Consider the following 56559-nt stretch of genomic DNA (forward strand, 5'->3'; position numbering starts at 1 on the left):
GCGCTGCGACTCACCGACCAAGCGGCGCGCAGGTGCCGCGCCTTACCGAATAGCCAGCGCGCAAGCGCTGCGCCGCACGGGCTCCGCCCTCCGGGAAATCCGGGGCCGGGGCCCGTTTCAATGAAGGGGTTCCCCCTACAATGGCCGCTCTTCGTACACCCCGACAGGAGCAGGCATGAGCACCGAAAAAGTAGCGATCGTGACGGCGGGCGGCAGTGGCATGGGCGCGGCCGCGGCGCGCAAACTGGCGGCCGACGGATATCGGGTCGCCATTTTGTCATCGTCCGGCAAGGGCGAGGCCCTGGCGGGCGAACTGGGCGGCATCGGCGTCACCGGCTCGAACCGGTCGACCGACGACCTGGCCCGGCTGCTTGAAACCACCTTGGATAAATGGGGCCGCGTAGACGCCGTGGTCAATAGCGCCGGCCACGGACCCAAGGGCCCGCTGCTCTCCATCAGCGACGACGACTGGCATCTGGGCATGGAGTTCTATCTGTTGAACGTGGTGCGCATCACCCGCCTGGTCGCGCCCGTGATGAAGCAGCAGAAATCCGGCGCCATCGTCAATATCTCCACCTACGCCACCTTCGAACCCGAAGCGCTGTTTCCCACGTCGGGCGTGTTTCGCGCCGGCCTGGCCGCCTTCACCAAGGTGTTTTCGGATGAGTACGCCGAACACAATGTGCGGATGAACAACGTGTTGCCCGGCTTTATCGACAGCCTTCCCGAAAAAGAAGACCGCCGCACCCGCATCCCCATGGGCCGCTACGGCACCGCCGAGGAAGTGGCGGACCTGATCGCCTTCCTGGCGTCCGACGCGTCGTCCTACATCACCGGCCAGAACATCCGTATCGACGGCGGCATCACGCGCTCGATCTGAGCCTCATGCTTTGGGATTAATCCTCTCGTCCGTATGACGGTATTGAAGCGCGCGGCGCGGTTCAGTACCGTAGTCAATCGCATACGACGAGAGGCTTGCGATGACAGTTACCCCCGGCCAGGCCTCGCGCTTTCTGGCGCAGGCCACGTTCGGGCCCACCCCCGCCCTGATCGACGCCGTGGTGCGCGACGGCTATGCCGACTGGCTCGACGCCCAGTTGGCAATGCCGCCGTCCCAGACGCACTTTGATTGGCTGCTGCAACAGCGGAAAAACACCGAAGCATTCAAGGGCAACGGCATCAACGCGCCGCTGGAGTCCACGCTGTGGCGCAAGTTCATCAGCGCGGAAGACCAGGTGCGCACGCGCATGGCCTTCGCCCTGTCCGAGATATTCGTGGTGGGGGTGCAGTCCATCACCGCATCGTGGCCGCTGTTCGGCGCGGCGGGCTTCATGGACCTGCTGGCCGAACACGCGCTGGGCAGCTACCAGGCGCTGCTGACCGCCGTCACCAAGAACCTGTCGATGGGCTGCATGCTGACGTATCGCGGCAACCGCAAGGAAGACCCCAAGACCGGCCGCCACCCCGACGAAAACTACGCACGCGAAGTGATGCAGTTGTTCAGCATCGGGCTGCTGATGCTGGAGCCGGACGGCACCGTGAAGCTCGTGAACGGGGCGCCGGTGGAAACCTATACCAATGCGGATGTGCAGGGGCTGGCGCGCGTCTTTACGGGCTGGGACATCAACGGCCCAGAAACCAATGTGGAGTTTCACCGGCGGCCCATGGCGTTGAACAATGCCCTGCATTCGATGAGCGAAAAGCGGTTCCTGGGCGCGGTGATACCGGCGGGCACCGACGGGCGTCTGTCGCTGCAAAAAGCCATGGACGTGATTTGCGCGCATCCCAACGTGGGGCCTTTCATCGGCATGCAACTGATTCAACGGCTGGTCACCAGCAACCCCAGCCCGGCCTATGTGCGGCGCGTGGCGGCGGTGTTCGACGACGACGGCAGCGGCGCGCGCGGCAATCTGAAGGCGGTGCTGCGCGCCATCTTGCTGGACCCCGAGGCGCGTGCGCCTGACCTGAACGACCCCACCTGGGGCAAGGTGCGCGAGCCCATCCTGCGCTTCTCGGGCTGGGCGCGCGCCTTCGGCGCCACGTCCATCAATGGCGCGTGGGCCATGCCGGATACCACCGACAACACCATCCGGCTGGCGCAAAGCCCCATGCGGTCGGCAACGGTGTTCAACTTCTTCCGCCCTCGCTACTCGCCCCCGGTCACGGAACTGGCCAAGCGCCATCTGGTGGCGCCCGAGCTACAGATTACCGACGAGACGAGCATTGCGGGTTACTTGAATTTTCTGGCGATCTACGCCGATCGCGGGTGGGAAGATTTGCAGACCAGCTACGCGCCAGAGATCGCCTTGGCGAAGGACCCGCAAGCATTGGTGGCGCGCGTCGTGCTGCTGCTGGCCGGCGACGCCTTCAGCGAGCGCACCGCCGAAGCCATCGCAGAGGCCGTCGCCACCGTGCCCGCCAATCGGCCGCGCGACCGCGTGCGAGCAGCCATCCTGCTGGTGGCCGCCAGCCCTGAATACCTGGTGCAGAAATGAAGCGATCCCACGACGCCGACCGCCGCGCCTTTCTGTTGCGCGCCTGCGCATTGGGCGCAACCGGCGCCGCCGCGCCGCTGGCCTTGAACCTGGCGGCCTTGGGCGCAGCGGCGGCGCAGTCCGCCCCGGCCTCGTACAAGGCGCTGGTCTGCGTGTTCCTGTATGGCGGCAACGACCCCTACAACACCGTCGTACCCTACGACACCGAAGCCTATCGTGCCTATGCCGCCGCGCGTGGTGATATCGGCTTGAAAAGAGATGTGCTGCAAGCCACCGTCTTGCGGGGCAAAGCGCCCGCGGCGGGTGGGGGGCAGTTTGCCTTGGCCCCCGCGCTGGCGCCGCTTGCGCCGCTGTATGAAAGCGGACAGTTGGCCGTGCTGCTCAATGTTGGGCCACTGGTCACGCCCACGTCGAAAGCGGAATACATCAGCGCGCGCGTACCGTTGCCGCCCAAGCTGTTTTCACACAACGACCAGCAAGCGTACTGGCAGGCGCTGGCGCCCGAAGGCGCGTCGTCAGGCTGGGCGGGCCGGCTGACCGACCTGTTTGCCGGCGCCAACGCGCAGCGCACCTTCACGGGTATTACGGCAGGCGGCAGCACGGTGCTGCTGGCCGGGCGCAAGGTGGCGGGGTATCGGGTGGGCATCAATGGGTCCACGTCGATTGATCTGTTGGGCCGGGATATGTATGGCTCCAGCGCCTGCACCGCACTGTTGCGGCAGTTGATCACGCAACCGCGCGAACACTTGATGGAACGAGAAATGGCGCGCATCGCGGCGCAGTCCATCAGCGCCGACACGCAATTGCGCGCGGCGCTGGCAGATGTGGCGGTGCCGGGGGATTTTGCGTCACCCTTGGCGCAGCAGTTGAAGATCGTGGCCCGCATCATCGGCGCCCGCCAGGCTTTGGGCGCGAGGCGACAGGTGTTTTTTGTGTCGCAGAACGGGTACGACAATCACACGGGTTTGAACGATACGCACCCTGCCCTGCTGCGCGAGCTGGGGCAAGCGATGGCGGCGTTCCAGCAGGCGCTTTCGTCGATGGGCGTGGCGGATCAGGTCACCACCTTTACGGCATCGGAGTTCGGACGCACGTTGGGTTCAAACGGCAACGGCTCGGACCACGGCTGGGGTTCGCACCATTTCGTGATGGGCGGCGCGGTCAAGGGCGGCCGCTATTACGGCGCGCATCCAGAGATTGCGCTGGACGGCCCGGGGTTTGTGGATAACGGGCGTTTGTTGCCGACGCTGGCGGTGGACCAATTGGGCGCGGCGCTGGGCGGGTGGTTTGGCGCGGGGAAGGAGGAATTGGGGATGGTGTTTCCGAATTTGAGGAATTTTGATGCGGGTGGGGCGGGGGTGATGGGATGACGGGTGCTTGATGGGTTGCGCGCGATCTACGCTTGGGTTCTTTTCCTGGGCATATCGCGCTTCACCCATCCTACGATCAACGGGTCATGCAGCCATCGTAGGATGGGTGAAGCGCGAGGATGGCCGGGACAAGGAAAAGGTGGGGATCGCGCGTAACCCATCTGCCGCCATGGAACACCGCGTGGCTCGTTGGCGTTGTGGCTGGCATTGCGTTGCGGGCGACGCTGCTTGATGGGTTGCGCGCGATCTACGCTTGGGTTCTTTTCCAGGGCATCCCGCGCTTCACCCATCCTACGATCAGCGAGTCATGCAGCCATCGTAGGATGGGTGAAGCGCGAGGATGGCCGGGACAAGGAAAAGGTGGGGATCGCGCGTAACCCATCTGCCGCCATGGAACACCGCGTGGCTCGTTGGCGTTGTGGCTGGCATTGCGTTGCGGGCGACGCTGCTTGATGGGTTGCGCGCGATCTACGCTTGGGTTCTTTTCCAGGGCATCCCGCGCTTCACCCATCCTACGATCAGCGAGTCATGCAGCCATCGTAGGATGGGTGAAGCGCGAGGATGGCCGGGACAAGGAAAAGGTGGGGATCGCGCGTAACCCATCTGCCGCCATGGAACACCGCGTGGCTCGTTGGCGTTGTGGCTGGCATTGCGTTGCGGGCGACGCTGCTTGATGGGTTGCGCGCGATCTACGCTTGGGTTCTTTTCCAGGGCATCCCGCGCTTCACCCATCCTACGATCAGCGAGTCATGCAGCCATCGTAGGATGGGTGAAGCGCGAGGATGGCCGGGGCAAGGAAAAGGTGGGGCTCGCGCGTAACCCATCTGCCGCCATGGAACTCCGCGCACCATACGAACGCACGGCATCTGCGATGCGTGCCGAAATCAGCTCTCTATCGCGGCACGCGTTACGCCAATTTCTTATGCTTCCCTTTTCACTCCGGAGGCGGAAATGACTGCGTATCGGCGTTTGTATATCCCCGGTGGCACTTACTTCTTCACCGTTGCGGTGCTGGCGCGGGAACATCACGATTTGATCCCTCACGCATCATGGCTGAAGGCTTGCATACGGGCCGAACAACAGATCGCGCCGTTCGCGGTGCTGGCGGCGGTGTTGCTGCCCGACCATCTGCACATGATCTGGCGGCTGCCCGATAACGATGCCGACTACTCTGGCCGCTGGCGTCGGATCAAGGCGCGGTTTTCCCGGGCCTTGCGCCCTTACCATGTCCGCCGCAGCGTCTACCGCAAAGGCGAGCGCGGCATCTGGCAGCGGCGCTTTTGGGAGCATGTCATCCGCGACGAGCGTGAGCTTTCCGCCTGCATCCACTACATCCACATGAATCCCATCAAGCACGGCCATGTCGCCACGCCAGACGCCTGGGAGCACACGACGTTTCACGCTTGGCAACAGCGGCAAATTGCCTGGCACAGCGCCTGCCGTCACACCCATCGCTCGCGACCTGCACCGGCGGCGTCCTAGCACGCCGCCCGCTCCACGGTTCGCGACCGACACCAGTCACGTAGCACGCCACCCGCCCCTCAACTCGCGACCGACACCACCCACCCACTACCGTGCCGCCAACTTCTGCTTGTCCGCCAATTGCTTCCACCGCACGGCCTCGCTTTGCACGAACGCCCCCAGTTCAGCCGGTGTACTGCGGCGAACTGCCGCGCCTTGTTCAGCTATCTTCTTCGCGACAACCGGGTCCGACAAGGCCTGATTCAGCGCCTTGTTCAGCTTATCCACCACCGCCGGCTCGACCTTGGCCGGGGCGAAGATGGCGTACCACTGCGGCACGTCCGCCCCAGCCACGCCCGCCTCGGCCAAGGTCGGCAGATCGGGCAGTGCCGCGATACGGCTTGACCCTGCTACCGCCACCGCCTGGATCGCGCCCGACTTCAGGTGCGGGTACACGCTGAACAAGCTGGGGAACATCACCTGCGTCACGCCGGCCAAGGTGTCGTTCAGCGCGGGCGCGGAACCTTTGTAGGGCACGTCCAGCATGGCGATCCCGGTGGCCTGGTTGAAGAGTTCGCCCGCGATCGCCGGTGCGGTGCCCGGCCCGGCGGAGGCGAAGTTCAGGCCATCGGGGTGCTCGTGCCCGTACTTCACCAGGCTGGCCACGTCCTTCACCGGTATGCGCTTGGACACAACCATGATGGTGGGTGAATCGGCCACCATGCCGATGGGCGTGAAGTCCTTGACCGGGTCGTAGTTCAGCTTCTGCATGGCGGGGTTGATGCCATGCGTGCCGATGTAGCCCAGCATCAGCGTGTAGCCGTCCGCCGGCTGGCGCGCGACGTAGTCGGACGCAATCGCGCCCTGCGCGCCGGGCTTGTTCACCACGATGACGGTCTGGCCCAGGAGTTCGCCAACCTTCTGGCCCACCACGCGCGCCAGCACGTCGTTGCCGCCGCCCGCGGCGGTAGGCACGACCAATGTGATTGCGCGTTCAGGGTAATCAGCCTGCGCCACGGCGCTTGCGGCCAGCAGCATGGCGGCGGCGCACAGGGCTTTGATGGGATGATGCTTCATTGCTTGTCTCCAGATATAGCGATTGCCGTGTTGTGGCGGCCTCTTTGCGGGCCGCTTCGGCGGTAGAAAAAGTTGAATTGATCGGCGTACTAAAACTAGCGTCTTATGCAACCGCGCGCATCGGCTCGTCGCCCGCCAACACATAATGGCCGGGCACGTACAGCAGCCCCTTCATGATCTTGCGTGCCGTCCGTACCAAGCCCGCGGCGCGCACCTCGCCGCTGACTGTGTCCAGATCGACATCGATGTCCATGCCTCCGGACGGATGCTCAATGCGCACCGTGCGATACCCCGCCACCACGGGCGGCCCACCGCAAGCATGCGCCACGGTGCCCGGCATTAGAAACGCGCTGGCCACGCCCACCGCACCCGTTGCCGCGTGAGCGCGATGGCAAGCACGAGGCGTGAAATAGCGTGAATGCAGCGCCAAGGCGCCCGCTTCATTGCAAGGCGCCACCAGCACCGGTTTGGGGATGACGCTCTGCGACACGTCACCCAGCCCCATGCGACGCCCCGCTTCCAGCCGAATGCGCTCCATGCGTTCAAGCAAGCCGGCGTTGGCGTCCAGTTGCGCGGGCGTTTCGTCGCCGCGCAGGCCGAAGTCCTGGGCGCGCATCAATACCATCGGCATGGCCGCATCGATCAGCGTCACCGCTACCCCGTCGACATATTCCTGCCGCTGCCCGGTGGGAAACAGCTTGCCGGTGATGGCGCCCCAAGCCTCCAGGAAGTTCAGCCGTACCGGTGCCGCCGTGCCCGGCACGCCATCGATGCGTGCATCGCCTTCATAGGTCAGGTGGCCGCCCGGCGTCTGCACCACGGCTTCGATCACCGCGCCGGTGTTGACGTTATGCACCCGCACCGATGTGACGCCATCGCGCGGCACGACCAAGCCTTCGTCAATGGCAAAGGGCGCGGCGCCCGACAGCATGTTGCCGCAGTTGGGCCGGGTGTCGACCATGGCGCGGTCCACCGACACCTGCGCAAACAGGTAATCGATATCGCAGTCCGGCCGGGTCGAGCGCGACACGATGGCCACTTTGCTGGTCAGCGTGTTGCCGCCGCCGATGCCGTCAACTTGTAGCGCATGGGGCGAACCCATGGCGGTCAACAGCAGGCGGTCGCGCTGCACCGGGTCGGCCGGCAGCCAGTCGCCCAGAAAAAAGGGGCCGCGCGACGTGCCGCCGCGCATCAGTACGCAAGGGATTACGGTTTCCATGGAAGCCATTCTGCGACTTGGCGGCTATTATTTGAATTGCAACTTACGGATGGATTAATGCATGGCACGCATCAATTTCGATTTACAGGAATTGCAGGCCTTCGTGGCGGTGGCCGAACGCGCCAGCTTTCGCGCGGCAGCCGACGACCTGCACTTGTCCCAGCCCGCGCTCAGTCGGCGCATCGAAAAGCTGGAAAGCATCCTGGGTGCGCGCCTGTTGGAACGCACCACGCGGCGCGTGGCCTTGACGCAGGTGGGGCGCGTATTCCTGGAGCGCGCGCGCAGCGCCATTGATGAACTGGAAAGCGCCGTGCTCAGCATCGGCGACCTGGCCGCGCAGCGTGGCGGGTTGGTGACGGTGGCCTGTGTGCCGTCCGTGGCCTATTACTTCCTGCCGTCCGTCATCCGCGACTACACCGAGCGCTTCCCGCGCATTCGCGTGCGCATCATCGACGAAACCGCCAACACGGTGCTCAACAGCGTGGTGACGGGTCGCGCTGATTTCGGCATCAGTTTTTTCGGCACGCAGGAACCGGACGTGGATTTCAAGGCGGTGCTGCGTGAAGACTTCGTTCTGGCGGTGCGGCGCGACCATCCGCTGGCCAGCCGCCGCAGCGTGTCCTGGGAAGCGCTGTCGCAAGAACGCTTCATGACGGTCGCGAAAGAAAGCGGCAACCGCCTGTTGATTGACGATGCGCTGGCAAAGAGCGGCAAGCGCACCGTCAGCGCGTTTGAGGTCAGCCACGTGATGACCTTGCTGGGTCTGGTGGAAGCGGGCCTGGGCGTGGCCGCCGTGCCGCAGTTGGCCATGCCGCTGGCGGGGCATGCCACGCTGACGAGCGTCAAGCTGGAACACCCGCGCGTCACGCGCACGCTGGGCTTGATCGCCCGGCGCGGCCGCCCCCTGGCGCCCGCCGCGCAACAGCTTTATAACTTGATCCATCAGGCCGGCAAGACGGCCAAACGCAAAACGCCCTCCGCAGAACCCCTTACGCAGCCGTAATTCCATGACGTATTCCCCTGCCCCGGAGCATTCCCTGGCGCTGCAACCCGCCACCGAAGAAGACCTGCCCTTTCTGCTGGCGTTGCGCAAAGCCACCATGCAGGAACATATGGAACGCGCCGGCGCGCCAGCGACTGACGAACATCATCTGGCCCGCATCCAGTACCACTTCGACGACGCGCAAATTGTCTGGGTGGACGGCCGCCCCGCCGGCCTGTTCAAGCATTACCGCGATACGGACGGGTGGCACATTGTGCAGATACAAATCGCGCCGGATTTCCAGGGCATGGGCCTGGGCCGCCGCCTGATCGAGCCCGTGCTGGACCGGGCGGACGCGGAAGGCGCGCCCGTCACCCTGAGCGTGCTGAAAGGCAACCCCGCCCAGCGGCTTTATGCGGCCCTGGGTTTCACCCCCGTCAAGGAGACTGACCTGGAGTTTGAAATGCGTTACGAACCCGGCGCTGGTCGGCCGGTCGGCTGAACGTTGCAGATTTTTTTGGGCTGGCGGGAATAATCCCGCCATGGCCGACGTCTGTAGCGGGCAGTCATCCCTTTCCCCCATCTACGTACGAGGCTCAACATGCGCACACATATCGCCGCCGCCCTGGTCCTGGGCTCCGCCGCCCTGTTCTCGGCCGGCGCCCACGCCCAAGCCGTCAAAACGCAAGACGGCATCCTGGTCAACAGCGCGGGCATGACGCTCTACACCTTCGACAAAGACGCCGCGGGCAAAAGCGCCTGCAACGACGGGTGCGCCAAGGTCTGGCCGCCCGTCGCCGCCCCCGCCGACGCCAAGCCCATGGGCGACATGACCGTCATCACCCGCGACGACGGCTCCAAGCAATGGGCCCATAAAGGCAAGCCCGTTTACCTGTACGTGAAGGACACCAAGCCGGGCGACAAGACCGGCGACAACTTCAAGGAAGTCTGGCACGTCATCAAGCCCTGATCCGCGACGGCTCCTGCCTGGCTGCCATGCGCGCCGACGACGAGGCCCTGATCCTGGCCTGCATCCCCAGCCTGCGGCGATACGCGCGCGGGCTGACGGGCGACCCGCATCGGGCCGATGACCTGGTTCAGGACACGTTGGAGCGCGCCTGGAGCCGCTATTCGCGATGGCAAAAGCGCGGCGAGCTGCGGGCCTGGATGTTCGGCATCATGCACAACCATTTCATCGACGGCGTACGCGCCAACAGCCGGCGGGCGGATCAGACTGCCCCGGGCGACCTGCCCGACATGCCGGTGCGCGCCACGCAGACCGATCAACTGGAGGTGCGCGACCTGGACCGCTGCCTGCAAGCCCTGCCGCCCGAGCAGCGGGAAGTGCTGTTGCTGATCTGCGTGGAAGACCTGTCCTACCAGGACACCGCGCGCGTACTGGACGTGCCCATCGGCACGGTCATGTCCCGGCTGTCGCGCGCCCGTGAAAAGCTGGGCGCGCTGATGCGCGGACACGATTCGGTCAGCCGCTTGCATCGCGTGAAATGACATGAACGAAAAATCCCTCCATCCGGTGCCCAGCTCGGGCAGCCCCATCACCGAAGCCGATCTGCATGCCTATGCGGACGGCCAGTTGGCCCCTGCCCGCCATGCCGAGGTCGACGCCTTCCTGGCCTCGCATCCGCAGGACCAGACCCGCGTGGCGGACTGGCAGGCGCAACGCCGCGCGCTGCATGCGCTGCTGGACCCGGTGCTGGATGAACCGTTGCCCTTGCGGCTGCCTTTGAAAGCGCCGACACGGCAGTTGCCGTGGCGTGCCTTGGCGGCCGGCGTGGCGATCGCGGCGGTCAGCGCGGGCGCGGCATGGACGGTACGCGGCGCGATGGATGCGCGCCATCTGCAAACCGTGCTGGCCACCGCCGGCCCGGACCGCGCGGCGGGCGGTTACGCCCAACGCGCAGCCATCGCGCATGCGGTGTATGCACCCGACATGGGCCGCCCGGTGGAAGTCAGCGCCGACAATGAAAAGGGTTTGGTCACGTGGTTGACCAAGCGCATGGGCGCACCGGTGCGCGCGCCATCACTATCGCAAGCAGGTTATGAATTGGTGGGCGGCCGCTTGTTGCCCGGCGGCTCGGGACCGGTGGCACAGTTCATGTACGGCGGGGCCGACGGGCAAAGGCTGACGTTGTACGTCACCCGCGAAGCCGCGGGCGGCCAGACCGCGTTCCAGTTCACGCAGGAAGGGGCGGTACGGGTGTTCTATTGGGTGGAAGGCCAGTTCGGCTACGCCCTGTCCGGCGCAGTCAGCCGGGATGAGCTGCAACGGGTGTCGCAAGAGGTATATAAGCAGTTGCAGGGGTAGCGAATGTGATTCGGTCACGGCGGGTAAACCCCGGATGGATCACGTCGCGGGCACCGCCCGATGGGTTACGCGCGATCAGCGCCGGTGTTCTTTAGAAGACATTCCCGCGCTTCACCCATCCTACAATTCCCGAGCCCACCGTAGGATGGCCCGCGCAAGGTCCGCCGCCAAAACCCCACCCCCGATCGCGCGCAACCCATCAAACACCCCCCCTTTACCTCCCCCCTTCCCTTGCCTCATGCAGCATATGCAGCGTGATCTTCCGTACCTCCGCCTTGCTCATCTCAATATGCGACTTCAGCATCCGTGCCGCCTCATCCCCGCGCCGTGCCAGCACCGCGCGCAAAATCGCTGCATGTTCCTCATACGTCGCGTCCACCCGGAAATCCTTCGTGAAATCCAGCCGCCGGACAATGCGGATCTTCTCCGTCACGTCCCGGTGTATCTGCGCCATCTCCGGATTCCCGGCCGCCGCCACCAATGAACAATGGAACGCCTCATCCAACTGCGCCACCAGCCGCCCGTCCAGAATCCGCTGTGGCGGGGGCACCAACCAAACGTCCTTCAACGCGCCCAGGATGCCGGACTCGTCCATGTGCTCGCGCGTGCACAGCTTGTCCACCGCCGCCTGTTCCAGCACCACCCGCACGTCGTACAGCGCTTCGAAGCGTTCAAAATCGAACGGCCGCACCTGCCAGCCGCTGCGCGGGCTGGCCAGCACGAAGCCTTCGCGCTCCAGCCGCGCCAAGCCCAGCCGCACCGGGGTACGGCTGACGCCCAGCCGCGCCACCAGGTCCGCCTCGGTAAAACGCTCACCCGGCAGCATCCGGAAATCGAACAAATCGTCCTTGATGCGCTGATACACCTGGTCAGCCAGTGACCCGGCCAGCGCCGGCGCCTGCCGGATCGCCGGGCTGACCTGGACGGATTCCAGGCGCATCATCCCGCCACGGTGCACGTGGCGTCTTCCGCCAGCACCACCAAGGGGTCGCCCGCGTTCACCGGCTTGCCCGGCACGCAGCGGATCGCCGTGACCGTGCCCGACGCGGGCGCAATCACCGACAGCTCCATCTTCATGGCCTCGACCACCACCAGCGTGTCGCCCGCCGATACGCTCTGCCCCACCTGGACCGGAATCTTCCAGATGTTGCCGCACATATCCGCGCTGACCAGTCGTTCGCCCTCGCGCAGTGCCGTGTCGGCCTCGGCCTCTTGAGCCGGCGCCTCTTGCTCCACCGCCACGTCCTCGCTCTTCCACAACGCCACTTCGGCGTCGAAGGCGCTTTTCTGGCGCGTCTGGAACACGGCGATGCTGTCTGCCTGCTCGGCCAAAAAGCGCTGGTGCGCGGCGAAATCAAACACTTCCTCTTCAATGCGCACCGTGGCGCGCCCTTCGCGGAAGTCTTCGCGCAGCACATCCAGCTCGGCCTCGGTGACCGGGTAGAAGCGCACCTGATCAAAGAACCGCAACAGCCAGGGCTTGCCGTCCTGGAACACCGGATTCTTCAAGAACTTGTTCCAGATGGGCAAGGTGCGGCCGACCAGTTGATACCCACCCGGCGAATCCATGCCGTAGATGCACATGTACACGCCGCCGATGCCCACCGTGCCTTCCGCCGTGAACGTGCGCGCCGGGTTGTACTTGGACGTCAGCAGGCGATGGCGCGGATCGATCGGCACCGCGCATGGCGCGCCCAGATACACGTCGCCCAAGCCCATGATCAGATAGCTGGCGTCGAACACAATGTCGCGCACATCATTGCGGCTGGCCAGCCCGTTGATGCGCTGGATGAAGTCCACATTGTTCGGCAGCCATGGCGCGTTGGCGCGCACGGTTTCCTGATAGCGCTTCACCGCGCCCAGCGTGGCCGAATCCTCGAAGGCCATGGGCAGGTAGACCACGCGCGTGGGCACCTTCAGCGTGGCCACGTCGGCCAGGCCGGCTTCGATCTTCAACAAGCGTTCGATCAACGCGCCTTGCAGAATCTGGCGGCTGTCATAGCGGATCTGCAACGAGCGCACGCCCGGCGACAATTCCTGCACGCCCGCGATCGGGTCGGCATTCAACGCCTCCATCAGCAAGTGAATGCGCATGCGCAACGCCAGGTCCAGCACGTTGTCGCCATATTCCAGCAGCAGGTAGCCGTCGCCCGCCTGGCGGTATGACACCGACGGGCGCGAGCCCTCGGCCGGCAAGGCGGCGACGATGGTTTCGGACACCGTGGCGGGCACGGGCGATGGCGCGGTTGCCTCGGGCGATACCGCCGACAGCGCCGCCACGCTTTGGTCTTGCGCGGCTTCCAGCGCCACGGCTTGCGGATAGTCCATGCGCACGAAGCGGATGCGGTCGCCCGGCTTCACCTGGCCCACCTTCCACAGTTCGGCGCGCGCGATGGTGACGGGGCACACAAAGCCGCCCAGGCTGGGACCGTCGCGCGTCAGGATGACAGGGCTGTCGCCCGTGAAATTGATGCTGCCGATGGCGTATTCGCAATCGTGGATATTCGACGGGTGCAGGCCCGCCTCTCCGCCGTTCTCGCGCGCCCAGGTGGGCTTTGGGCCTATCAGGCGTACGCCCAGGCGGTTCGAGTTGTAGTGCACTTCCCAATCCGCCGCGAAGAAGGTGTCGATGGCTTCGGGCTGGAAGAAGTCCGGCGCGCCATGCGGGCCGTACAGCACGCCGATTTCCCAGGTGTTGCCGTAGGAGGGAATCAGCTCGGCCGGCGCGGGCATCGGCTCTGCCACCGGCGCGGCGACAACACCCTCGCCCAGCTCCGGCCGCACCAAGGGCAGCATGTCGCCCACGCGCAGCGTGCGGCCGGCGTGCCCGCCGAACTGGCCCAGCGCAAAGGTCGAGCGGCTGCCCAGGTAAACCGGCACGTCCAGCCCGTTGCGCACGGCCAGGTAGCTGCGGCAGCCCGACAGCGCGCGGCCGGTGGCCAGCACCTGACCCGAACGCACGGCAATTGGCTGCCACATCGGCACGGGTTCGCCGTCCAGCGTGGCGGCGCATTCGGCGCCAGTCAGAGCCACGACGGTGTCGCCGTGAAAGCGCAAGGTCGGCCCAATCAGCGTGGCCTCGATGCCGGCCGCGTCCGGCGCATTGCCGACGATGCGGTTGGCCAAACGGAAGGCATAGTCGTCCATCGGGCCCGAAGGCGGCACGCCGATGTCCCAGTAGCCGGTGCGGCCGGGGTAGTCCTGCACGCTGGTGTAGGTGCCGGCTTCCAGCACTTCGATGGCGGCGGGCCGGTACGTGAAGCTTTCCAGGAAGCGCGTGGACAGCTTGCCGGCGCGGAAGCGTTCGTCGGCGACGATCTGGCGCAGGTAGTCCAGGTTGGTGGCAATGCCGTGCAGCCGCGTGCGCGCCAGCGCGTCAGCCAGCTTGTCCAAGGCGGCTTCGCGCGTGTCCGCGTGCACGATCAGCTTGGCCAGCATGGGGTCGTAGAACGCCGGCACGTCGGTGCCGGTCGCCACCCAGCCATCCACCCGTACCCCTTCAGGGAAGGACACCTCGGTCAGCACGCCCGGCGACGGCTGGAACTGGCGCAGCGGGTCTTCAGCGTACAGGCGCACTTCGATGGACGCACCCTGCGGCGCGCGCGACATCGCGGCGATATCCAGCGCTTCGCCAGCGGCCACGCGCAGCATGCATTCCACCAGGTCCAGGCCCGTAACGGCTTCCGTCACCGGATGCTCGACCTGCAAGCGCGTGTTGACCTCCAGAAAATAAAAGCTGTCGCGGGCCGGGTCGTAGATGAATTCAACGGTGCCGGCCGAGCGGTAGTTCACCGACTCGCCCAACTGCACGGCCGCCGCCAGCAAGGCCGCGCGTGTCGCGGCCGGCAGCAGCGGCGCGGGCGTTTCCTCGATCACTTTCTGATTGCGCCGCTGCACCGAGCAATCGCGTTCGCCCAGCGCCAGCACGCGGCCCGCGCCGTCGCCGAAGATCTGCACTTCCACGTGGCGCGCGTTATCCACATAGCGTTCGATGAACGCGCCGCCATCACGGAAGAAGTGTTCGCCCATGCGCTGCACGCTATCGAACGCCACGGTCAGTTCCGCTTCGTTCTCGCAGCGCGACAAGCCGATGCCGCCGCCGCCAGCCGTGCTCTTGAGCATGACCGGGTAGCCGATGCGCTCGGCGTGCAACAGCGCTTCACCCAGGCTGGCCAAGAGCCCCGTGCCCGGCGTCATCGGCACGCCCGCTTCGGCCGCCAGTTCGCGCGAACGGTGCTTCAGCCCGAACTCGCGGATCTGCAAAGGCGTGGGGCCCACGAACGCAATGCCCGCCGCTTCGCAGGCTTCGGCGAATTCCGCGCTTTCGGACAGGAACCCATAGCCGGGGTAGATGGCTTGTGCGCCATGCTCGCGCGCGGCCGCCAGCAGCAGGTCCATGCGCAAGTAGCTGTCGACGGCTTTTTCGCCGCCCAGGGCCACGGCCACATCGGCCTCGCGCACGTGCGCGGCGTTGCGATCGGGGTCGGAATACACGGCCACACTACGGATGCCCAGCCGCTTCAGGGTGCGGATGGCGCGGACGGCGATCTCGCCGCGGTTGGCAATCAGAACGGTATCGAACACGGTTCGGCTCCCAAATGGCTTGCGGGGTTAGCGGGGGGTGGCGTTGGAGTTGGCGCCGGCAGCAGCACTAAGGCTCGCCAGATAGGCGCGCCAGCCGCCAAAGGTGGTGATGTCGCGCGCGCCATCCAGGCCGCGTGGTTCGCAGATGAAGCCCTTGACCAGGCGGCCGTCTTCCAGCTCCAGCGTGCCGATGCCCAAGGGCGCGGGAATCTCGGCCACGAAGGCGCCGAACGCCGTCACCGGCACATCCCACAGTTCCACTTCAATCGGCGCGCCGGACTCGGACTTCACCAGCCCCGGCTTGGGCGGCGTGGTGTTGGCCAGCGCATACAGGCGGTAGTCGTCCGCCGTGCGGGTCTTTTCCACCAGCACCGCGTGGCGCGAGGTCAGTTGATGGTTCAGCGGCATGCCGGTCAGGTGCGCGCCCACCACCGCCACACGCACGGTGTCGGCGGGCGGGGTCGCCACGTCCATGCCGGCCGGCAGCGGCGCGCCCGTGGCGCCCAGCGGCAGGCCACGCTGCGCTTGCCACAGGCGGCCGAACTGCGCCAGCGCGCGGTCCTGCCAGGCCAGGCCGATCAGCGTGATGCCCGACGGCAAGCCGTCGGCGCGCATGCCGGCCGGCACCGCCAGCGCCGACAAGTCGGCCAGGTTGGCAAAGTTGGTATAGACACCCAGCCGCGAATTCAGCGTGACCGGGTCGGCTTGAAGCTGCGCGATGGTGTAGATGGACGGAGACGTCGGCACCACCAGCGCATCAAAACCCGCCAGCGCCTGATGGATTTGCCGCGTCAGTTCAGCACGGCGGTATTCGGCCTTGAAGGCATCCAGCGCGCTGTAGTTGGCGGCTTGCTCGACAATGCCGCGCACGACGGGGTTGATGACGTCCGGCGTCTGCTTCCACAGGTCTTCCACCGCCGCGAAGCGTTCGGCCACCCAAGGCCCTTGATACAGCAGCGCGGCCAGTTCATTGAAGGGCGCGAAGTCTATCGCTTCCACTTCGGCGCCGGTGGCCTTCAACGCACGCACGGCGTCGTCGAACACCGTGGCCGCCTGCGTGTCGCCAAAGAATTCCAGCGTGGCGGGGATGGCCAGCTTGGGCGCGCGTGGCCACGGCAGCGAGGCGCCGGCAGGCATCTTGCGCGAATAGGGATCGCGTTCGTCAAAGCCGCCCGCCACGTCGGCCACCAGCTCGGCATCGGCCACGGTCAGCGCAAAGATCGACACGCAATCCAGCGTGCGGCACGCCGGCACCACGCCTGCCGTGCTGAGCCAGCCCTTGGTCGGCTTCAAGCCCACGATGTTGTTGAAGCCCGCCGGCACGCGGCCCGAGCCCGCCGTATCGGTGCCCAGCGAAAACGCCGCGATGCCACGCGCCACCACCGACGCGGACCCCGAGCTTGAGCCGCCGCTGACGTAGTCGGCGTTGAAGGTGTTGGCCACCGCGCCATGCGGCGAGCGCGTGCCCACCAGGCCGGTGGCGAACTGGTCCAGATTGGTCTTGCCGATCAGGATGGCGCCCGCCGCGCGCAGGCGCTGCACCACAGTCGCATCCTCGCCCGGCGTGTAGGCAAATTCGGGGCAGGCGGCGGTGGTGGGCCAGCCGGCGGCGTCGATGTTGTCCTTGATGGCGAAGGGCACGCCATACAGCGGCAGGCGCGCCAGGTCGCCGCCAACGGCGGCCAGCATCAGCCGCAGCCCGTCCAGCTGTTCGTCCAGCGTGGCGCGGTCCACTCGCTGTATCCAGGCATTGTCTGCGGGCCCGTCTTGCGGCGCGGCGTAGTCGGCCAAAAGCGTTTCGGGCTGGGCCCCGCCTTCGCGATAGGCGGCTTGCCATTGCGCGATGGTCCAACCGATGGGGCTCGTCTGCGTTGCTGCGGCGTTCATGCTGGAATCCTTTCTTGTATACAAGTACGGATTCCCAAGCAATCGGCGTGCCATGTTTGGCGGCTACGCGGCTTTCCCTCTGGCGCCACATGCCAACGCCGTCAAACAGGCATCACGCGCCGCTTCCCGGCCGCTACGCCCGCACCGCAAGCGGGCAGGATGCGCACCTGTTTTGTGCATGGCGCACGGTTTTGATCCGACCACGCCACGCGCGCAAGACCCAGCCGTATTCGCGTAAACACCCCCTCTTCATACAGCGGCCTGCCCGGCCTTGGGCACTTGGCATGCCTTTTGCTTTGATGTCCTTGAAGTCCTTGTTGTCGACTGTTTTCAGAGACCGTTCCTGCCGGCCAACCCGGCACATACCAATCAGGAGTCACCATGAAACGCAGACTAGCCCTTAAGCAACTGACCGCCGTGAGCCTGTTGGCCATGTCCGGCTGGATGCCGCAGGTATTCGCCGCCGAAGACACCATCAAGGTCGGCATCCTGCATTCCTTGTCGGGCACCATGGCCATCTCGGAAACGTCGCTGAAAGACGTTGCGCTGATGACCATCGACGAAATCAATGCCAACGGCGGCGTGATGGGCAAGAAGCTGGAAGCCGTGGTGGTGGACCCCGCGTCGAACTGGCCGCTGTTTGCCGAGAAGTCGCGCCAACTGCTGTCGCAAGACAAGGTGGCGGTGGTGTTCGGCTGCTGGACCTCGGTGTCGCGCAAGTCGGTGCTGCCGGTCTTCAAGGAACTGAACGGCCTGCTCTTCTACCCCGTGCAATACGAAGGCGAAGAGCTTGAGAAGAACGTGTTCTACACCGGCGCCGCGCCCAACCAGCAAGCGATCCCGGCCGTGGAATACCTGATGAGCGAAGACGGCGGCGGCGCCAAGCGCTTCGTGCTGCTGGGCACCGACTACGTCTACCCGCGCACCACCAACAAGATCCTGCGCGCCTTCCTGCATTCCAAGGGCGTGAAGGACAGCGACATCGACGAGGTCTACACGCCGTTTGGCCATTCCGACTACCAGACCATCGTCGCCAACATCAAGAAGTTCGCCACCGGCGGCAAGACGGCCGTCATCTCGACCATCAACGGCGATTCGAACGTGCCCTTCTACAAGGAACTGGGCAACGCCGGCCTGAAGGCCACCGACGTGCCGGTCGTGGCGTTCTCGGTGGGTGAAGAAGAACTGCGCGGCGTGGACACCAAGCCCCTGGTCGGCCACCTGGCGGCATGGAACTACTTCCAGTCGGTGAAGAACCCGGTCAATGAGGACTTCATCAAGAAGTGGAAGGCCTATGCCAAGGCCAAGAACCTGCCCAACGCCAACACGGTCGTGACCAACGACCCGATGGAAGCCACCTACGTCGGCATCCACATGTGGAAGCAGGCCGTGGAACAGGCCAAGACCACCGACGTGGACAAGGTGATCGCGGCGATGGGCGGCCAGAAGTTCAGCGCGCCGGATGGCTACACCATCGAAATGGACAAGAGCAACCACCACCTGCACAAGCCGGTCTACATCGGTGAAATCAAGGCGGACGGCCAGTTCAACGTGGTGTGGAAGAGCAAGGGCCCGATCCGTGCCCAACCCTGGAGCCCGTACATCCCGGGTAATGAAAGCAAGCAAGGCCTCTAAGCGGAGCTAGCATGCACATCGCGGCAATCGCCCATTTCTTGCGTCGTTTCATTCTTGCGTGGCTGCTGGCCATGCCACTGCTGACCGCGCCCGCGGCGGCGGCGGGCGTGGACCCGGCCCTGCTTGCGCCGCTGACCGGCGACGACACGGACGCCAAGCTGCAAGCGATTGCCGCGCTGGGCCAGTTACCTGATCCGGGCGCGGCCGCGGTCTTGCAAGCGCTGGGCAATGACCAGCTCTATGCAACGGCCGATGGCCGCGTGCTGATCGGCATCGACAGCACGCGCGCCACCGATCCGACGACGGGCGCGGCCGTGGATCTGCCTGCGGGTTCCGGCACCGTCAGCATCAACAACCGCCTGCGCCGCGCCATCCAGGCCGCGCTGGCGGGTTCGCGCTTGTTCTCGGACCAGCCAAACGAACGCCTGGATGCCGCGCGCCGCCTGCAACAAACGGGCGACCCGGCGCGCCTGCCCATGCTTGAAAAAGCATTGGCTACAGAAAAGAACGAGGCTGTGCGCGATGCGCTGTTGATCGCGCAGGCCAACCTGGAATTGAAAAGCACCGACCCCGCCAAGCGTCTGCATGCCGTGGAGGTACTGGGCGAAACACGCAACGCCGCCTTCCGCCCCGTGCTGGCCTCGCTGACGCAGCAGCGCGACGGCGTCTACACGGAGCCCGATGCGACCGTGCGCGATGCGGCGGCCACGGCGCTCAAGCAGATCGACCGCCACCTGGCCACCATCGAATGGGCGGGCAACCTCTTTTACGGCATCAGCCTGGGCAGCGTGCTGCTGCTGGCCGCGCTGGGCCTGGCCATTACCTTTGGGCTGATGGGCGTCATCAACATGGCGCACGGTGAATTGCTGATGATCGGCGCCTACGTGACCTATGTGGTGCAGACGCTGTTCCGCGCCTGGTTGCCGGGCTGGCTGGACTGGTATGTGGTGGCCGCGCTGCCGCTGGCGTTCGTAGTGACGGCGCTGGTCGGCATGGCGCTGGAACGCACCGTGATCCGCTGGCTGTACGGGCGCCCCCTGGAAACGCTGCTGGCCACCTGGGGCATCAGCCTGATGCTGATGCAAGGCGTGCGCACGCTGTTCGGCGCGCAGAACGTGGAAGTGGGCAACCCCAGCTGGATGTCCGGCGGCATCAACGTGCTGGGCGGGCTGGTGCTGACCTACAACCGCATCGTCATCATCGGCTTTGCGTTCTTTGTGGTGTTCCTGGTGTGGGTGCTGCTGAACCACACACGGCTGGGCCTGTTCGTGCGCGCCATTACGCAGAACCGGCGCATGGCCGATTGCGTGGGCGTGCCCACCGGGCGCGTGGACATGCTGGCCTTTGGCCTGGGCTCCGGCATCGCCGGGCTGGCGGGCGTGGCCCTGTCGCAGTTGGGCAACGTGGGGCCGGACCTGGGCCGTGGCTACATCGTGGATTCCTTCATGGTGGTGGTGCTGGGCGGGGTGGGCCAGTTGGCCGGCACCGTCATCGCCGCGATGGGCCTGGGCGGCGTGAACAAATTCCTGGAGCCCTATGCGGGCGCCGTCATGGCCAAGATCACCATCCTGGTGTTGATTGTGCTGTTTGTCCAAAAACGGCCGCAAGGCCTGTTCGCCCCCCGCGGCCGGAGCGTTGAATGAAACAGACCGCGCTGACCGATCTGACCCTGCTGACCCGTCGCCCGCTTTTTTCAGGCCGCGCCTGGACAGCCCTGGCCGTGGCGGCCGCGCTGCTGGCGCTGCTGCCGCTGCTGAACCTGGTGTTTCCGCCGGGCCATGCGCTGCACGTGTCGGCCTACGCCGTGGCGCTGCTGGGCAAGTTCATGTGCTACGCCATGGCCGCGCTGGCCCTGGACCTGGTGTGGGGCTATGCGGGCATCCTGTCGCTGGGCCACGGCCTGTTCTTTGCGCTGGGCGGCTACGCGCACGGCATGTACCTGATGCGCGCCATCGGCCGCGACGGCGTCTACCAAAGCAACCTGCCCGACTTCATGGTGTTCCTGGATTGGAAGAGCTACCCCTGGTACTGGTCCTTCACCGAACACTTCTGGTACGCCATGCTGCTGGTGGTGCTGGTGCCGGGCGTGCTGGCGTGTGTGTTCGGCTACTTTGCCTTCCGCTCGCGCATCAAGGGCGTGTACTTTTCCATCATCACGCAAGCGCTGACGTTCGCCGCCATGCTGCTGTTCTTCCGCAACGACACGGGCTTTGGCGGCAACAACGGCTTTACCGATTTCAAGCGCATCCTGGGCTTTGACATCACCGCGCCGGGCACGCGCGCCACCTTGTACTGGATCACGCTGGCGGCCTTGGCGGGCGCCCTGATCCTGGCGCGCATCGTCACGCAATCCAAGCTGGGCCGCGTGCTGACCGCCGTGCGCGACGCCGAAAGCCGGCTGCGCTTCATCGGTTACGACCCCTTGGGTTTCAAGCTGTTCGTGTGGACCTTGTCGGCCGTGCTGTGCGGCATCGCGGGCGCTCTGTACGTGCCGCAGGTGGGCATCATCAACCCCAGCGAAATGTCCACCGAGACCTCGATTGAAATGGTGATCTGGGTGGCCACCGGCGGGCGCGGCACCTTGATCGGCCCCATCATCGGCGCGGGCGCGGTCAATGGCCTGAAGACCTGGTTCACCAGCGTGCTGCCGGAATTCTGGTTGTACGCGCTGGGCCTGATCTTCGTGCTGGTGACGCTGTTCCTGCCCACCGGCATCGTCGGCCTGGCCCGCCGCATCACGGCACGCTTGCAGGAGAAAAAGGCATGACCAGCACGCATACCGAACTGGCCACGCTGGACGGCGGCCCCAGCGGCGACGCCGGCTACGGCCGCGTCAGCCCCAAGGGCCTGGACACCAGCCACGGCGCCATCCTGTACCTGGAAGGCATTACCGTCAGCTTCGACGGCTTCAAGGCGCTGAACGACCTGACGCTGGATATCGGCGTGGGCGAACTGCGTTGCATCATCGGCCCAAACGGCGCGGGCAAGACCACGATGATGGACGTCATCACCGGCAAGACGCGGCCCACCGCCGGCACCGCGTTCTTTGGCCAGAGCATCGACCTGACGACCTTGAACGAAGCGCAGATTGCGCACGCGGGCATCGGCCGCAAGTTCCAGCGGCCCACGGTGTTTGAACAGCACAGCGTGTTTGAAAACCTGGAGCTGGCGATGAAGACGGACAAGCGCGTGCGGCCCACGCTGTTCTCGCGCTTGACCAGCGAACAAGCCGACAAGATTGGCGAAACGCTGGACCTGATCCGCCTGCGCCCCGAAGTGCAACGCCCTGCCGGCCTGCTGTCGCACGGTCAGAAGCAGTGGCTGGAAATCGGCATGCTGCTGATGCAGGAACCGCAGTTGCTGCTGCTGGACGAACCGGTTGCCGGCATGACCGACGCCGAGACCGAACGCACCGGCGAGTTGCTGAACGAACTGCGCGGCCGCCATTCGCTGATGGTGGTGGAACACGACATGGACTTCGTCAACCAGATCGCGGGCGACGGCAAGGTGACGGTGCTGCACGAAGGCTCGGTGCTGGCCGAAGGGCCGATGAGCAAGGTGCAGGCCGACCCGCGCGTGATCGAAGTCTACCTGGGGCGCTAAAGATGCTGGACGTAAGCACGATCAACCAATACTACGGCGGCAGCCACACGCTGCGCGGCGTGTCGCTGTCGGTGCGCCAGGGCGAGTGCCTGGCGCTGCTGGGCCGCAACGGCGTGGGCAAGACCACGTTGCTGAAATGCGTGATGGGCGTGCTGCCCGTGGCCAGCGGCAACATCGCGTTTGACGGCGCCGACATCACGCGCCTGGCGCCGCACCAGCGGGCCGCGCGCGGCATGGCTTATGTGCCGCAGGGCCGCGACATCTTTGCGCGGCTGACGGTGGAAGAGAACATCCTGATGGGCATGGCGACGAAGCCCGCCGCCCGCGCGCGCCGCATCAAGGAAGAAGTCTTCGAACTGTTTCCCGTGCTGAAAAGCATGTTGTCGCGGCGCGGCGGCGACTTGTCCGGCGGACAGCAGCAACAGCTTGCGATTGCGCGCGCGCTGGTGGCCGAGCCCAAGCTCATCATCCTGGACGAGCCCACCGAAGGCATTCAGCCGTCCATCATCAAGGACATCGCGCGCGTCATCCACATGCTGCGCGAACGCGGCGACATCGCCATTTTGCTTTGCGAGCAGTACTTCGATTTCGCGCGCGAGCTGGCGGACCAGTTCGTCGTGCTGTCGCGCGGGGAAGTGGTGGCCAGCGGCGACCGCAGCACCATCGATGGCGAGGACGTGCGCCGGCACTTGTCGGTATAGCCGAGGGCTAACGGAAACGCCATGAGGAAAAGACGCGGGCGGGCGTCTTAAGATTTCCTTGATACTGCGCACGCATCGGAAAACTGCTCCGATATAATTCCGCTCCATGTGCTTCGCTACTTTCCTGACCCGCCCCAACCTGTGGATCGCGCTTGCCGCGATCCTGTGGGCGTCGTTGGCGCCGTCGCTAGCCCATGCCTTGAGCCTGTCGCCCGACGGCCATCACATTCATCGCATCAGCGTGGAGTACTGCGCCAGCGAAGGGGACGCCAGCGGCACCCTGACGCTGGAAGTGCCGCACAACGAATCGCACAACGACTCGCACGGCAGCAAGGCCGATGACGCCCATGGCGACCATCATTGCCCGCTGTGCCGCAACCCCCAAGCCGACGTGAGCATCCTGCCCGCGCCCGTGCCCGTGGTGCCCGCCCCCGTGGGCCGCGCCATCACCTACCCGCCGCTGTTTTTCCTGGCGGAAAACTCCCTTCATGCCTGGAGCGCGGTACAGCCGCGCGCACCGCCCGCAAACTGAGCTGGGCTTCGGTTGTTCGCCGCATAGGGTTTCCGACACGTCGGTTTTCCGTCATTGCTTGCGGCAGCGCCATGCGCCCACGCCATCGTCTTTCCTGACACGCACGACTAGCGGTTTCGGCCGCCAGGCTTAGCGCCGTCGACATCAGACCCTTGCGACTCGTCGCGCCCCGCTTATGAGCAGCGGCGCGCTGGATGCGCTCGCTCGTTTGCTCGTTTGCTCGTTTGCCGACCTCCGACATGAAACACACGACTCTCTACACCTTGCTGCTGGGCGCCATCGCCGGCAGCCCGGCCCTGGCCGCCGAACCCGCCGTGAAGACCCTGGCGCCCACCACCGTCTACGGCGCGGGCTACGCCGCACCCGCGCCCAATGGCGTGATCGACCTGGACGCCCACGACAACACCGGCAGCCGCCTGGGCTTGACCCTGCGCGAAACGCCGGCCAGCGTCACCGTGATCTCGCGCGAGCAGATCGAAGCGCGCGGCTCCTTGAACACGCAGGAAATTGCGCGCGGCATCCCCGGCGTGGACAACGCCTCGCCCCCGGGCAATGCCGGCGCGGTCAGCTATCGCGGCTTTTCAGGCGGCCAGGTGTCGCAACTGTTCAACGGCATTTCCGTGCAGTACGACGCCATTGCCGGGCGCCCCATCGATAGCTGGATCTACGACCGCGTCGAAGCCATTGGCGGCCCCGCCACCTTTCTGTTCGGCGCGGGCGCGGTGGGCGGCGCCATCAACTACGTGACCAAGCTGCCCGAACGCGACACCTTCTACGACGCCCAGTTCCGCCTGGGTTCGTTCGACAGCCGCCAGTATTCCATCGGTTTGAACCAGCAGCTGGCGGGCGATGCAGGCGGCCAAGGCCACTACCTGCGCATTGACGCCAACACCGGTTCCAGCCACGGCTGGGTCGACGGCAACCATAGCCGCGCCACCCAGGTGGCCGCGTCCTTGCTGTCGGACCTGGGCGCCGACGTGACCCAGACCTTCGCCTTTGAATTCCAGCGCGAACAGGTCGACCGCCCCTACTGGGGCACGCCGCTGAAGTCCAACGCCAATGGCGTGGTGCAAGGCGAAGGCCACATCATGGATGGCACGCGCTTCAAGAACTACAACGTGAATGACGGCCTGTACGAGCAGTCGGTGCTGTGGGCGCGTTCCGTGACCGAATGGCGCGCGGGGTCGAACCTGACGTTGAAGAACACGCTGTACCACTACCGCGCGGACCGCGACTTCCGCAACCTGGAAAGCTATCGCTTCAACGCCGACAACAGCCTGGTGCTGCGCTCGGGCGCGTTGCTGCAACGGCACGAACAGCGCCTGGTGGGCAACCGCGTCGAAGGGCTGTATCGCTCGTCCATCGCGGGCCTGCGCAGCGATTGGTCATTTGGCGCCGACATCAGCCAGAACAAGGTCACGCGCTTTCCCACCAGCCTGTCCGGCACGGTGGACGCCGTGGACCCCTACGATTTTTCGGCGGGCGATTTCTACGACATTCCCGGCATGACGCGCGGCCACAAACCCGACCGCGAGAACCGCATCCGCACCTTTGCGCTGACGCTGGAAAACCGCACGCAAGTGCTGCCCGGCGTGGCGATTGTGTCGGCACTGCGCAAGGACTTCATCGACCTGGACCTGACCAACCGCCGCGCGGTCACCGCCACGTCACCCGCCAGCGCGCAGCGCAGCTATTCGCCCTTGACCGGACGTCTGGGCGTGAACTGGGAGATCAGCCCGGAAGCGTCGCTGTACGCCCAGTACGCCACCGCCGCCGATCCCCCGTCGGGCCTGATGGCCACCGCGTCATTCGCCGACGTGTTGAACAACGACAAGCTCACCACCGGCACGCAGGCCGAGGTCGGCGGCAAGTTCAACTTCTGGGATGGGCGCGGCGCGGCCACCGTGTCGGTCTACGAGATCAAGCGCAAGAACCTGGCGACGTCCGACCCCAACAACCCCGGCGTCAGCGTGCCGGTGGGTGCGCAGTCCGCGCGCGGCGTGGAACTGGCGGGCGGTTTGCAACTGACCTCCAAGCTGTCGCTGCAAGGCAACGTGGCGTTTGTCGACCCCAAGTACGACGACTTCACGCAGTCGGTCGGTGGGGTATCGGTATCGCGCAACGGCAAGGTGCCGACCAACACGCCGCGCCGCCTGGCCAACGTGTGGGTGGACTACGCCTTCGTGCCGGACTGGAACGCCAGCGTCGCGGCGCGCTACGTGGGCCGCGCGTATGCGGACGCGGCCAACACGGTATGGGCGCCGTCCTACACCGTGTTTGACGCGGCGCTGTCGCACCGGATCAACCGCAACGTGGACGCGACGTTCCGCGTGCGCAACCTGACCGACAAGGTCTACGCCGCGAACAGCAGCCCCACGATGTACTACCTGGGCGCGCCGCGTTCGGTGGAACTGACCTTGCAAATGCGGTTCTGACGAACGCGCTTAAGGGGAATGCCATGAGCGCCACGTCCACACGCCAAGCCGCACGTACGCCCGCAAGCACGCCCGCAAGCACGCCCGCGGATAAGGCTGACAACAGGCCAGCAAAGAAGCCCGCCCGCCGCGCCGGGCCGCCGCTGTCTTCCCGCCTCAAGCGATGGCTCTACCTGACCCATCGCTGGGCCGGCATCGTGCTGTGCCTGTTCTTTGCCATGTGGTTTATATCCGGCGTGGTGATGATGTACGTGGGCTACCCCAAGCTGACGCCGCAGGAACGGCTGACGCACCTGGCGCCGCTGGATGCCGCCGCCATCGCCATTACGCCCGCCCAGGCGCGGGGGGGGGCGGGCGCCAGCGACAACCCGGGCCTGAGCCTGGCCGCCACGCGCGCCGGCGCGCCGGTCTATCTGGTGCCCGGCGCCCCGCGCGCGGCGCCCACGGTGGTGGATGCCGCCAGCGGCGCCCTGCTGCCGCCGGCCGATGCGGCCGTGGCCAAGGCATCCGCGCTGGCGTGGTTTGGCGGCCAATACGCCGCGCGCCACCAGGAGGTGGTGGACGAAGATGTCTACACCCACTCCGGGTCGCTGGATGTGCACCGGCCGCTGCACCGCATCGACATGGATGACCCGGCGCACACCCGCCTGTATGTCTCATCGGCAACCGGCGCGGTGGTGCTGGACGCCACTCGCAACGAACGCGCCTGGAACTACGCAGGCGCTTGGATTCATTGGTTGTATCCGCTGCGCGGCAATGCGCTGGACCGCTGGTGGCACGACGTGGTGGTGTGGCTGTCGGTGGCCGGCGTGGTGCTGGCGCTGACGGGCACGGTCGTGGGCATCCTGCGCTGGCGCTTTTCGCGCCCCTACGCCACGGGCAGCCGTTCGCCCTACCGCGAAAGCATGATGCGATGGCATCACATCAGCGGCCTGCTGTTTGCCGCCATCACCATTACCTGGATCTTCAGCGGCCTGATGTCGATGAACCCGTGGAAGCTCTTCACCAGCACGGCGGCGCCGCTTGCAGCCAATGCCTACGCCGGCCCACCGGCCGACGCGCCGCTGGCCACGCCGCGCGACTTGATCGCCGCCCTGCCCAGCGCCCCGCGCGAATTGCTGTGGACCCGCGCGGCTGGTCAGGACGTGGCCCTGGCGCGCAGCACCGCAGGCGCGCCGCGCGTGCTGTCTGCGACCGACGCCGTACCCACTACGTTCGCCGAAAGCGACTTGCGCGAGGCCGCCACGCGCCTGCTGCCGGGCGCCAAGGTTCGCGAGGTCCAGGTGCTGACCCAGTACGACTTCTACTACTACGCGCGCGACGCGCACGCCATGCTGGGCCATGTGGAAAAGCCGTTGCCCGTCTGGCGTGTGGTCTACGACAACCCGCAAGCCACCTGGGTGTACCTGGACCCGACCACCAGCCAGATCGTGGGCCGGCAAGACCGCAGCAACCGCGTCAGCCGCTGGCTGTTCTCGTTTCTGCACAGTTGGGACTGGACCGGCCTGTTGTCACGCCGGCCCATCTGGGACGTCTTGCTGATCGTCCTGAGCCTGGGCGGCGCGGCGTTGAGCCTGACGGGCGTTGTGCTTGGGTGGCGTCGGCTGGGCAAGAAGCTGCGAGGCGGATGAAGGCACAGGATGAAACAGAAGGATGAAGCTGAGGTCTCATCCCGAAGCACGATCCAGGCGAATAGCGAAGCGCGTGTCCAGAAGTAAAAGCCCGCATTCAGCCGCATTTTGTAAGCGGACTGACGGGTAACCCCACTACCATCGCGACTATTGATTATTACGCTGCGATGACGTGTCATGAATGCTCTGGATGCTTTGAACCATGCCCTGTTTCTGTCGATCAACGCCGACCCGGCCACCGCCGCCTGGCAGATCCAGGCCGGCTTGCTGCTGGCCAACCGCTTGATCCTGTTCGTGCCGGGTGCGCTGGTGGCGATGTGGCTATGGGGCGGACAGGCGCAACGCAGCCTGGCGCTGAAGGTGCTGACCAGCATTGGCGTCGCGTTGTTCATCAGCTACCTGTGCGGCGCGCTGTGGCCGCAGCCGCGTCCTTTTGTGCTGGGCCTGGGCCATGCGTTTTTCCCGCACAAGGCCACCTCGTCATTCCCCAGCAACCACACCATCATCATCGCCACGTTTGCGTTCGCGCTGATTTTTGACCGGCGTTGGGCCGGCTGGGGTTGGGCGGCGCTGCTGGCCGCCGTGATCGTGGGCACGTCGCGCGTGTACCTGGGCGTGCACTTTCCGCTGGACATCGCGGGCGGCCTGATCCTGGCGCCCATCGTGGCAGCGGCCACCGCCGCAGTGTGGAACCGCGTCGGTGCGCCGCTGACACTGGCTGCGCAAGCCCTCTACCGCAAGCTGCTGGCCATGCCGATTGCGCGCGGCTGGATCCGCGCGTAGCGGCTTCAATTGCCGACCGAGCAGCGGACCGAGCAGCGAACCCGCAAGCTCAGTTGATCGCCACGTTCGCGTCCTTCACCAGCTTGGCGTAGTTGGCCGTATCCGTGCCGATGCGGGCGCGCATCTGCTCCGGCGTATCGCCGATGGGCACCGCGCCAATCTCGGCCATGCGGCGCGAGAAATCGGGCGACTGGATGATCTTCACCATCTCGGCGTTCAGCCGCGTCACCACGTCCTTGGGCACGGCCGCCGGCGCCCGCACGCCGAACCAGGTGCCCATGTTGAAGGGCTTCAGGCCGGCCTCTTCCATCGTCGGCACGTTGGGCAGCGCCTCTGAACGCTTATTGGTGGTAACCGCCAGCGCCCGCAGCTTGCCGCTTTGTATGTGCGCCAGCACGGGCGTGATGGTGTCGAACGACATATCGATCTGCCCGCCCAGCAGGTCCGTCGTCAGCGGCCCGCTGCCCTTGTACGGCACGTGCAGCAGCTTGACGTGACCTTGTTGCTCAAACTGCGCGCCAATCAAATGCTGGCCGGTGCCCATGCCGTTGGACCCGAAGGTGAGCTTGCCGGGCGCGGCCTGCGCCAGTTTCAACAAGCCTTGCACGGTAGTCGCGTCCAGCTTGGGGTTGACCACCAGCACATTGGGCACCAGCGCCACCGTGGTGACCGGCGCGAAGTCCTTCTGGAAGTCGTAATGCAGGCTCTTGTAGACGCTGGTGGCGATGGTGTGATGCACCGCGCCCATCAGCAAGGTGTAGCCGTCAGGCGCGGCCTTGGCCACGTAATCCGCGCCCAGGGTCGAGCCCGCGCCCGGCTTGTTTTCCACCACCACCGGCTGGCCCAGGCTTTTGCTTAGCTCCTGGCCCAGCGCGCGCGCCAGCACATCGGTGGTGCCGCCCGCCGGAAACGGCACCACCAGGCTGATGGGCTTGGCGGGGTAAGTCTGTGCAACGGCCATGCCGCCTGCCAGCGGCAGGCTGAACAGGCACGCGAACGCCAACGCGCGCGCGCCGGAATTTTGCTTGGACATGCTTGTCTCCTTGGACTACGAATGAACTTCGCTTCTTGTTGTATTGCCGGCCAGGCGCCCTCCAGCGCTATGCCGCTTTCACTGCCCTGCCCTGCGCCAGCCGCGCGCACACCGCGGCCGTGACTTCTTCGGTGGTGGCGTTGCCGCCCAGGTCGCGCGTGTGCAGTGCGGGCGTGCCCGTGACTTGTTCTATGGCTTGCATCAAGCGTGCCGCCGCATCGGTTTCGCCCAAATGCTCAAGCAGCATCACCACCGACCAGAACGTGCCGACCGGATTCGCCAGGCCCTGGCCCATGATGTCGAACGCCGACCCGTGGATGGGTTCGAACATGGACGGGTAACGGCGTTCGGGGTCGATGTTGCCGGTAGGCGCAATGCCCAGGCTGCCGGCCAGGGCTGCGGCCAGGTCGCTGAGGATGTCGGCATGCAGGTTGGTGGCGACAAGCGTGTCCAGCGACGCGGGCCGGTTGACCATGCGCGCGGTGGCGGCATCCACCAATTCCTTGTCCCAGGTCACGTCCGGAAATTCACGGCTGACTTGCAGCGCGATCTCGTCCCACATCACCATGGCATGGCGCTGCGCGTTGGACTTGGTGACGACGGTAAGCAGCTTGCGCGGCCGTGATTGCGCCAGCTTGAAGGCAAAGCGCAGGATGCGTTCGACCCCGGCGCGCGTCATGATCGACACGTCGGTGGCGGCTTCGATGGGATGGCCCTGGTGCACGCGCCCGCCCACGCCGGAGTATTCGCCTTCGGAGTTTTCGCGCACGATGACCCAGTTCAGTTGCTCGGGCGTGCAGCGCTTGAGCGGCGCGTCGATGCCGGGCAGGATGCGCGTGGGGCGCACGTTGGCGTACTGGTCAAAGCCCTGGCAGATCTTCAGGCGCAAGCCCCACAGGGTGATGTGGTCGGCAATGTCGGGGTCGCCCGCCGAGCCGAACAGAATCGCGTCTTTGTCGCGCAGGGCGTCCAGGCCGTCGGCCGGCATCATCACGCCGTGCTGGCGGTAGTAGTCGCCGCCCCAGTCGAAATTCTGGAACTCGAAATGCAGTCCGCCTTCGTCGGCCAGGGCCTGCAAGACGCGCTGGCCGGCTGGAATGACTTCCTTGCCGATGCCGTCGCCGGGGATGGTTGCAATGCGATAGGGCTTCATGGCCGACAGGGCTCCTTGCTGATAAGGGTCTGTCGGCAATGTACCGAGCGCCGCGCGCCGTGCGCGCAGCGCCATTCACAACATCTTCAACTTCAGGTTGAAGATGTTGTGCCGGGGATCAGCAGCGGCTGACGTTCAGGTTGTTGATCAGGTTGTTGAATGTCTGACGCAGGCTGTAGGCGTCGTCGACGATGGTGGGGCGCATCATCTTGAAGGCGCCCGTACGCGCGGCGTCTTCCTTGTAGCGGCCGCTTTCCGTGTGTTCCAGCACCTTGCGTCCCGCCGCCAGGAAGGCGTTGGCTTGCATCATCGTGCTGGCGCAACCCTTGGGATCGGCTTCGCGGGTCTTCTTGTCAAAGCCCAGCGCCATCTCGTTGAGCTTGTCCAGGTCTTGCTTGAAGGCGTCCTTCTTGTCGCCCAGGCCCGTGCCGGCAAAAATGCCGGTCGCTTGGTTCAGCGTCGACTTGCCGTAATACACCATACCGGCGCGGTAGTAGGCCACCGTGTCCTTCTTGGCCTTTTCAAACGCTTCCTTGGTGTTGGCGGTGTCTTTCACGGAAATGCCGTGGTAGAAAGCGCTTTCCGCCTTGGCCACCTCGGTCAGCGCGGCCACGTAGGCCGGGCTCTTCTCGCGCGCCAGCGCGCCGTTGTCCGACAGGAAGGTCTTGGCGGCGGCGTAGTTCTGCAGGTCGGTGCTAAGCGGGGCCAGCTTGCCCAAGGCTTGCGCAAAGTCCTTGGCGGCGGCGTCAATCTCGGGAATGGCGGGCTGCATCGCCAAGGCCTTTTCCAACTTTTCCTTGGTGCGCAACACCATGATGTCGTTGCCGATGACGTAGTCCTTGACGGGCTTCTTGTCGGCCAGCTTGGGCACCATGTACTGCTCGTACTGGTCCAGCGTTTCTTCAAACGACTGGTTGATGCTGTTGGCCGTATCGACGTACTGGTTGTACTTGATGATCTCGGCCTGGGCGGTGCTGGCTTCGGCGGTTTTCGCTTCCGGCTTGGCGTTGTCGTCGCCGCACGCGGCGAGCATCAACGTGGCGGCTAACAGGGCGGACATGCACAAGGGGCGCGACATAAACATCTATTCTCCGAAAAAGGGAACGCATCATATGCCGCCGCCATCGTTAACACGCTACAAAGTCATTCAGACCTGTCACAAGGGTTTGCAAAGCGCGACCACTTCTGTTCGTGGTCCAACAACCAGCGCTTGCGGTGCAGGCCGCCGCCATAGCCCGTCAGCGACGCATTGGCGCCCACCACACGATGGCACGGTACGACAATGCCGATGGGATTGGCGCCGTTGGCCAAGCCCACCGCCCGCACCGCCGTCGGCCGCGCGATGCGCGTGGCAAGGGCGCCGTAGCTGATGGGCGCGCCGCCGGCAATGCCGCGTAACGCTTGCCAGACCTGCCGCTGAAACGGGGTGCCGGCGGTTGCGACCTCAAGCTCGTCGACGGGCCGTAGCTCACCGTCGAAATACGCAGCCAGCGCCTGCCGGGCCGGGGAGGCTGACGAAGCATCGCGCAAGACAATGGCGTTTTTGCCGTACTGGCGGCGCAGCAGCGTATGCATACGGCTTTCATGATCTTTCCAATCCACCGCGCGCAGCCGATGCCGTGCATCGGTCACGATCAGCATCAGGCCGATGGGGGTGGGCGCGCGTTCAAGCAAAAAGACTTCAGGGTCGGTAGTCATCGGGCAGGATCCGGTTGGAGCACGAAAATGCGGCCACGATAGCCGCCCGGGACGGCGGCTGGCTGGCGGTTTTCGGACAGGAATGTCATTGGCACAACAAGGTCCGAAAACCGCTAGATCCGCGCGCGATGGCAGCGCTAGCATGGCGGCATGAACCTTGACCACGACGCCTGCTACCGCGCGATCAGCGTGCGCGATGCCCGTTACGACGGCCGCTTCTTCACCGCGGTGAAGACGACGCGCATCTATTGCCGCCCCGTCTGCCCAGCCCGCACGCCGCTATCGCGAAACGTCACGTTCTTCGGCAGCGCCGCCGCCGCGCAAGAAGCGGGGTTTCACCCTTGCCTGCGCTGCCGGCCCGAAACCGCGCCCGAGCTGGGGCCATCGCGCGACCTGCCCGACAGCGTGGCGCGCGCGCTGACGCTAATCGAGGCTGGCGCGCTGGACGAAGCCGGCATGGATACGCTGGCCGCCAGGCTAGGCGTGGGCGAGCGCCAGCTACGCCGCCTGTTCCGCCAACATCTGGGCGCGTCCGCCGTGACCGTGGCGCAGACCCGGCGCGTGCTGCTCGCCAAGCAACTGATCCACGAAACGCACCTGCCCATGGCCGACATTGCGTTTGCGTCCGGCTTTGGCAGCATCCGCCGTTTCAACGAGAGTTTCCTGGCGCTGTTTGGCCGGGCGCCGGGCGAGCTGCGGCGGTCCGCGCAACCCGAAAGACCTTTCGCGCCGCAAGGTGACATCAAGCTGCTGCTGCGCTACCGCCCACCCTACGACTGGCAGGCCATGCTGGGCTTTCTGCGCCTGCGCGCCATTCCTGGCATCGAGCGGGTGGACGGCGACCGTTATTCCCGCACGATCAGCCTGGATGGCATGCAGGGCACGATCAGCGTGCAGCCCGGCAAGGGCAACGCGTTGCAGGCCACGGTGCGCGTGGCGCGCGTGCACGCGTTGCCGGCCATCATTGCGCGGATCCGGCGGGTGTTCGATCTGGGCAGTGATCCAGTGGCGCTTGCCGCGCAGTTCGCGCACGACCCGATACTGTCCGCGTTGATCGCCGCGCGCCCCGGCCTGCGGGTGCCGGGCGCGTGGGACGGCTTTGAATTGGCGATGCGCGCGGTGCTGGGCCAGCAGATCACGGTGTCGGCGGCGATCCGGTTGGCGGGCAAGCTGGTGGCCGCGCACGGCGCCTTGCTGGCACAGCCGGAGGACGGGCTGACGCATGTGTTTCCCACGCCCGAGGCGGTGGCGCCCGCCGAGCTAGCCGTGCTGGGCATGCCGCGCAGCCGCGCGGCCACCTTGTCCGCCGTGGCGGCGGCAGCGGTGGCGGACCCGAATTTGTTCGAACCCGGCAGCAGCCTGGACGACGCCGTCTCGCGGCTGCGCGCCATCCGGGGCATCGGCGAATGGACGGCGCAATACATTGCCTTGCGGCAACTGCGTGAACCCGATGCGTTTCCCAACGCGGACATCGGCCTGATCCGGGCCTTGGAAAAATTGGAATCGCGCGCCTACACGCCCAGGCAACTGCTGGCGCGTGCCGATTCATGGCGGCCCTGGCGGGCCTATGCCGCGCAGCATTTGTGGTCGGCGGGATGATGGCTTAACCGGATCCGGCTGAACCGGATTCAGGCTGAACCGCATCCAGGCCGGCCGCATCCGGCCTACCAGCGCGCTTGCGTGTCCTGCTGGAAATAGCCGACCAGGAAGTCCACGAAGATGCGGACCTTGGCCGATAGATGATGGCGTTCCGGGAACACCGCGTAGATGTCCGCCTGCGGCAGCGCGTAGTCTTCCAGCACGCGCACCAGGCGGCCGCTGCGCAGGTAGCGCGCCAGATCCCATTCGGCACGCTGCAAGATGCCCAGGCCCGCCAGGCCCCAGGTCAGCGTCACTTCGCCGTCGTTGCTGCTCAGCGCGCCGCGCACCTTCACGGTTTCGCTGCGGCGCCCCTTGGTGAAACGCCACAGGCTGTAAGCATCTTCGTTTTGCCGCAGCACGATGCACTGATGGCGCGCGAGGTCGTGCGGCGTGGTCGGCACACCATGCGTCTTCAGGTAGCCGGGGGACGCGCACACCAGCCGGCGGTTGGGCGCGATCTTGCGGGCGATAAGACGTGTATCGGGCAGGTCGCCAAACCGGATCGCCACATCGAAAGCGTCGCGCACGAAGTCGGCGGGGCTGTCGGTCAACTGCAATTGCAGCGTGACGTCGGGATATTTCTGCGCGAACTCGGCAATGGCGGGTGCGATGTAGCTGCGGCCAAAACCCAGCGGCGCGTTGACCTTCAGGCGCCCGCGCGGGCTGTCCTGGCGACTGGCGATAAGCTGATCCAGGTCTTCGATTTCATCCAGGATGCGGCGCGCGCTTTCCAGGTAGACCTCGCCTTCGGCGGTCAGGCTCAGGCGCCGGGTGCTGCGGTTGAACAAGCGCACACCCAGCCGCGCCTCGATCTGCGCAAGCCGTTTGCTGACGGCCGCCGGGGTCACGTCCAACTGGCGGGCAGCGGCGGACATGCCGCCCGCGCGCGCCAGCTCAACCACCAATTGCAGTTCGCTGGAGTGCCCCATGGCTAGCGGCCGGGGCGCTTAGTCGCGGAAGTTCTCGAACTGCAGGGGCAGGTCTACGTCGGTCTTTTTCAACAGCGCGATGGCGGCTTGCAGGTCGTCGCGCTTCTTCCCGGTAATGCGCAGCTTGTCGCCGTTGATCTGCGATTCCACCTTGAGCTTGGCGTTCTTGATGGCGGCGATCAGCTTCTTGGCCACGGGCTGTTCAATGCCCTGCTTGATGGTGACCTTCTGGCGCGCGCCGCCCAGGTTTTCCAGCGGGTCGGCCACGTCCAGGCAGCGTACGTCGATGCCGCGCGCCGACAGGCGGCCGCGCAAGATGTCGAGCATCTGCTTGAGTTGAAACGCGCTGGAGGCAACCTGAGTCACGACGAAGCCTTCCAGTTCGAACTTGGCCTCGGTGCCCTTGAAGTCGAAACGGGTGGCGAGTTCGCGATTGGCTTGGTCGATGGCGTTGGTAAGTTCGTGTTTGTCGACTTCGGAGACGACGTCAAAAGTAGGCATGACACGGGTCCTGTTGGTGATGAGTGAAATTAGGCCGCCTATTTTACCGGCCCTGGCCCGGGCTTCACATCGTCACCTCCTCGCAACGACATCGCTTCACATCGTCAACACCAGTAGGCGGTCCTGTTGCAGCGGATGCGAGATCACCTGCGCGTCGATACCGAACGCCAGATACAGGTTGGCGGCGGTCAAGACCTCCCCCGGCGTGCCCTGCGCGATATCGCGGCCGCCGCTCAGCAGCAGCAGGCGGTCGCACCAGCGCGCGGCCAGGTTCATGTCATGCAGAATCACCAGTACGCCCGTATTGCCGTCGTGCGCCAGTTGCCAGGCGCGGCGCAGCAGGTCGGTTTGATGCTTGGGGTCCAGGCTGGCGGTGGGTTCGTCCAGCAGCAGGTAGCGCGCCTCACCGGGCGCGCGCGCGGCGTGGCATTGCACCAGCACGCGCGCGAACTGCACGCGCTGCTGTTCGCCGCCCGACAGTTCGGGATAGCGGCGGCCACCCAGGTGGGAAGCGTCGGCCAGGTCCAGCGCCTGCGTGACCAGCGCATCGACCTGGGCGGGCGCCAGTTCGGGAAACGGGTACGCGCCCATGGCGACCACTTCGCGCACGTCCAGGTCGAAGGTCAGACCCGGCTTTTGCGGCAGGACGGCGCGGCGCCGTGCTTGCCGCGCCAAGGCCATGTCGGCAAGCGCGGCGCCGTCCAGGCTCAACTGGCCGGCATCCGCCGAGAGTTCGGCCGCCAACGCCCCCAGCAGCGTGGATTTGCCCGCGCCGTTGGCCCCCAGCAAGCCCACGACTTCACCAGGGCGGACCGCCAGCGACACATCGGTCAGGATGCGCGTGCCGCCGCGCGACAGCGTCAGTTGGTGTGCGGCAAGCGTCATCCCAGCCTCCGTCCACGCGCCAGCAGCCACAGGAAGAACGGGCCGCCCACCAGCCCCGTGACCAGGCCGATCGGCAATTCGGCGGGTACGACAACCGTGCGGGCCATCCAATCGGCCAGCACCAGCGCCAGCCCCCCGGCAAGAACCGTGGCGGGCAGCAGCCAGCGGTGATTGGCGCCCAGCGTCATGCGTACCAGGTGCGGCACCACCAGCCCTACAAAAACGATGGTGCCGGTAGCCGCCACCAGCGGGCCGACGATCAGCGCGCTGGCCAGCACCAGTTGCGCGCGCACGCGCTTGAGCGCGTAGCCCAGGTGCTGGGCCTCGCGCTCGCCCAGCAGCAAGGCGTTCATGACGCGCCATTGGCTGATCAGCCAGGCGCTCATCAACAGCACCCACGGCCCCAGGAAGGCCAGCACATTCCAGTTGGCCCCGCCCAGGCTGCCCATGTTCCAGAACGTCAGGTCGCGTAGTTGCGCATCGGTGGCCACGAAGGTGAACAGCCCGATCACGCTGAACGACATCGCCGTGATGGCCACGCCCGCCAGCAGCAAGCCCGCCACGCCCGGCACGCGCCGGCCCACGGCGTAGGCGCACATCGTTGCCACCAGGCTGCCGACGAAGGCCGACGGCGCGGTGATCCAGAAGCCGCCCGAAGTCAGCACAATGGCGGCCACTGCCCCCAAGGCCCCGCCCGCCGAAATGCCGATCAGCCCGGGCTCGGCCAGCGGGTTGCGAAACAGCGCCTGCATGGCCGCGCCCGAGATCGCCAGTCCCGCGCCCGCCACCACCGCGAACAGCACGCGCGGCAGGCGGATGTCGACGAGCACATTGCGCCACAGGGCGTTGTCCGGCGTGGCCGGCCCCCACAGCAGCGCGGGCAGTTCGCGCAGCGGTATCGACACCGCGCCGTGGGCGCGGGCGGCCAGCACGGCCAGTACCAGCGCCACGGCCAAGAGGCCCAAGGCCAAGGGCGCGCTAACGCGCCATGACATGGGCAACCTCTTGCTTGAGCTGGGTCAGCGCCAAGGGCAGGCGCGGCCCCATGCCCAGGATCAGCAGGTCGTCCATGACCACCACGCGGCGCTTGGCGGCCGCCTGCGAACCGGCGATACCCGGCTGGGCCAGGAATTTTTCCATGCCGCCTCCGGCATCCAGCGACGCCTGCGTCACCACGATCAGGTCCGGCCCCAGCGCGCCGATGGCCTCGGCGGACAAGGGCTTGTAGCCTTGCTGCCCGTCCAGCACATTGACCAGCCCCGCCAGATGCATGACTTCGTTGGCGGCGGTGTCGCGGCCCGCGCCCTGCGGCGTGCCGGTGCGGTTCAGCAGCAGCAAGGCGCGCGCGCGCGTGGCCGGGATGGCTTCGGCGCGCGCGAGTTCGCGGGTGACCTCGTCCACCATGCGCTCACCCGCGGGCGCGCCGCCCAGCGCCTCGGCCACGGCGCGGATGCGCGCCTTCAGTGAATCCACCGACGGCGCATCCGATACGGTGACCACGCGCACGCCCACGCCAGCCAGCCGCTTGAGCGCGTCCGGCGGCCCCGCCTGTTCGGACGCCAGCACCAGGTCGGGCTTGAGCGACAGCACGCCTTCCACCGGCACGGCGCGGTAATAGCCCACGCGCGGCAGCTTGGTGGCGGCCTCGGGGTACAGGCTGGATAAATCATCGCCCACCAGCCTATCGCCCTCACCCAAGCCATAGACGATTTCCGTGACGCTGCCGCCCAGGCTCACCACCCGGCTGGGTTCGGCGGCATGCACGCTCACCGCGACGACCCAGCCCAACGCAATTGCCAACCATTTTTTCATCAAGCGTCCTTACAGGATCTTCAAAGCGTTCTTAGGTCGTCTTCAAACCGCCAGCGGCGCGCCGCACAGGCCCACCATCAATTCGCGCCAGCCCGTCAGTTCCGGCTTGCCGGGTTTGCGCTCGCCAAAGAACTGCACGATCAGGTCGCCCGTGGCGGCGTACACCTCAAGCGAGGTCACCCAGCCGTCGGACGTGGGCTTGTTCACTACCCAGGCCGAGGCGATGGCGGTGGTGTCCAGATGCAGGTTGAACTTCGGGTCCAGCACGTTGTACCAAGGGCCGGTGCGGCGCAGTTGCTGGACGGGGCCGGTGTGGATCTGGATCATGCCGCGATTGCCCACGAAGCACATGATGGACAGGCCCGATTCCGCCGCCGACTGCAACATGCGTTCAACGGATTCCGCCGGCACGGGCTGCGCCAGGTCTTCACCGGCCGCCGCCAACGCCGCCAGGCGCGACACCTTGAACTTGCGCAGCAGCGGGAAGAATTCGTGCGTGTCCTTCATGCCCAGCCAGGCCTCGCGCCAGCTTGCCGCGTCATCGACCTCGTCCGCATCCGTGGCGGGCGCATAGGCTTCGGTGGTGGGCCATTGCGCGTCGCCCGCGAACTTTTGCACCAGCGCGTCGTAGGCGGCGGCATCGGTGGCCTCGGTGCGGTAGACCTTGTGCACCGCCCCGCCTGCGCCGTCGAAGAATTGCAGGCTGTGGCGGCCGTCCTGCTCAACCGCCCAAGCGGATTGCCACGCGGTGAAGAACACGCGCAGGTCAATGTCGGGCCCCAGCACCAGGCCCACCGGGCCGTCGGCCTGGATATCCAGATACGCGCCGTGGCGCTCGTGCACGCACCAGTCGTTGCGCGTCAGCGCCATTACTTCGCCCAGCGTGCCCAGTTCGCGGAAGATGTCTTGCGGCGCGCCGTGCAGCGCGGTGGACCTCACGCCGCCACAGCCCGCGGCGATCCACTCCGCCTCGGATACGCCCAGCGCCTGCGCCAGGTTGCGGGCGCGCAGGCCCGGCTGCGACGCGGCCAGCGTTTCGTTGCGGGCGCGCAGTGCTTCGGCGCGGGTGTTGAAATCTTGATTCGTCATCGTAGGCCTCCAGCCTTGGGTGTTGCTTGCGCTTCGATATGCAAACTGCCGCCCCCGGCCCAATGCCGGGGGCGGCGCGAGATCAATACTGGTACGTCAGCGACACGCGCACGCTGCGTCCCGGTTCCGTGTACCAATCCACCGTGCGCGGCAAGGCGAGCGAACCCGCCGTCGGCACGTTGATGGCTTCCCAATACTTCTTGTCGAACAGGTTGAACACGCCTGCCTGCACTTGCAGCCCCTTCACGGCGGCGGGCCGCCAATAACCCATCAAGTCCACCACACCATAGCCCGGCGCTTGAAAATCGGCATTGGGCGCGGTGGCCGATGCATCCGGGTATTCGACCTTGTCGCGCTTGAGCGCGGTGGTGAGCATGGCATCCACGCCCCACACATCGCGGCCATAGCCGACGCCCAGAATGGCCTTCAGCGGCGCCACCGAATTCAGGTATTGCCCGGTGCCTTCATCCTTGCCCACGGCCCACGCCAGCGAACCCCAGGTGCGCCAACCCGGCGAAAACTTCCAGTGCGCGCTGGCCTCGGCACCATAGATGCGCACCTTGGCGCGGTTGACGTTGCCCGTGATTCCCAGCGGATATTGCCCCGCCCAGCCCGCCTGCCATTGCGGCGAATTGGGGTCCAGCGGCTGATTGCTATCAATGAAGTTCTGATAGCGGTTATCGAAGAACGATACCGCACCGCCAAGCGCATCAGACCCGATCTTGGCGCCAAGTTCCCAGCCCTTGCTGGTCTCGGGTTTCAGGTACGGATTGCCCACGCGCAGATAGGTGCCAGGGCCGCCATAGTTGGTGTAGAGCTGGCTGGCGCTGGGCGCCTTGAAGCCGTAGGCGTACTGGGCATAGACGCTCAGTTCGTCCATCGCCTTCCACGTGGCCAGCAGCTTGGGCGAGAAGCGGCTGCCGCTGTTGGACGGCGGCAGCGCGCCCGCGTTGGGATTACTGTCGTAGCTGTCTGTGGACTGCGGCTTTTGTTGGTAGTGGTCGTAGCGCAGGGCCGGCATGACGGTGTAGCGGCCGTCGGCGAAGCTGAACTCGTCTTGCACCCACAGCGCCCATTGGTCGCCCTTGGACTGCGGCACGTCGGCCTGGTTGGTATGCAGCATGTCGCAGGCACGCGGGCCGAACGGCGCCGGCAGGCCCGGGCGGATGGTCGGGCAATTGTCGTAGCCGCTGGAATTCTGCTCGGTCTTGTTGCCATACCATTCGCCGCCCACCGTCCACAGTTGCGACACGGACGTGCCGGCGAAGCGCTTGGTCAGTTCGCCGTTCACGCCGAACAGCGTCTGCTGGATGGAGTTGCTGCGCCCGTAGGGACCGCTGGGAAAGCCGTAGCGGAACGGGTCGCCGGGAATGATGCGGGCGCGCGAATCGACACTGCGCACGCCGTCCAAGGAGTTGTCCAGCCGCACGCGCTGCCAGTAGACGATGGCGGTGGCCGTGTCGATCAGGCCGCCCGCGCTGGGCGCCTGGTAGGAATAGTCGAACGACACGCGCTCGCGCTCGGTTTCTTTCTTGGTGCTGTTTTCGCCATACAGATAGCTGGTGCCCGCGCCCTGCTCGAACATGTTGTCGATGTCGGCATTGCGCTTGAAGGTTTCGCCCGTCAGGCCGAAGCGGTGGCCGCCTTCCACGCGTTGTTGCAGCTTCAGCAGGAAGCTGCGCTGGTCATAGTTTTCGGGGCTGGGTTCGCTGCGTTGCGGGCCGTAGCCGCCCACGTCGCCCCGGTTGTCCAGCGCGTGGCCGTTGCGCACGCCGGCCTGCACCAGCCAGAAGGTATTGCTGTGGATCTGCCCCGCCAGCGCCGCGTTGGCGCCCCAGCTTGAATCGGCGGAATCGTAATCGGTCTTGGCCAGCGCGCCGAAGGTCTTGCCGTCGGTGAGCAGGTCGGACGGGTCCAGCGTGCGCAGGTCGGCAATGCCCGAGATGGCGCCGGAACCGCCGCCGGTGGCGTCCGCGCCGCGCACGATGTCCAACCGCGACAGGCTGTTGAAGTCCACGGCTTCCAGGCCGCCCTTCACGCCGCGCGCGCCGTCATCCAGCCACGGCAACCGGATGCCGTCCACGCGGGTCAGCACGCGGTCTTGGTCCAGGCCACGAATGTTGATGCTGTTGGTGGTCCGGTTGAAGCTCACGCCGGCTTCGGCGCGCTTGCCCAGGTCGCTCCAGTTCTTGATCTGCAAGTCGTCCATGCGCTGACGGTCGGTGCTGGTTTCCCAGGCGGGCGTGATCAATGCGCCCTCGCCTTCCACCTTGACGGGCGCCAGTTGCGTCACGCCGGGCTGCGGGGCGGCGCGCAGCACGAAGACGCCCGCGCTACGTTCCTGCACGGCCAGGCCACTGCCCTCCAGCAATTGCGCGAAGCCGTCCGCCACGGAGTAGGTGCCCGCCAGGCCCGATGTGCGGCGTTGCCCCACCAGCGCGCCATCGAACAACACCGTCACGCCCGCGCTGTCGGCAAAGCGCGGCAGCGCCTCGGCCAGCGTGCCCGCCGGAATGCGATAGCTGCGCGCGGCGCTGGCGCTGGCTTGCGTGGATTGTGCCTGGGCGGCGGCCAGCGGCAGCGGCGCGGCGGACACGGCGACAAACGCCAAGGCGGCATGCACGGCGCAAGTCAGGTGAGTGACGCGATGCGCAGCTTGCGCGGGTCGGGAGCCGCTTGCGCGGCCGGCGGGAAGATAAGCCATGGTCGTCCTTTCGATCCAACGGGTATCGGCATTCGTTTGCCCATACAGACCATGACCCGCGTGATTTTGAAATCGGACAGCTCGCGCGCGGGTATTTTGTAACAGAGACTCATTCACGCTGACGACGCGCGCGGACCGATGGTCACCCAATAGGGGGTGCGGTAGCGCACTTGCACCGGCAGGGTCGCGGGCAAGGCAGCAAGCACGGCGTCGGTGTCGTTCAGTTGGAAGGCGCCGGATATGCGCAGATGCGCGACTTCGGGATCGCAGCGCAGCACGCCCGGGCGATACCGGCCAAGCTCCTCGGCGAAGGCATCCAGGCGCAACTGGCTGGCGTGCAGCACGCCGCGCATCCAGTCGCCGGCGTGCGGATCGGCGGGTGATGGGTGGGACAAGCCGGCTTCGCTCAGGCTGGCTTGCTGGCCCGTCGACAGATTCAGGAATTGCCCGCCCCGGCTTAGGCGCACGCGGCCTTCCTGCACGCTGACCTGGCATTGCACGCCGTCCTGCCGCACACAAAAGCGCGAAGGCGGCGCTTCGATGTCGCCCAGGCGGGTGCGGACGACGAAGGGGCGCGGTTGTGCATGGGGAGCTGCCGCCGAATCGGCCACGGAATCGACAGCGGAGCTAGCCGCTGAATTGCGCACGGGATACGCCACCGAGTCAGCCACAACATGCACGGCGATTTCGCCGGCACGCAGCCGCAGCAGGCGCGTGGTGGCATCGAAGGCCACGTCCACCGCGCTGGCGGTATTCAGTTGCAGGGTGGACCCGTCGGCCAGCACCACGTCGCGCCGCTCGCCGGCGCCGCTGCGGTAGTCGGCCGTCCAATTCATGGGGTCGGCGCGCCACGCCGCCCAGCCCACCGGCCCCGCCACCATCAGCGCCACCAGGGTCTTCAAGGCCGCGCGGCGCGATGACAGTTCGGGCCGGTTCAAGGTGGCCATGCCCAGCGCCGACGGGATCAGTCCAAAGCGTTCATTGACCCGTTGCGCGCGTTGCCAGGCGTGTTCGTGTTCGGCCTTGCTGGCCCGCCACTGATCGCAAGCGTGCACGTCGGCAGCCGTGGCGCGGCCCGAGCTCAAGCGCAGCAACCAGCGCGCGGCTTCGCGCGCCACATTGCGTTCGACGGCGGGCAGTTCGCCGCCCACGCCGTTCAACTCACCGCCATGATGCATTGCTCGAACCCTCGGGCGATATAGCGGTGCACGGTGCGCAGCGACACGTTAAGCCGCTGGGCGATTTCTCCATGGCTCAGGTCTTCCAACTGCGCCATCAGGAAAGCCTGGCGCGCGGGCAGCGACAGCCCGGCCAGCATTTCATCAATTTCCTGCAGCGTTTCCAGAATGATCAGGCGCTGCTCGGCGGGCGGCGCAATCTGTTCCGGCATCAGCGCCAGTGCTTCCAGATAGGCGTTTTCGACCGAGCGGCGCCGATGATGATTCAGCAGCAGGCGCTTGGCGATGGTGGTGAGATAGGCGCGCGGTTCACGCAGCGCGTCCAGATCGTGGCGATGACGCAGCACACGCACGAAGGTGTCCTGGGCCAGGTCGGCGGCGTCGAAGGTGTTGCCCAGCTTCGCGCGCAACCAATTTTGCAGCCACCCGTGGTGGCTGCGGTACAGACATTGGACGGTGTCGCCTGAAGCGAGCACAGGGTTCGGCACGACGGGCTCCCAGTACGCTAAAACACAAATAACAATCAATCTCATTCTAATTGCAAAACCAGGTTTCCGGTCAAGTCCAAGCGAAACACGACGGCGGAGATATCATGCGGACAGACCGGCCGCGCCCCGCGGCCCCCTTACCGACCGGGCTGGCTCCATGATCTATAGCGTCTTGAAATTCATCCACGTGATCGCCGTGATTCTGTGGGTGGGCGGCATGCTGTTCGCGCACTGTTTCCTGCGGCCGGCGGCCGCGCAGTTGGAACCCAAGACGCGCCTGACGCTGATGGCCTCGGTGCTGCGGCCCTTTCTGAACGCGGTGCTGGTGGCGATCGTGCTGATCCTGCTGACGGGCGCGTGGATGATCGGGCAGGCAGGCAGCCTGGCGGCGCAGACCGGCGGCGAATTCTTCATGCCGCGCAGTTGGACGCTGATGGCGACCGGCGGGCTGGTGATGATGGCCATCTTCGGCCATATCCGCTTTGCGCTGTACAAGCGCCTGGCGCTTGCGGTGGCCGCGTCGGACTGGCCCAAGGGCGGTCAGGCCATGGCGGGAATCCGCCGCTGGGTGGGCGTGAACCTGGTGCTGGGCATCGTCGTGGTGGGCGTGGCGTTCCTGGCCTAGCCTGCCATCGGCCGGGCAGCGGCTGGTATCGGAATTCTTTCGTTTGGTGCAATACGCCGTACATCCGTGGCGGACACACTGGGGATGACTCTCGCGGGTCACCTCAACAACGATAAGGGATTCCCCATGATCAAACGCGCATTGCACCTGGCCGCCCTCGGCCTGTTCGCCACCTCGTTCGCTGCCCCGTTCGCCACCCACGCCGCCGAAGCCATCGACAACAGCGCGCTGGACAAGCCCGAGTTCCGCAGCCACAAGGCCACTTACGGCGTGGTGTACCGCCTGCCGCAAGAGGTCAACGCCGTGCTGGACGCCAAGGTGAATGGCGTCTTGAAGCAGGACCTGCTGGCGCTGGGCCTGAAGACCGAGGCCGACACGCCCAACCTGCCGCACGTGACGGTGGTGCATATCCACAGCGCCGCCCCCCCCCCCCCCGCCCGCATGCTGAAGGCGCTGCCCAAGCCGCCCGCGCCCTTGCAGGTCACGCTGAAGACCTTCTACCCGACCGAAGCCGCCAAGGATGCGGGGCACCCGTGGTGGCTGGACCTGGGCGTCGTCAAAAGCGGCCAGGGCTTCGAAGACATGATGCGCTACAACACCGTGGCCACCGCCGCGCTGGCGCCCTTGCGCGACGGCCCCCTGCCGCGCGTGACCGGCCCCGTCTACGCCAAGATGAGCGACGCCGGCCGCGCGCTGGTCAAGACCATGGGCGTCAGCGGCGTCAACGTGATGCAAGACGGCAAGGAACTGCGCGCCCACAACCCGCACACCACGCTGGTCTACAGCCTGGCGCGCTACGACACCCGCTTGCAGGACGCCATGAAGCAGGAATCCGCCAAGTTCAACGCGGTGCTGCCCGACGGCATCAACACCACGTTCAAGGACGTTTCCATTGTCGAAATCGGCTTTGCCGGCAACGTCGTGCGCGAGATCTATCGCGTCAGCCTGGAAGACGGCTCGGTGATTGACGTGGCCACGGGCAAGAAGATCGGCGCCTGAACGCCTGCTTGGCCCCGGTGCGGGCCAGGTGGAATTGGGCAAGGAACGGGCTGCCGACTGCTGCCATTCCGTGGCAGCATTACGCCATTCCCGCCACGCGCCCTTTCCCCATGTCCCGCACCGAACGACTTCTGGACCTGCTCCAGACCCTGCGCCGCCACCGCCTGCCCGTCAGCGGGCATCGGCTTGCCGCCGAAATGGGCGTCAGCCTGCGCACGCTGTACCGCGACATCGCGACGTTGCAATGCCAGGGCGCGGAAATCGAAGGCGAGCCGGGCGTGGGCTACGTGCTGCGCCCCGGCTTCATGCTGCCGCCGCTGATGTTCAGCACCGAAGAAATCGAGGCGCTGGTGCTGGGCACGCGCTGGGTCGCGGGGCGTTCGGACGAGCGCCTGGGCATGGCGGCGCGCAACGCGCTGGCCAAGATCGGCGCCGTGTTGCCGCAGGAACTGCGCGATGAATTGGACGCCATTCCGCTCTTGGTGGCGCCCAGCGCCATCGCGGTGGTGGACCGGGTGGACGTGGCGCTGATCCGCCAGGCGATACGCACGGAACACGCCCTGCACATCAGCTACCGCGACGACAAGGGCTCGGATTCCGACCGGGTGATATGGCCGTTTGCCCTGGGCTTTTTCGACAGCGTGCGCATCGTCATGGCCTGGTGCGAGCTGCGGCAGGACTTCCGCCATTTCCGCACCGACCGCATCGCCACGCTGACACCCGGCGAGCGCTATCCCCGCCGCCGCCACGTGCTGCTGAAGGAGTGGCGCGCCATCGCGCAGGAGTCGCAGGATTGCTGAATACTGAAGTGCTGAAGGCTGAACTGCCGACGCACACTACTGCCAAAAACTGACAGTACCCCTGCCTAAGATGCGTGCATCCCTCACCCAGGAGCGCGTCATGTCTCGCACAAACCCCGCCGACACCAATCTCGTCATCTTCTACGTTGAAAAGCCGCAGACCAGCGCGGCGTTCTACAGCGCCCTGCTGCAACGTCCGCCGGTTGAAAGCACGCCTACGTTTGCGCTCTTCGTGCTGGACTCCGGCTTGAAGCTGGGCCTGTGGTCGCGCTACACGGTGGAGCCCGCCGCGGCGGGCCGGGGCGGCGCGTCTGAACTGGCGTTCTGCGTGGCGGATGCCGACGCGCTCAACCAGCGCCACCTGGACTGGAGCCTGCGCGGCCTGCCGATTCTGCAAGCGCCCACCAACATGGATTTCGGCCGCACCTTCGTGGCGCTGGACCCCGACGGCCACCGCCTGCGCGTGTTCGCGCCGGCACACGAACCGGCCACGGTGGCGGAACCCGCCGACACCGGGGCCGCGCATGCCCTTTGATCCGGCCCAGGCCGCTGATCAACCGCGCTGCTGGCGGGCTTGAAGCACCACGGCTTCGCCGCGCTTCTTGAACAGCACCGCATACAGCACGGCCAGGATCAGCAGGAACGGCACGCCGAACACCAAGGTCATCTGGAACACGTTGGTGAAGTACGTAGTGACCAGGATCGCCAGCATCGCCACCGCGCCCAGCAACGTCAGCACCGGAAAGCCGGGCATGCGGAACGACAGCGCGCCGCCGCCTTCGCGTGCCCAGCGGCGGCGAAAGAAGTAGTGCGTCACGAAGATCATCATCCAGGTGAACAGCGCGCCGAACATCGAGATGGCCATCATCAAGGTGAAGGCCGTGTCGGGGTACATCACCTTCAGCACCACGGCGATGGCGATACCGCTGGTGGACAGCAGCAGCGCATTCAGCGGCGTGCCGCTTTTGGTCAGGCGGCCGAACAAGGCCGGCGCATGGCCCGCGCGCGACAGGCTGAACATCATGCGCGTGGTGATGTAAAGCTGGCTGTTCATGGCCGACAAGGCCGCCACCAGCACGATGAAGTTGATGACGCCCGCCGCGCCCGGGATGTCCAGCGCCAGCATCACCTTCACAAAGGGGCTACCTTCCTTGCCGGCTTCGTTCCAGGGCACGATCGCCAATATCAACGCCAAGGTCAGCAGGTAGAAGACGACCAGCCGCACGATGGTGGCGCGAAACGCTTTCTTCACGGCGCGCTCGGGGTCTTCGGCCTCGCCCGCGGCCACCGCGATCATCTCGACGCTAAGGTAGCTGAAGATCGAGATCACCACGGCAATCCACATGCCCCACATCCCATTCGGAAAGAAGCCGCCGTGCGCCGTGTACTGCGCCACGCCGTACTGCGGGTTGCCCCACACGACATACGCGCCCAGGATGATGAAGGCCACGATGGCGGTGATCTTCACGGTAGAGAACCAGTATTCGATGGTGCCAAACGCCTTGACGCTCATCGCGTTCACCAGGATCAGCGCCCCCGAGAACACGCACACCCATAGCCACCCCGGCACATCCGGGAACCAGAAATGCATGTACTCGGCCACGGCGGTGACCTCGGTGCCCACCGCCAGCACCACGCAGGACCAGTACGCATAGCGCACCAGAAAGCCGGCCAGGGGGCCGATGTAGTGTTCGGCATAGGCGCCGAACGACCCGGACGTGGAATGCGCCACCGTCATTTCCGCCAGGCAGCCCATCAGCAACAGCGTGATCAGCCCGCCAATGGCGTAGCTGATGATGACGCTGGGCCCGGCAAAGCCGATGGCGAATTTACTGCCCAGAAACAGGCCCGTGCCGATGGCCCCGCCGATGGCGATCATGCTCATCTGGCCCGAGGTCAAGCGCCGCTTGAGCCCCTGTTCGCGTTCGGCGATCTGGCCGAATCCTTGTGGTTTTTTCATTGTCTCCTCCTGCATTGCCCCCTCCTCCAGTGCGCTCGCTTTATGGTGGTGATGCCGGTTCGGCCCCGCGAGATGGGGCCACGCTCTCTGGCGTTCAGGTCACGGTCGAGCGTTGCTTGTATTCCGGCTTGTCCCAGGCGCGCGTGTCCAGCACGTCTTTCAGGATGTCCACGGCGTCCCAGACGTCGGCATGGCCGAAGTACAGCGGCGTCAGGCCAAAGCGCAGCACTTCGGGCTCGCGGTAATCACCGATCAGGCCGCGCGCGATCAGCGCCTGCATGACCTCGTAGCCATTGGGATGCAGGAAGCTCACGTGGCTGCCGCGTTCGGCATGCGTGCGCGGCGTGACAAGCGTCAGCGGATGGTCCACGCAACGTTCCTCGACCAGCTTGATGAACAGGTCGCCCAGCGCCAGCGACTTCGCACGCACCTGCGCCATGTCGGCGGCTTGCGCCACGTCCAGCCCGCATTCCACCAGTGACAAGGACACGATGGGCTGCGTGCCGCACAGGTAGCGGCGGATGCCGCCGGCCGGCTCGTAGGCCACGGCCATGTCGAACGGGCGCGTGTGGCCCCACCAGCCGGACAGCGGCTGCCAGAAGTCCTTGGTGTGGCGCGGGGCCACCCAGATGAAAGCCGGCGAGCCGGGGCCGCCGTTCAAGTACTTATAGGTGCAGCCCACGGCGAAGTCGGCGTTGGCGCCGTTCAGGTCCACGGGCACCGCGCCGGCCGCGTGCGCCAGGTCCCAGATGGTGAGCGCGCCGCGCTCGTGCGCCAGCGCCGTCACTGAAGCCATGTCGTGCATCTGGCCGCTGCGATAGTTGACGTGCGACAGCAGCATGACGGCAACCGAGTCGTCCAGCGCCTTGTCCAGCGGCAGCTCGTCGTCGATCAGGCGCATCTCGTAGCCCTGCTGCAGCAGGTCGATCATGCCCTGCACCATATAGAGATCGGTGGGGAAGTTGTCGCGTTCGGACAGGATGACGCGGCGTGCCGGCTGCTGTTGCTGCTGAATGCGCAGCGCGGCGGCCAGCGCCTTGAAGATGTTCAGCGAGGTGGTGTCGGTAACGACCATTTCGCCGTCGCGCGCGCCCAGCAGGCTGCCCAGCTTGTTGCCCAGGCGCGCGGGCAATTCGAACCAGCCGGCCGTGTTCCAGCTACGGATCAGGTCGGTGCCCCATTCCTGCGTGATGACGCCGGCGGCGCGGGCGGCAGCGCCCTTGGGCATCACGCCCAGCGAATTGCCGTCCATGTAGAGCACGCCGGGTGGCAGCTCGAAGCGGTCTTTCAGGGGGGCCAGGGGGTCTTTCCGGTCTGCGGCGACGCAGTCTTCGCGGGTAGTCATGCGGTGCTCCTTCGGGCAATATGCTGCAAACAGGATAGCAGCGCCATGGGGCCTGAAAATTGCAAAACCAGGCGTGGCTTACCCTAGGATTCCGCATTCAATTGCGCCAAACTTCCATTTTTAGAATTGGATTGCACCATGCAGCTAGACGCCACCGACCAGCGCATCCTGGTCCGCCTGCAAGAGAACAGCCAGATCAGCAACCAGGACCTGGCCGAGCAGGTGGCGCTGTCGCCATCGGCCTGCCTGCGCCGCGTGCGGGCGCTGGAAGAAGCCGGGTTCATCCGCAACTACCGGGCGGTGCTGGACGCCGACAAGCTGGGGTTTGAATTGGAAGCCATCGTCCACGTGTCGCTGGACCAGTCCCGCCCGGGGTGGCACGAGGCCTTTCTGGCCGGCATCGCGGCGCACGACGAAATCACCGAAGCCAGCATCGTGACCGGGGCGTCGAACTACATCTTGTCGGTGCGCACCCGCAACCTGGCGGCGTTCTCGCAGTTTGTCGAAGACAAGCTGAGCAAGATCGCGGGGGTACGCGACCTGTGTTCGCATATCGTCATGCGCAAAGTGAAAGACCGGGGCGGCATGCTGCCGCTGGCGGCGTGGCGCTAAGCCGCCCCGAATCGTAGAAATCCGAATACCGTGACAAAGTGGCAGGCCGAGCCCGCCATCACGAACAGATGCCAGATGCCGTGGGCATGCCGCCAGCGCTGGTCTTTCACATAGAACAGCGTGCCCACCGTGTACGCGGCCGCGCCCGCCAGTAACCAGGTCAGGCCCGCCGACGACAAGGCGCCCGCGATCGGGGCGGCGAATATCACCCCCAGCCACCCCATGGCCAGATACAGCGGCAGGGCTGGCGCCGCACCGCGCGCCCACCACAGTTCACGGCTGATGCCGATGGCCGCCAGCAGCCATATCGCCACGCCCATGGCCGCGCTCCAGGCGTGGTCCACGGGCCCGAAGGCCAGCGGTGTATAGGTGCCCGCAATCAACAGGTAAATGGCGCAGTGGTCGGCCTTGGCCCAGCGCGCCTTGTAGCGGCCGCGCGTGCAGTGATACAGCACCGACGAGGCGTACACCGCAATCATCGAGGCCGCGAACACGGCGCAACTGATGATCTGCCGCGTATCCACTTTCAGTTCCGCCGCGCGCGCGATCAGCGCACCGGACGCGGCCACGGCCATTGCCAGGCCCGCCAGATGCGTGGCGCCATTGAATCGTTCGCCTTCGTACATGTGTCCTCCCAGCGCGCCGGTGCCATGCCGGCCCTGGCCATCATGGGCCCGCCGTGTGACACGTTGACGTCACCGGCGGGCGCGCCCGGAGCTCAGGCGATGAAATCCACCGCGGCGGGAAAACCTTCCACCGCGCGCGCCGCCAGGATGGCGCGCTGCACCGCGATGGCCATGGCTTCGGCCGCCATCACGCCCAGCAGCATGACGTTGCCCGGCTTGCCGGACGTGCCGGTGCCCAGCGCAAAAATGGTGTCGCCGTCCAGCATGGTGTGGATGGGGTTGATGCTGCGGGCCAGCCCGTCGTGCGCCATGCCCGCGATTTTCTGCGCCTGCGCCTTGGTCAGCGTGGCGTCGGTGGCCACCACGCCGATGGTGGTGGCCGTGCCCGCGCGCATCGACCGGGGCAGGTCGCCGGCCAGGATGGCCGCGCGCGTATCCAAAAACTGCTTGCCGTCCGCCGTGCGCGCGCCGGCCAGGATGCGGCCGGTGGCCGGGTCCAGCACGTCGCCCACCGCGTTGACGGCCACAATGGCGCCCACCGTCACGCCCGCCACCGTCAGCGACGCGCTGCCGATACCGCCCTTCATGGCGCGCTTGGGTCCGTACAGCTTGCCCACGGTGGCGCCCGCGCCCGCCCCCACGTTGCCTTCTTCAGGCGCATCGGTCGACGCCGTTTTGCACGCCTGGTAGCCCGCCGCCGCGTCTGGCCGGATCGACGCATCGCCCACGCCCAGATCGAACAGGATGGCCGACGGCACGATGGGCACGTGCGCCACGCCCACGTCAAAGCCGATCTTTTTTTCCTCCAGGTAACGCATCACGCCGCTGGCGGCGTCCAGCCCGAACGCGCTGCCGCCCGACAGCACGATGGCATGCACTTTTTCCACCATGTTGACGGGGTTGAGCAGGTCGGTTTCACGGGTGCCGGGCGCGGCGCCGCCCACGTCCACGCCGCCAATCGCGCCCGCTTCGGCAATGATGACCGTGCAGCCGGTGGGGCGGCGCGTGTCGGTGTAGTGCCCCACGCGCAGGCCCGCAACCTGGGTGATGCTGCCGCCCCCGGGCAGCAGCCGCGAGCCATTGGCTTGGGCGGGCATGCCGCCCGCCAATGCCGCCGCGCCCGCGGCGGCCGCCATGAAGGTCCGCCTGTTCCATTGCTGTTCCAAACCCATCTCCCTTTGCTTGCCGTTTACTTGAAGTTCACCTGCGATGTCGCTGTCTGCGCCCGAAGCGTCTCATGCCGATCGGAAACTTGTTAATGACTGGAAGCTATATTTTTACTATTCCTTATGCTTTGTGGAAAAATAGGCGCGTTGCTAGAGTGCGGCTATGACGGGGGCCCCGTGCATCACGGTGCCCTCCAAAATGACACCGATCTTCCGGAGCATTGCCATGAAACTCTTACGCTCGTTGTTCATCGCCGGCCTGATCCAGGCCTCTGCCCTGGGCGCCGCCCATGCCCAATCCGGGTTGGACCAGATCAAGTCCGCGGGCACCTTCAAGATTGGCACCGAAGGCACCTACGCCCCCTTCACCTTCCACGACGCATCGGGGCAGCTTACCGGTTTTGATGTAGAGATTGGGCGCGCCATTGCCGAACGCCTGGGCGTCAAAGCGCAGTTCGTGGAAGGTAAGTGGGACGGCCTCATCGCCGGCCTGGACGCCAAGCGTTACGACGCGGTAATCAATCAGGTGGGCATCACCGACGCGCGCAAACAAAAATACGACTTTTCTGATCCGTACATCTCGTCGGCCGCCGTGCTGATCGTGCGCGATGACAACACCAGCATCAAGTCGTTCGCCGACCTGAAGGGCAAGAAGTCGGCCAACACGCTGACCAGCAATTTCGGCAAGCTGGCGCAAAGCCATGGCGCGGAAGTGGTGGCGGTGCAGGGCTTTAACGAAGCCATTGACCTCTTGACCTCGGGCCGCGTGGAAGCCACGGTCAACGACAACCTGTCGTTCCTGGACTTCAAGAAGCAAAAGCCGAACGCCAAGGTGAAGATCGCCGCCACCGACAAGACCGCTGAATTCAGCAACTCGGGCGTGCTGATCCGCAAGGGCAACCCCGAACTGCAAGCCGCCATCAACAAGGCGCTGGCGGACATCAAGGCCGACGGCACCTACAAGACCATTTCGGTCAAATACTTCGGCACGGACTTGTCGGCGCAGTAAGCCGCGGACACGCACATGACGCTACCTACCTGGCTCCAGGCCGTCATCCCCGATTGGCTGTTGGCGCAGATCGGGTCATGGACCGTGCCGGCCTGGGTACAGTTGATGGCCGATTCGTTCTGGCCGCTGCTGCACGCCGGGCTGGTGTTCACCGTGCCCCTGACCTTGATGTCGTTCGCGCTGGGCCTGGCGCTGGCGTTCGTGGTGGCGCTGATCCGGTTGTTCGGGCCGGCGCCGCTGGTGGCGCTGGTGCGCTTCTATGTGTGGCTGATCCGGGGCACGCCGCTGCTGGTGCAGTTGTTCGTGATTTTCTACGGCCTGCCCAGCGTGGGCATCGTGCTGGATCCCTTGCCCGCCGCGCTGATCGGCTTCACGCTGAACGTGGGCGCCTACAACTCCGAAGTCATACGTGGCGCCATCGAATCCATCACCAAGGGTCAATGGGAAGCCGCCTACTCGCTGAGCATGACGCGCGGCCAGGCGCTGCGCCGCACGATCCTGCCGCAAGCCGCCCGCGTGGCGGTCCCGCCGCTGTCGAACTCGTTTATTGCGCTGGTCAAGGACACGTCGCTGGCGGCGGTGCTGACGGTGCCCGAGATCTTCCAGGCGGCGCAGCGCATCGCGGCGGTCACGTATGAACCGCTGATCCTCTATACCGAAGCCGCGCTGATCTACCTGGTGTTCAGTTCCGTGTTGTCCGCCGCGCAAGTGCGCCTGGAACGGCGCTTTGGCCAGCACGCGGTGTTTTCCGAGAAGACCCGATGATACGGCTGCAGAAAATCGAAAAGGCGTTTGGCGGCAATCCGGTGCTCAAGCAGGTGGACGTGAGCATCGCCGAAGGCAGCGTCACCGCGCTGATCGGCCCGTCCGGCAGCGGCAAGAGCACGCTGCTGCGCTGTGTGAACCTGCTGGAAGTACCCGATCGAGGCACGCTTGCTATCGGCCCGGAAAGCATCGACTTCGAACCCGGCAAGAAGCTGACGCGGGAACAGGTGCAGCGCGTGCGCAGGCAGACGGGCATGGTGTTCCAGAATTTTCAGTTGTTCCCGCACCAGACGGTGATCGGCAACGTCATGGAAGGCCTGCTGACCGTGCAGAAGTGGCCGCTGGACCGCGCCCGCGCGCGTGCGGAAGAATTGCTGAAGAAAGTGGGCATGTCCGAAAAGGCCGACGCCTGGCCCGCCAACCTGTCTGGCGGACAACAACAGCGCGTGGCGATCGCGCGCGCGCTGGCGCCGGCGCCGCGCGTGCTGCTGTGCGACGAACCCACGTCCGCGCTGGACCCGGGCCTGGCGGCCGAAGTGGTGGATGTGCTGCGTCAGTTGGCTTCCGAAGGCATGACCATGCTGATGGCCACGCACGACCTGCGCCTGGCCGCCAACGTGTCACGTGAGGTGGTATTTATATTGGATGGCGTGGTGGTCGAATCCGGCGATTCCCGCACGCTGTTTTCCCGGCCGAAGGATCAACGGACGGCGGCGTTCATTTCAACGCTGACACAAGACAATCCCTCGTAGGATGGGTGCAGCGCGAACGACCCTGCCCAAGAACACCATTGCCGTTCGCGCGAAACCCATCAACCGGCGGGGAACGATGAACCGCGACCGTGAACGTAAAGCCTCGACCGCGAACGTTGAACCGCCCTACAAAAAAACCTGCGTGATGGCCGCGGTGGTGAAAAACGCCATCGTCGCATGATGGGTTTCGCGCGATCCATGGTCGTGTTCTTGGCCACAACCTGCCGCGCTGCACCCATCCTACCGGTGGGATCAACCGCTCGTCCGTCGTAGGATGGGTGCAGCGCGAACGACCCTGCCCAAGAACACCATTGCCGTTCGCGCGAAACCCATCAACCGGCGGGGAACGATGAACCGCCCTACAAAAAACCTGCGTGATGGCCGCGGTTGTGAAAAACGCCATCGTTGCATGATGGGTTTCGCGCGATCCATGGTCGTGTTCCTGGCCACAACCTGCCGCGCTGCACCCATCCTACCGGTAGGATCAACCGCTCGTCCGTCGTAGGATGGGTGCAGCGCGAACGACCCTGCCCAAGAACACCATTACCGTTCGCGCGAAACCCATCAACCGGCCGTGAACGTTGACCCGCCCTACAAAAAAACCTGCGTGATGGCCGCGGCGGTGAAGAACGCCATCGTTGCATGATGGGTTTCGCGCGATTCAATGTCGTGTTCCTGGCCACAGCCTGCCGCGCTGCACCCATCCTACAGTCGGACTATCCCATCGACCCGCCATGCATCATCGTGGCGGCAAATTTCCTGCCGGATCTACCGCTTGGCCGTTGTAGCGGAGCTCGAAGTACAGGCCTACCTGCTTGCTGTCGCTGTTGCCCATTTCGGCGATTTTCTGGCCTTGTTTTACGCTCTGGCCTTCCTTGACCAGCAGCTTGCGGTTGTGCGCGTAGATACTTAGAAAGCTTGCGTTGTGCTTGACGATCACCAGATGGCCATAACCGCGCAGGCCGCTGCCGGAATAGGCCACGGTGCCGCTGGCGGAGGCGACCACCGGCGTGCCCGAGCTGTTGGAAATAACGATGCCGTTGGAGCCGCCGCCGTCATATCCGCGCGTGACCTTGCCCTGTGCCGGCCATACCAGCGAGATCGCTCCGGGAGGCGCCGTGCGGCGCTTGCCGGACGATGCGGATGCGCGCGACGAGCCGGCGGGTTTTGATGCCGACTTGCTGGGCGTGGAGGTGCGGGCCTGTCCGGCGGGCGGCTCCACCCGCAGCATCTGCCCCACTTCGATCGTGTTCGAATTCGATAGGCGATTCCAGCGCACCAGATTGCTGACGGAGGTGCCCTGCTTGCGCGCGATCTGCGTCAGCGTGTCGCCCGACTGCACCCGGTAGTAGCCAGGCTGAACTTTGGTGGTGCCGCACGCCGACAGCAGCAAAGCCAGGACCACGATGCAAAGGCCCATCCACAAGCGCGCCCGAGTCCGCGTCGGACGGGACCGCGCCGTCGAGGACGTTGCAAGAACAGGCACGTACACGGTCGGGACGGACAGGGAAAGCACTGAAACTTGAGGCACAGAGGTAGGCAATGGTTGGGGCTGAACGATCGGATAGGAACGAGCAAGAACGGCAAACACCCGCTAGACACGCAGAAATCAACGTACGCGCGTTAAACAATAGCAAGCGCGAGCAAGCCGGTTGGCAAGCGGGACAGCCAGCCGGCTAGCAAGAAGGGTACCAAGATTTTTGCGTGGCCGGTGCCGCGCCGGGCCATGCTGAGCGCCGGGCCGCGCAGTGCACTGGGCCGTGCAGTGCGCCAGGTCTTGCCGTGCCAAGCCGTGCTTGGCCGCACTCCGGGCCGCGCAGGCCCGCGCCGGGCTTCGACTAGAATGCCGCTATGTCCGAATTCACCCGCCTCTTCCGCTTCAGGAGCGCCGTGCGCGCCCGGGGCGTGTTGTGGCTGGCGCTTTTGGCCTTGACGCTCCGCGCACTGGTGCCCACCGGCTACATGCCGGATGCCAACGCGCTGCATGAGGGCCGGTTGGAAGTCACCTTCTGCTCGGCCGCCGGCGAATTGTCCACGCTGGATCTGGTGCTGGACAAGCGCGCCCCGG

General features: G+C 65.8%; 51 protein-coding genes (1 of these 51 cut by a window edge). 28 read left to right on the plus strand and 23 right to left on the minus strand.

The genetic code is table 11. From position 1 onward, the window contains the following. The first annotated feature begins 175 nt into the window (after positions 1 to 175). From ACE04A_RS20295 to ACE04A_RS20310, 4 genes are all read left to right on the plus strand, one after another. Positions 176 to 880, plus strand: a complete 705-nt coding sequence (locus ACE04A_RS20295) for an SDR family oxidoreductase (RefSeq protein ID WP_100854772.1) — start codon at positions 176 to 178, stop codon at positions 878 to 880. Positions 881 to 980: 100 nt separating this feature from the next. Then, entirely contained in the window at positions 981 to 2495 is a 1515-nt protein-coding gene (locus ACE04A_RS20300) for a DUF1800 domain-containing protein (RefSeq protein WP_485820444.1), read from the plus strand. After that, the gene (locus ACE04A_RS20305) at positions 2492 to 3865 is read left to right on the plus strand and encodes a DUF1501 domain-containing protein (RefSeq protein WP_448717657.1); all 1374 of its coding nucleotides are present in this window, start codon (positions 2492 to 2494) and stop codon (positions 3863 to 3865) included. Before ACE04A_RS20300 ends, ACE04A_RS20305 begins: the two co-directional genes overlap by 4 nt. 951 nt (positions 3866 to 4816) lie before the next feature. Further along, entirely contained in the window at positions 4817 to 5347 is a 531-nt protein-coding gene (locus tag ACE04A_RS20310) for an REP-associated tyrosine transposase (protein WP_448717656.1), read from the plus strand. A gap of 87 nt (positions 5348 to 5434) precedes the next feature. Here the strand turns inward: ACE04A_RS20310 and ACE04A_RS20315 are convergent, their stop codons facing one another. Together ACE04A_RS20315 and ACE04A_RS20320 are read right to left on the minus strand one after the other, a co-directional pair. Then, entirely contained in the window at positions 5435 to 6403 is a 969-nt protein-coding gene (locus ACE04A_RS20315; protein ID WP_448717655.1) for a Bug family tripartite tricarboxylate transporter substrate binding protein, read from the minus strand. A 103-nt stretch (positions 6404 to 6506) separates the two neighbouring features. Beyond that, on the minus strand, positions 6507 to 7622 hold the full coding sequence (locus tag ACE04A_RS20320; protein ID WP_448717654.1) for a 4-oxalomesaconate tautomerase: 1116 nt from the start codon (positions 7620 to 7622) through the stop codon (positions 6507 to 6509). 61 nt (positions 7623 to 7683) lie between these two features. Here ACE04A_RS20320 and ACE04A_RS20325 point away from each other — a divergent pair, with 61 nt between their 5' ends. The 5 genes from ACE04A_RS20325 (at position 7684) to ACE04A_RS20345 (ending at position 10930) form a co-directional block, all read left to right on the plus strand. Then, a complete protein-coding gene (locus ACE04A_RS20325) occupies positions 7684 to 8625 on the plus strand; it encodes a LysR family transcriptional regulator (RefSeq protein WP_438859601.1) in 942 nt (313 codons plus the stop codon). A gap of 4 nt (positions 8626 to 8629) precedes the next feature. Further along, positions 8630 to 9106 (plus strand): GNAT family N-acetyltransferase, encoded by a 477-nt coding sequence (locus ACE04A_RS20330; protein WP_259249657.1) that lies wholly within the window; start codon positions 8630 to 8632, stop codon positions 9104 to 9106. A 99-nt stretch (positions 9107 to 9205) separates the two neighbouring features. After that, positions 9206 to 9574 carry a COG4315 family predicted lipoprotein gene (locus tag ACE04A_RS20335; RefSeq protein WP_279995224.1) on the plus strand — a complete coding sequence of 123 codons (369 nt, stop codon included), beginning with the start codon at positions 9206 to 9208 and terminating at the stop codon, positions 9572 to 9574. Between the two features lie 26 nt (positions 9575 to 9600). Continuing rightward, entirely contained in the window at positions 9601 to 10113 is a 513-nt protein-coding gene (locus ACE04A_RS20340) for an RNA polymerase sigma factor (RefSeq protein WP_259249661.1), read from the plus strand. A gap of 1 nt (position 10114) precedes the next feature. Then, positions 10115 to 10930 carry an anti-sigma factor family protein gene (locus ACE04A_RS20345; RefSeq protein WP_448717652.1) on the plus strand — a complete coding sequence of 272 codons (816 nt, stop codon included), beginning with the start codon at positions 10115 to 10117 and terminating at the stop codon, positions 10928 to 10930. 214 nt (positions 10931 to 11144) lie between these two features. Here the strand turns inward: ACE04A_RS20345 and ACE04A_RS20350 are convergent, their stop codons facing one another. The 3 genes from ACE04A_RS20350 to atzF are packed head-to-tail and all read right to left on the minus strand — an operon-like array spanning position 11145 to position 17401. Beyond that, the gene (locus ACE04A_RS20350) at positions 11145 to 11873 is read right to left on the minus strand and encodes a GntR family transcriptional regulator (RefSeq protein ID WP_448717651.1); all 729 of its coding nucleotides are present in this window, start codon (positions 11871 to 11873) and stop codon (positions 11145 to 11147) included. Beyond that, positions 11870 to 15514 carry an urea carboxylase gene (uca, locus tag ACE04A_RS20355; RefSeq protein WP_448717831.1) on the minus strand — a complete coding sequence of 1215 codons (3645 nt, stop codon included), beginning with the start codon at positions 15512 to 15514 and terminating at the stop codon, positions 11870 to 11872. Before uca ends, ACE04A_RS20350 begins: the two co-directional genes overlap by 4 nt. 27 nt (positions 15515 to 15541) lie before the next feature. Beyond that, positions 15542 to 17401, minus strand: coding sequence for an allophanate hydrolase (gene atzF / locus ACE04A_RS20360; RefSeq protein WP_485820445.1), 1860 nt, complete (start codon positions 17399 to 17401; stop codon positions 15542 to 15544). Between the two features lie 381 nt (positions 17402 to 17782). On the opposite strand from atzF, the gene urtA reads away from it, so the two are divergent. The 9 genes from urtA (at position 17783) to ACE04A_RS20405 (ending at position 28721) form a co-directional block, all read left to right on the plus strand. Then, positions 17783 to 19036 carry an urea ABC transporter substrate-binding protein gene (gene urtA, locus ACE04A_RS20365; protein WP_100854759.1) on the plus strand — a complete coding sequence of 418 codons (1254 nt, stop codon included), beginning with the start codon at positions 17783 to 17785 and terminating at the stop codon, positions 19034 to 19036. Between the two features lie 11 nt (positions 19037 to 19047). After that, positions 19048 to 20679, plus strand: coding sequence for an urea ABC transporter permease subunit UrtB (gene urtB / locus ACE04A_RS20370; protein ID WP_448717649.1), 1632 nt, complete (start codon positions 19048 to 19050; stop codon positions 20677 to 20679). After that, entirely contained in the window at positions 20676 to 21803 is a 1128-nt protein-coding gene (gene urtC, locus ACE04A_RS20375) for an urea ABC transporter permease subunit UrtC (RefSeq protein WP_485820446.1), read from the plus strand. The genes urtB and urtC overlap by 4 nt, the downstream gene beginning before the upstream one ends. Continuing rightward, a complete protein-coding gene (gene urtD / locus ACE04A_RS20380; protein WP_100854756.1) occupies positions 21800 to 22639 on the plus strand; it encodes an urea ABC transporter ATP-binding protein UrtD in 840 nt (279 codons plus the stop codon). Before urtC ends, urtD begins: the two co-directional genes overlap by 4 nt. Positions 22640 to 22641: 2 nt before the next feature. Beyond that, complete coding sequence (gene urtE / locus ACE04A_RS20385) at positions 22642 to 23340, plus strand: urea ABC transporter ATP-binding subunit UrtE (protein WP_100854755.1); 699 nt, start codon at positions 22642 to 22644, stop codon at positions 23338 to 23340. 106 nt (positions 23341 to 23446) lie between these two features. Continuing rightward, complete coding sequence (locus ACE04A_RS20390; protein WP_279995218.1) at positions 23447 to 23872, plus strand: DUF2946 domain-containing protein; 426 nt, start codon at positions 23447 to 23449, stop codon at positions 23870 to 23872. A gap of 239 nt (positions 23873 to 24111) precedes the next feature. Continuing rightward, positions 24112 to 26307: a TonB-dependent receptor gene (locus ACE04A_RS20395; RefSeq protein WP_447991093.1), complete on the plus strand. Its 2196-nt coding sequence runs from the start codon at positions 24112 to 24114 to the stop codon at positions 26305 to 26307. 23 nt (positions 26308 to 26330) lie between these two features. Next, positions 26331 to 27938, plus strand: a complete 1608-nt coding sequence (locus ACE04A_RS20400) for a PepSY domain-containing protein (protein ID WP_485820447.1) — start codon at positions 26331 to 26333, stop codon at positions 27936 to 27938. Between the two features lie 177 nt (positions 27939 to 28115). Beyond that, entirely contained in the window at positions 28116 to 28721 is a 606-nt protein-coding gene (locus tag ACE04A_RS20405) for a phosphatase PAP2 family protein (RefSeq protein WP_448716766.1), read from the plus strand. 49 nt (positions 28722 to 28770) lie between these two features. Here the strand turns inward: ACE04A_RS20405 and ACE04A_RS20410 are convergent, their stop codons facing one another. The 4 genes from ACE04A_RS20410 to ACE04A_RS20425 all read right to left on the minus strand — a co-directional run bounded on the left by ACE04A_RS20410 (position 28771) and on the right by ACE04A_RS20425 (position 32605). Further along, a complete protein-coding gene (locus ACE04A_RS20410) occupies positions 28771 to 29754 on the minus strand; it encodes a Bug family tripartite tricarboxylate transporter substrate binding protein (RefSeq protein ID WP_485820448.1) in 984 nt (327 codons plus the stop codon). Positions 29755 to 29821: 67 nt separating this feature from the next. Further along, on the minus strand, positions 29822 to 30907 hold the full coding sequence (locus ACE04A_RS20415) for a tartrate dehydrogenase (RefSeq protein WP_485820449.1): 1086 nt from the start codon (positions 30905 to 30907) through the stop codon (positions 29822 to 29824). Positions 30908 to 31025: 118 nt separating this feature from the next. Beyond that, positions 31026 to 31967 (minus strand): DUF3829 domain-containing protein, encoded by a 942-nt coding sequence (locus ACE04A_RS20420; RefSeq protein WP_448716769.1) that lies wholly within the window; start codon positions 31965 to 31967, stop codon positions 31026 to 31028. Positions 31968 to 32050: 83 nt separating this feature from the next. Continuing rightward, positions 32051 to 32605: a methylated-DNA--[protein]-cysteine S-methyltransferase gene (locus ACE04A_RS20425; RefSeq protein ID WP_448716770.1), complete on the minus strand. Its 555-nt coding sequence runs from the start codon at positions 32603 to 32605 to the stop codon at positions 32051 to 32053. 150 nt (positions 32606 to 32755) lie between these two features. Here ACE04A_RS20425 and ACE04A_RS20430 point away from each other — a divergent pair, with 150 nt between their 5' ends. Further along, the gene (locus ACE04A_RS20430; RefSeq protein WP_485820450.1) at positions 32756 to 34204 is read left to right on the plus strand and encodes an AlkA N-terminal domain-containing protein; all 1449 of its coding nucleotides are present in this window, start codon (positions 32756 to 32758) and stop codon (positions 34202 to 34204) included. A gap of 65 nt (positions 34205 to 34269) precedes the next feature. Here ACE04A_RS20430 and ACE04A_RS20435 read toward each other — a convergent pair whose 3' ends face one another. From ACE04A_RS20435 to ACE04A_RS20475, 9 genes are all read right to left on the minus strand, one after another. Continuing rightward, positions 34270 to 35175, minus strand: a complete 906-nt coding sequence (locus ACE04A_RS20435; RefSeq protein ID WP_259249689.1) for a LysR family transcriptional regulator — start codon at positions 35173 to 35175, stop codon at positions 34270 to 34272. 18 nt (positions 35176 to 35193) lie between these two features. Continuing rightward, a complete protein-coding gene (locus tag ACE04A_RS20440) occupies positions 35194 to 35676 on the minus strand; it encodes a YajQ family cyclic di-GMP-binding protein (RefSeq protein ID WP_259249690.1) in 483 nt (160 codons plus the stop codon). 96 nt (positions 35677 to 35772) lie between these two features. Continuing rightward, a complete protein-coding gene (locus ACE04A_RS20445; protein WP_448716772.1) occupies positions 35773 to 36561 on the minus strand; it encodes a heme ABC transporter ATP-binding protein in 789 nt (262 codons plus the stop codon). Continuing rightward, positions 36558 to 37556 (minus strand): FecCD family ABC transporter permease, encoded by a 999-nt coding sequence (locus ACE04A_RS20450; RefSeq protein WP_485820451.1) that lies wholly within the window; start codon positions 37554 to 37556, stop codon positions 36558 to 36560. Before ACE04A_RS20450 ends, ACE04A_RS20445 begins: the two co-directional genes overlap by 4 nt. Continuing rightward, positions 37540 to 38373 carry a heme/hemin ABC transporter substrate-binding protein gene (locus tag ACE04A_RS20455; protein WP_485820452.1) on the minus strand — a complete coding sequence of 278 codons (834 nt, stop codon included), beginning with the start codon at positions 38371 to 38373 and terminating at the stop codon, positions 37540 to 37542. Before ACE04A_RS20455 ends, ACE04A_RS20450 begins: the two co-directional genes overlap by 17 nt. A 42-nt stretch (positions 38374 to 38415) precedes the next feature. Then, positions 38416 to 39462 (minus strand): hemin-degrading factor, encoded by a 1047-nt coding sequence (locus ACE04A_RS20460; protein ID WP_485820453.1) that lies wholly within the window; start codon positions 39460 to 39462, stop codon positions 38416 to 38418. A gap of 82 nt (positions 39463 to 39544) precedes the next feature. Then, positions 39545 to 42166 (minus strand): TonB-dependent receptor, encoded by a 2622-nt coding sequence (locus ACE04A_RS20465; RefSeq protein WP_485820454.1) that lies wholly within the window; start codon positions 42164 to 42166, stop codon positions 39545 to 39547. A gap of 113 nt (positions 42167 to 42279) precedes the next feature. Next, entirely contained in the window at positions 42280 to 43344 is a 1065-nt protein-coding gene (locus ACE04A_RS20470) for a FecR domain-containing protein (protein WP_485820455.1), read from the minus strand. Further along, entirely contained in the window at positions 43323 to 43832 is a 510-nt protein-coding gene (locus tag ACE04A_RS20475; protein WP_050450060.1) for a sigma-70 family RNA polymerase sigma factor, read from the minus strand. Before ACE04A_RS20475 ends, ACE04A_RS20470 begins: the two co-directional genes overlap by 22 nt. A gap of 157 nt (positions 43833 to 43989) precedes the next feature. Here ACE04A_RS20475 and ACE04A_RS20480 point away from each other — a divergent pair, with 157 nt between their 5' ends. The 4 genes from ACE04A_RS20480 (at position 43990) to ACE04A_RS20495 (ending at position 46791) form a co-directional block, all read left to right on the plus strand. Continuing rightward, positions 43990 to 44457 (plus strand): CopD family protein, encoded by a 468-nt coding sequence (locus ACE04A_RS20480; protein WP_279995206.1) that lies wholly within the window; start codon positions 43990 to 43992, stop codon positions 44455 to 44457. Between the two features lie 126 nt (positions 44458 to 44583). Beyond that, positions 44584 to 45456: a hypothetical protein gene (locus ACE04A_RS20485; RefSeq protein ID WP_485820456.1), complete on the plus strand. Its 873-nt coding sequence runs from the start codon at positions 44584 to 44586 to the stop codon at positions 45454 to 45456. Positions 45457 to 45566: 110 nt separating this feature from the next. Further along, positions 45567 to 46256 carry a helix-turn-helix transcriptional regulator gene (locus ACE04A_RS20490; RefSeq protein WP_259249707.1) on the plus strand — a complete coding sequence of 230 codons (690 nt, stop codon included), beginning with the start codon at positions 45567 to 45569 and terminating at the stop codon, positions 46254 to 46256. A gap of 100 nt (positions 46257 to 46356) precedes the next feature. Beyond that, the gene (locus ACE04A_RS20495) at positions 46357 to 46791 is read left to right on the plus strand and encodes a VOC family protein (protein WP_448716780.1); all 435 of its coding nucleotides are present in this window, start codon (positions 46357 to 46359) and stop codon (positions 46789 to 46791) included. 18 nt (positions 46792 to 46809) lie between these two features. Here the strand turns inward: ACE04A_RS20495 and ACE04A_RS20500 are convergent, their stop codons facing one another. Then, entirely contained in the window at positions 46810 to 48216 is a 1407-nt protein-coding gene (locus ACE04A_RS20500) for an amino acid permease (protein ID WP_448716782.1), read from the minus strand. Positions 48217 to 48310: 94 nt separating this feature from the next. Then, positions 48311 to 49561, minus strand: coding sequence for a kynureninase (gene kynU / locus ACE04A_RS20505; RefSeq protein ID WP_485820457.1), 1251 nt, complete (start codon positions 49559 to 49561; stop codon positions 48311 to 48313). Positions 49562 to 49699: 138 nt separating this feature from the next. Here kynU and ACE04A_RS20510 point away from each other — a divergent pair, with 138 nt between their 5' ends. After that, positions 49700 to 50173 carry an Lrp/AsnC family transcriptional regulator gene (locus ACE04A_RS20510; protein WP_279995201.1) on the plus strand — a complete coding sequence of 158 codons (474 nt, stop codon included), beginning with the start codon at positions 49700 to 49702 and terminating at the stop codon, positions 50171 to 50173. Here ACE04A_RS20510 and trhA read toward each other — a convergent pair. Beyond that, complete coding sequence (trhA, locus tag ACE04A_RS20515; RefSeq protein ID WP_259249716.1) at positions 50170 to 50799, minus strand: PAQR family membrane homeostasis protein TrhA; 630 nt, start codon at positions 50797 to 50799, stop codon at positions 50170 to 50172. The two genes, ACE04A_RS20510 and trhA, sit on opposite strands and share 4 nt — an antisense overlap. Positions 50800 to 50891: 92 nt before the next feature. Next, positions 50892 to 51935: a P1 family peptidase gene (locus tag ACE04A_RS20520; RefSeq protein ID WP_485820458.1), complete on the minus strand. Its 1044-nt coding sequence runs from the start codon at positions 51933 to 51935 to the stop codon at positions 50892 to 50894. A 256-nt stretch (positions 51936 to 52191) separates the two neighbouring features. Between ACE04A_RS20520 and ACE04A_RS20525 the strand changes: the two genes are divergently transcribed. The 3 genes from ACE04A_RS20525 to ACE04A_RS20535 all read left to right on the plus strand — a co-directional run bounded on the left by ACE04A_RS20525 (position 52192) and on the right by ACE04A_RS20535 (position 54491). Then, complete coding sequence (locus ACE04A_RS20525; protein WP_279995199.1) at positions 52192 to 52974, plus strand: amino acid ABC transporter substrate-binding protein; 783 nt, start codon at positions 52192 to 52194, stop codon at positions 52972 to 52974. Between the two features lie 84 nt (positions 52975 to 53058). Then, positions 53059 to 53739 carry an ABC transporter permease subunit gene (locus ACE04A_RS20530; RefSeq protein WP_039884473.1) on the plus strand — a complete coding sequence of 227 codons (681 nt, stop codon included), beginning with the start codon at positions 53059 to 53061 and terminating at the stop codon, positions 53737 to 53739. Further along, entirely contained in the window at positions 53736 to 54491 is a 756-nt protein-coding gene (locus tag ACE04A_RS20535) for an amino acid ABC transporter ATP-binding protein (protein WP_448716784.1), read from the plus strand. The genes ACE04A_RS20530 and ACE04A_RS20535 overlap by 4 nt, the downstream gene beginning before the upstream one ends. 739 nt (positions 54492 to 55230) lie before the next feature. On the opposite strand, the gene ACE04A_RS20540 is transcribed toward ACE04A_RS20535, so the two are convergent. Beyond that, positions 55231 to 55911 (minus strand): peptidoglycan DD-metalloendopeptidase family protein, encoded by a 681-nt coding sequence (locus tag ACE04A_RS20540; RefSeq protein ID WP_100857626.1) that lies wholly within the window; start codon positions 55909 to 55911, stop codon positions 55231 to 55233. Positions 55912 to 56342: 431 nt separating this feature from the next. Here ACE04A_RS20540 and ACE04A_RS20545 point away from each other — a divergent pair, with 431 nt between their 5' ends. Further along, a protein-coding gene (locus tag ACE04A_RS20545; protein ID WP_448716785.1) for a DUF2946 family protein crosses the window boundary here: on the plus strand, positions 56343 to 56559 show its 5' portion. 212 nt of this gene lie beyond the right edge of the window; only the first 217 of its 429 coding nucleotides appear in the window; it begins with the start codon at positions 56343 to 56345; its stop codon lies off the right edge, out of view.

Source organism: Achromobacter colocynthidis (assembly GCF_057334535.1).

Excerpts from the sequence above, each read along its gene's own strand:
- ACE04A_RS20295 (WP_100854772.1), top strand. The coding sequence starts at position 176 with ATGAGCACCGAAAAAGTAGCGATCGTGACGGCGGGCGGCAGTGGCATG.
- ACE04A_RS20300 (WP_485820444.1), top strand. The coding sequence starts at position 981 with ATGACAGTTACCCCCGGCCAGGCCTCGCGCTTTCTGGCGCAGGCCACG.
- ACE04A_RS20305 (WP_448717657.1), top strand. The coding sequence starts at position 2,492 with ATGAAGCGATCCCACGACGCCGACCGCCGCGCCTTTCTGTTGCGCGCC.
- ACE04A_RS20310 (WP_448717656.1), top strand. The coding sequence starts at position 4,817 with ATGACTGCGTATCGGCGTTTGTATATCCCCGGTGGCACTTACTTCTTC.
- ACE04A_RS20315 (WP_448717655.1), bottom strand. The coding sequence starts at position 6,403 with ATGAAGCATCATCCCATCAAAGCCCTGTGCGCCGCCGCCATGCTGCTG.
- ACE04A_RS20320 (WP_448717654.1), bottom strand. The coding sequence starts at position 7,622 with ATGGAAACCGTAATCCCTTGCGTACTGATGCGCGGCGGCACGTCGCGC.
- ACE04A_RS20325 (WP_438859601.1), top strand. The coding sequence starts at position 7,684 with ATGGCACGCATCAATTTCGATTTACAGGAATTGCAGGCCTTCGTGGCG.
- ACE04A_RS20330 (WP_259249657.1), top strand. The coding sequence starts at position 8,630 with ATGACGTATTCCCCTGCCCCGGAGCATTCCCTGGCGCTGCAACCCGCC.
- ACE04A_RS20335 (WP_279995224.1), top strand. The coding sequence starts at position 9,206 with ATGCGCACACATATCGCCGCCGCCCTGGTCCTGGGCTCCGCCGCCCTG.
- ACE04A_RS20340 (WP_259249661.1), top strand. The coding sequence starts at position 9,601 with ATGCGCGCCGACGACGAGGCCCTGATCCTGGCCTGCATCCCCAGCCTG.
- ACE04A_RS20345 (WP_448717652.1), top strand. The coding sequence starts at position 10,115 with ATGAACGAAAAATCCCTCCATCCGGTGCCCAGCTCGGGCAGCCCCATC.
- ACE04A_RS20350 (WP_448717651.1), bottom strand. The coding sequence starts at position 11,873 with ATGATGCGCCTGGAATCCGTCCAGGTCAGCCCGGCGATCCGGCAGGCG.
- atzF (WP_485820445.1), bottom strand. The coding sequence starts at position 17,401 with ATGAACGCCGCAGCAACGCAGACGAGCCCCATCGGTTGGACCATCGCG.
- urtA (WP_100854759.1), top strand. The coding sequence starts at position 17,783 with ATGAAACGCAGACTAGCCCTTAAGCAACTGACCGCCGTGAGCCTGTTG.
- urtB (WP_448717649.1), top strand. The coding sequence starts at position 19,048 with ATGCACATCGCGGCAATCGCCCATTTCTTGCGTCGTTTCATTCTTGCG.
- urtC (WP_485820446.1), top strand. The coding sequence starts at position 20,676 with ATGAAACAGACCGCGCTGACCGATCTGACCCTGCTGACCCGTCGCCCG.
- urtD (WP_100854756.1), top strand. The coding sequence starts at position 21,800 with ATGACCAGCACGCATACCGAACTGGCCACGCTGGACGGCGGCCCCAGC.
- urtE (WP_100854755.1), top strand. The coding sequence starts at position 22,642 with ATGCTGGACGTAAGCACGATCAACCAATACTACGGCGGCAGCCACACG.
- ACE04A_RS20390 (WP_279995218.1), top strand. The coding sequence starts at position 23,447 with ATGTGCTTCGCTACTTTCCTGACCCGCCCCAACCTGTGGATCGCGCTT.
- ACE04A_RS20395 (WP_447991093.1), top strand. The coding sequence starts at position 24,112 with ATGAAACACACGACTCTCTACACCTTGCTGCTGGGCGCCATCGCCGGC.
- ACE04A_RS20400 (WP_485820447.1), top strand. The coding sequence starts at position 26,331 with ATGAGCGCCACGTCCACACGCCAAGCCGCACGTACGCCCGCAAGCACG.
- ACE04A_RS20405 (WP_448716766.1), top strand. The coding sequence starts at position 28,116 with ATGAATGCTCTGGATGCTTTGAACCATGCCCTGTTTCTGTCGATCAAC.
- ACE04A_RS20410 (WP_485820448.1), bottom strand. The coding sequence starts at position 29,754 with ATGTCCAAGCAAAATTCCGGCGCGCGCGCGTTGGCGTTCGCGTGCCTG.
- ACE04A_RS20415 (WP_485820449.1), bottom strand. The coding sequence starts at position 30,907 with ATGAAGCCCTATCGCATTGCAACCATCCCCGGCGACGGCATCGGCAAG.
- ACE04A_RS20420 (WP_448716769.1), bottom strand. The coding sequence starts at position 31,967 with ATGTCCGCCCTGTTAGCCGCCACGTTGATGCTCGCCGCGTGCGGCGAC.
- ACE04A_RS20425 (WP_448716770.1), bottom strand. The coding sequence starts at position 32,605 with ATGACTACCGACCCTGAAGTCTTTTTGCTTGAACGCGCGCCCACCCCC.
- ACE04A_RS20430 (WP_485820450.1), top strand. The coding sequence starts at position 32,756 with ATGAACCTTGACCACGACGCCTGCTACCGCGCGATCAGCGTGCGCGAT.
- ACE04A_RS20435 (WP_259249689.1), bottom strand. The coding sequence starts at position 35,175 with ATGGGGCACTCCAGCGAACTGCAATTGGTGGTTGAGCTGGCGCGCGCG.
- ACE04A_RS20440 (WP_259249690.1), bottom strand. The coding sequence starts at position 35,676 with ATGCCTACTTTTGACGTCGTCTCCGAAGTCGACAAACACGAACTTACC.
- ACE04A_RS20445 (WP_448716772.1), bottom strand. The coding sequence starts at position 36,561 with ATGACGCTTGCCGCACACCAACTGACGCTGTCGCGCGGCGGCACGCGC.
- ACE04A_RS20450 (WP_485820451.1), bottom strand. The coding sequence starts at position 37,556 with ATGTCATGGCGCGTTAGCGCGCCCTTGGCCTTGGGCCTCTTGGCCGTG.
- ACE04A_RS20455 (WP_485820452.1), bottom strand. The coding sequence starts at position 38,373 with ATGAAAAAATGGTTGGCAATTGCGTTGGGCTGGGTCGTCGCGGTGAGC.
- ACE04A_RS20460 (WP_485820453.1), bottom strand. The coding sequence starts at position 39,462 with ATGACGAATCAAGATTTCAACACCCGCGCCGAAGCACTGCGCGCCCGC.
- ACE04A_RS20465 (WP_485820454.1), bottom strand. The coding sequence starts at position 42,166 with ATGGCTTATCTTCCCGCCGGCCGCGCAAGCGGCTCCCGACCCGCGCAA.
- ACE04A_RS20470 (WP_485820455.1), bottom strand. The coding sequence starts at position 43,344 with ATGCATCATGGCGGTGAGTTGAACGGCGTGGGCGGCGAACTGCCCGCC.
- ACE04A_RS20480 (WP_279995206.1), top strand. The coding sequence starts at position 43,990 with ATGATCTATAGCGTCTTGAAATTCATCCACGTGATCGCCGTGATTCTG.
- ACE04A_RS20485 (WP_485820456.1), top strand. The coding sequence starts at position 44,584 with ATGATCAAACGCGCATTGCACCTGGCCGCCCTCGGCCTGTTCGCCACC.
- ACE04A_RS20490 (WP_259249707.1), top strand. The coding sequence starts at position 45,567 with ATGTCCCGCACCGAACGACTTCTGGACCTGCTCCAGACCCTGCGCCGC.
- ACE04A_RS20495 (WP_448716780.1), top strand. The coding sequence starts at position 46,357 with ATGTCTCGCACAAACCCCGCCGACACCAATCTCGTCATCTTCTACGTT.
- ACE04A_RS20500 (WP_448716782.1), bottom strand. The coding sequence starts at position 48,216 with ATGAAAAAACCACAAGGATTCGGCCAGATCGCCGAACGCGAACAGGGG.
- kynU (WP_485820457.1), bottom strand. The coding sequence starts at position 49,561 with ATGACTACCCGCGAAGACTGCGTCGCCGCAGACCGGAAAGACCCCCTG.
- ACE04A_RS20510 (WP_279995201.1), top strand. The coding sequence starts at position 49,700 with ATGCAGCTAGACGCCACCGACCAGCGCATCCTGGTCCGCCTGCAAGAG.
- trhA (WP_259249716.1), bottom strand. The coding sequence starts at position 50,799 with ATGTACGAAGGCGAACGATTCAATGGCGCCACGCATCTGGCGGGCCTG.
- ACE04A_RS20520 (WP_485820458.1), bottom strand. The coding sequence starts at position 51,935 with ATGGCGGCCGCCGCGGGCGCGGCGGCATTGGCGGGCGGCATGCCCGCC.
- ACE04A_RS20525 (WP_279995199.1), top strand. The coding sequence starts at position 52,192 with ATGAAACTCTTACGCTCGTTGTTCATCGCCGGCCTGATCCAGGCCTCT.
- ACE04A_RS20535 (WP_448716784.1), top strand. The coding sequence starts at position 53,736 with ATGATACGGCTGCAGAAAATCGAAAAGGCGTTTGGCGGCAATCCGGTG.
- ACE04A_RS20540 (WP_100857626.1), bottom strand. The coding sequence starts at position 55,911 with ATGGGCCTTTGCATCGTGGTCCTGGCTTTGCTGCTGTCGGCGTGCGGC.